A 56,071-nucleotide genomic window follows, 5' to 3' on the forward strand; every position below is an offset into this window, starting at 1 on the left:
GACGCACTACTGGCACTAATTCAACCAGAACTACGGGCATACAGCCATCGTGGGGACCAGCCGCTCAAACTCCACCACCACGCCGGTACGACCAATGGTAGATGTTCATCGCTACGTTCAGAGGCGTATCATAATCCAAGACTAGGAGACGAGAACGCACCTAGACGACACGATACCGCATGTTTGCGATAATAGCGAAACCTGTACCATGCACTAACTTAGGTGTATAGCAGGCGAGTTCAGAATCAGAGCCCACGAACTTGGGCGGGCGTTGGGGCGGAGGCTTCGTACCCACAGGCGTAGTTTCCACAGTAAGGGTAGGCAGCGTCGGTCGTTGACCACTACCGTAGCAACCTACGGCGCAGGGCACGTAACCCGCAGTCCCAAAGCCCACCCGCGTGTTCGGCCCCCACCTTCGTCCTAAAAATGGTAATGCGCACAATGGTCGAATCAACAAATGAGATTTTTTTGGTTTTTCTCTTGACTTTCACATTTATTTAATTTATCTTAGTACCAACATCAATTGAAACAAAGACGAAGAGTAGCAGAGTAATCGGTAGCGCGTGTCAGTGAGTCGCGGTCAGTGTGAAGCGACCTCGTTAACCCGGTGAAAGTAGGCTATGAGTCGTTGCTGCGACCGCAAGGAAGTGGCGACTGGGATTGCGCCCATTACAGCAATGGAGTATCACCGTGAACCGGTCACGGTCGTACTCTCCGAGGTTTATTCGGTGACGGATAAACGAATTAAGGTGGTAAAGCGCAATGGCGCCCTTAGTAAACTAACGGTTTACTAAGGGCGCTTTTTTTGTCCGGGTGGCTCGGCCAAGTCACCTACGCCCAATTGTTTCAATACGCTATTATTTTTGGAGGTCACCATTATGGAAATGAAATCACAGACAAAGCATCTCACTAAAAAGCAATATTTAACCCTCGGTTCCATGCTCTTCGCCCTCTTCTTCGGCGCCGGGAACCTGATCTTCCCCATTCACCTCGGACAAGCCGCTGGTGGTAACTGGATTCCGGCCACCTTTGGTTTTATCATCACGGCCATCCTGCTACCATTGCTGGCCATCCTAGCCATCTCCATGACCGAAAGTGACAGCATGTACCAACTGGCGCGTCCAGCCGGCAAAATTTTTGCCCTCTTCTTCCTCATCGCGACGCACGCAACGCTTGGTTTGCTGTTCGCATCCCCCCGTACTGCCGCCACTTCCTTTGAAATCGGCATCCTGCCTTTCATTCCCAAGGGGTCCGAACAAATTTCGCTACTAATTTATTCCGCCATCTTCTTTGGCCTCACGTACTTCCTATCGAAGAACCCGGACAAGATGCCGAACTACGTTGGTAAGCTGCTCAACCCACTGCTGCTGATTCTCCTGATTGCGGTGTTCATCGCAGCATTCTTAATCAAAGGTGACGGCTCCACACTGGCAGCCGCTACCCACGCCACCAAGGCTGGTAGCAACTTCACCTACGGATTCCTGCAGGGTTACAACACCATGGATGCTCTAGCCGGACTCGGTTTTGGGGTTACCATCGTGGCCGCACTCAAGCACTTCGGTATTCTCAAGGCTGGTCAGCGTTCCAGTGACGTGGCCAAAGTTGGGGCGCTTTCCATGGGGCTTGAAGCCCTCATCTACCTCGGCCTAATCATGCTGGGTGTTATTTCCCTCCAGTTCACCAAGGTTTATTCCAACGGTGGTCCTGCCTTCAGCGCCATCATGACGCACTACACTGGTATCATCGGTACGGGCATCCTGGCAGCCATGGCCATCATCGCATGTCTCACCACTTCCATCGGCCTGGTAACATCCTTCTCCCAAGACCTGGGTCGGCGTTTTCCTAAGATTGGTTTTGGTAAGTTCCTGCTCTTTACCTGCTCATGCTCATTCCTGATTGCCAACTTTGGCCTGGACACCATCATCGCCCTATCCACGCCAATCCTGATGCTACTCTACCCTCTGGCAATGGCCATGATTTTGCTCGGGATGCTCCACCCATTCATCGGCAAGCAGCGTACCGTTTACCGGACGACGGTGGGCCTAACCCTGATTCCCGCCATCCTGGATGCTATCCACGCACTGCCACCGTTCTTGGCTAACATGTCATTTTTCAAGACCATCGACGCCTTCGCCACTCGCTACATTCCGATGTTCACCATCTCAATGGACTTTGTTCCGTTCCTGGCAGCTGGCCTGATTGGTGGTATCCTCATCGCTAAACTGTCCGGCCAGTCCTTTAAGACTGACGACACGGCTGAACGTGCCATCGAGGAACGCGAGGATAGCGCAAACCCAACCAGCACCACCGCTAACAGTAGCGAAATGTCGGCAACCAACGACTAATCCGCACAACGCTACCACTAATGTCAATAACTAGCTAAATAAATAGAGGGGGCTTGGCCGCAACGTGCTTGTTGCGGCTAAGTCCCCTCTATTTGTGTCTGGTCATACTACTTGCGGGGTCCCCAGGCCATCCGCATGTAAACATCACCTGCGCGCAACTCCGACAACATCTGTGCCAACCTGCGTGCCCGCGTGGCCGGTTGCTTGGCCGCACCAATCCAGCGTAAATAATCGTTACGCTGATACCACGGCCGGGCATCGTACTGTCCGCGCAAACCAGCCGCTGCCAACGCCTGAGCGACTTCGTCCGTCATTGGCTCAGCAGCACGAGTGACGCGTTGGGGATGTGCCTTGCCCGCCTTAATGCTGGCAATCCGCGACTGCACCATCTTGGTAAGCAAAGGTGCCGGTAAGGGCTGATCCCACGGCAGATGCACCGCGCCTTTGCTATGCCGGTACTGACTAAGTTCAGACTCAAATTCCTTAATGGGAGCTGAGGTTGGGTAGAAACCGGTATAACCGTCGTGTGCATCAAAGTAGACTACCGGCTGGCCGTCAACAAAGAACGTGGGCATCCGGTAGCTAATCCTGCGCTCGGCACCAGGCATGATTGCCAACAAGAGTTGGTACAAATCATTCATGGATGATTTGGCCGCGGCGGGTTTTTGATCAATATATTCAGCAATTACGTCGATTGTTGTCATTAATTGCTCCTCCACTAGTTTGGGCAAGCTTACACTAAAGTGCTTCCTTCGTCCATTCTGAGATTATTAGCCTTCCACATCGTTATTATTTCCCGGGAAATACGTTGGTTTGTAAACATTATGGCCCCGATGTTTACGATAGTTTTACACTAGCCCGGTAGTACACACATTTTTTTAAGTGCAAAATATTATCGTTGAGTCAATTTTCGAAGAGGGTTAATCCATGACCGTAATCAAAAATATTGCCAAGGACCACGTACTCCAAATTACCGCGGTGTTGGCAGTGATTAGTCTATTCTTTGCTAGGCCACGCCTTGCAGACATTAACTTTTCCACACTATTCTCCATTCTTGCAATGATGATTATCATCCAGGTGTTTGAGTACCTCCACATCCTGGATTACTTTACGTACCGACTCACCAGCCTGGCCACATCTACCCGGCAGCTGACGTGGATGTTCGTGCTCCTGGCGGTGGTAGCCGGTATGTTCATGACCAACGATGTCACCGTCATCACGCTGATTCCTCTATACCTGCGCATCGCCAAAAAGTTCAAGCTACCAGAGATTCTGCCGGTGACCTTGATCGGCATGGCGGCTAACTTCGGGAGTGCCTTCACCCCCTTCGGTAATACGCACAACATCTTTTTGATGAACCATTACCATATTAATGTGGGTACTTTCTTTACCTGGTCAATTCCGCTATTAATCGCAAGCCTAATCTTACTGACAATTTTTATTTTCTTTATTAAAAAGGAACCATTACCATCGGTCCCCGTTCGCGATATCCGGATTCAAAAGCGGCCCACTATCATCACCTGCGTAGTAGCGTTGATTATCTTCATTGGTGTACTGGGCTTCATTCCGTCCTGGGTTGGCGCAATCGCCGCCATCGTATTGGCCTTGGCGTTTGACCCACACATCATGCTCCACGTGGACTACGCCATCGTTCTCACCTTTGCGGGGTTCTTCGTCATCGTGAGCGTACTCCGGCAAATGCCATGGGTGGTCGCGCTGGTATCTGGACTCATGGCCAGCGAGCACTCCGTCTACCTCACCAGCCTGGTTAGCAGCCAATTTATCTCCAACGTACCGTCAACGGTGCTGATTGGGAAATTCACCAATTTCCAGGAAGCCCTATTCTTGGGCTCTAACATTGGCGGTTTGGGCACCGTGGTGGGTTCGATGTGCAACTTGCTGGTGTTCAAAGAGTACACCGACTTTGGTAACCACGGCCAAGGACGCTTCTTTCTCGGCTTCTCCGCCCTTAACTTTGCTGGTTTAGCGATACTGGGCGTGATGGGTTGGATCATCTTGGACTTTGTTCTGTAATCAGTCAGTAAGCGTATCACTACGCATATCAAAAAAGTGGTTCAGCATGCGCAATGCTGAACCACTTTTTCTGTGTGGAGTAATTCCCAGGTTACTGTAATAATGACCGCACCTGTTGTTGCAAAGCCGGCACCACGTCCTGCTCGAACCACGAGTTTTTATGGAGCCAACCATAGTTGAGTGGCGATGGGTGCACCAACGGGAAATATGGCGCGTAATCCGCGTAGTGCTGCACAGTAGCCGTTAACGTGCGTTGACGCTGCGGCAAGTAATACCGTTGCGCATACGCGCCAATCAATAGGGTTAGCTGCACGTGGGGCATCAACGCAAACAACGGTTCATGCCACTTATCCGCAAATCCCTTGCGGGGCGGCAAGTCACCACTTTTGCCCTTGCCCGGGTAATAGAAGTCCAAAGGCACGACGGCAATCTTACCGGAGTGGTAAAACTCATCGTCACTAACACCCATCCACTGCCGCAAGCGGTCGCCACTGGGATCGTGCCAGTACGTCCGCGCTAACTGCGCCTGACGACTAGGGGCCTGACTAACAATCATAATCGTTGCCGCTGGCTCAACGTGGTACAGCGGTTCAATCCCCGCAGCCGTAAACTGCTCATTATCGGGGTCGGCCATGATGGCCTCAAAAATATCTTCTGCAGTCTGCATTGCAGCCTCCCAAAACCGTTATCTCAACTTACTATACCGCCGACAACCGGTTGCCGCAAATACAAACGTCCTACCCCCAACGGTGATTGATCACCATACTTTGTTCACCATCCAGGTAATAAATCCGCCCAACGGGAAGACCAGCCACCAGTACGCGGACGCAAAGCGCCAAAAATTCCACTCTTGTGGACGCCGAACGTACTCACCCTTAATGGGGTCGTACGTGTACAGTCGTTCATCAATTTGGGGCGTGGCCGTTTTTACCGGTGTGGCTAGCACCAACTCGTCCAGGCTCACGCCGAATAGATTGGCAAGCTTGACCACTGTTTCCAGATCAGGATTACCATCACCGTTTTCCCACTTCGAGACGGCCTGCCGTGAAACAAACACCTTGGCAGCCAGTTCATCTTGTGACCACCCACGCTCCGTACGTAATTGCTTTACTTGGTCCGCAAACTTCATTACCATCACACCCTTCCTTTATCTATTATCAGTATGAGCGCGCCAAGTGCGTAACACCAGCAACTTATGCGGGTAAAGTCGCTACTTTCCACCTATAGTTGCGCAACTGGGAGTGGCAATATGCATGCCGCGTGCCGACAATACGCGCGTACGACGGTTGCGTCTCATTATCCATCGTAATCGCCATTATTTCCCGGGAAATTATTCCGCGTGACGCCGCACCCGCCATAATCGTCGGAGCCCTACCTGCATGATTAGCAACGCCACAATAATCAACGCTCCACCGACTAACAGGTTGTACGTAAAGGGTTCAAAGCCAAAAGCCACGGAGAACACGCTACCGAACACCGATTCCAGCATCAGGATTAAACCTGCCGGCGTGGGGTCGGTGAACCTTTGGCCCAAAACCTGCAGGGTCTGAGCACCAAAGGAGGACGCGAGGCCCAAAATAATGACCGGCACGAGCCCCGCTTGCCAATTAACACTGGCATATGAGCCCCGTTCAAAGAGCAAAGACCAGGCGCCGCCTAGCACCCCCTGTGTTAACCCCAGCAGGAAGGCCAGAGTCCACGGGTTGGACTGGGTAGCGGACATCCCAAAGTAGACGATTTGTAGTGCATAAAAGAATGCGGACAGAATAGTCAGTAGGTCGCCCAAGTGCAGCGTCAGTCCGTGGCCCACTACGTTAGTCAAGAAGGCCATCCCCACCATACAAATTAGAATGGCTAAGTAACTCTTGGGCTCCGGCCGCTGATGGAAAAACAGCCACACCACGAACGGTACAATCACGACGTAGATAGCAGTAAGAAACGCGTTATTCGCCGGTGTGGTGTACATCAACCCGACCGTCTGAATCTGGTAACCCAGGAAATTGATGATCCCGGCAGTGAGGCCAATGCGCAAATCCAACTGCGACATGTGGTTCACCGCCCGATGAAACAGTAAATACACCAGGCCGGCGTAGATAAATCCGCGGATAGCGTTGATTAATCCGGCGTGCATCCCCGCGTTAGTGGCCTGCTTGGACCATATATATCCTGCTCCCCAGATGATGGCAGCCACAAACAGCATGATGTTCGCCCGCGACTTTGAAATTTGCATCTTAATTTACCCTCGACTCGTTAGTTTATGGCGGCAATGTGGGGCTAATCGTCAACCTCAGACATGCCGCTATCACTCCGTGATGACACACTGGTCACCTTAACCATTCACTATCTTGACATACATACCCAGGTACTGGCTACCCACGATGGGGCATATTATGGTCATCCAGTTAAACCCTAATTTGAAAAACGGGACAAATTATCAGAAAATGATTGACCAATCCCGCGTCATAGCCTATGTTGAAGTGACTTGGGTCGGATAAAATTAGCCATTGGGGGGCACACGATGAACTTTGCACCATACATTACTACTATCTTCATAGTTATCATTAGTATGCTGGGGTTTATTTCCGTCTACGCACAAATCGATGCGGGCACACGCAAGCGCGTCGTGAGTTCCCGCGCGCTAGGCCGCGCACAGTCCGTGTACCCCCTATTGATTTACATATGCCTCATGGTTATCCTGATGCGCTACCTGTACGGAACCGCCAGCAACACGATGCTATTTTGGGCGTTCGTCAACGTACAAAGCACCATCCTCATCTATTCAAACCTGCTAACATCTAACCTGGTTGGCTTTGCTATTATCCAGTTAGTGGCCGCTACTACCTACATTTCAACGGGCGCAATGACTATCACTAATTGGACGCTATTTCTGTGTGCGTGTTTCCTGATTTATGCTGAACGTTGGTACGCTAAATTATGGTCCAACCAGCGTTGGCTATACATCTTGCCCGCAATTGTTGTCGGGACCATCTTCTGGGTTGCCATGTACCTTGGCGCGCCCCGGCCTTTGCCACTCGGGCTCGCGATTGCCAACTTTATCGCATTTGTATGGGCGTACCTCGCCCTGTGGGACTTTGACCAGTACGTCCAACACGACCAGCGAATATTGGCCAAACTCACGCACGAGGTGCAATATGACGCCCTCACGCATGCTCGCAACTGGGCAACTTTCCGGAGCGACCTTAATGACACGTTCGATAACCATGACGATCACCCCCTAGCGCTGATCACCATTGATGTGGATCACTTTAAGCAGATTAACGATACGTACGGCCACCTCATGGGTAATCAGACCCTCATCGCCTTTTCCCGCCAGCTAAAGCAGCTACTTAGCAATCAAAACGACAGCTACAAGTTCTACCGCACTGGCGGCGAGGAATTCGCGATACTGTTGCCCAACACGTCCTTGGATACAGCCCGCAAAGTTGTGCATGACTGCCAGCTGGCGCTTAAAACGTTAGCCATCCCACTAACAGAGGGGCAACTACAGGTGACGGCTTCATTCGGCCTGGCAGTCGCTAACCCTAACGATAACAGTGCCACCAACTTCTTTAAACGCAGTGACCGTTATTTATATCAGTCGAAGAATAACGGGCGTGACCGTCTTACCGACGAGTCTACCGACACCGATTTAGCATGAATCAGTCCGCCTAATCACCGTTATTTATCAGCACCCCGTTGCCGCTCGCACTTGCCTCACACGCCAATCCGTGTTATATTTAGCACCAATTAATTATTTAAGGAGGCAGCGCGTATATGCGAATTGATACGTCCAAATATCCAGAAGGCAAAGAGGCGGTGGACCCCAAACGGGTTAAACGGCTCAAGATTTTAAGTAAGGTGGCAACGATTATGTGTATCTCGATGTACATATCGTACATCCCGCAGATTATCGCCAACTTTTCTGGTAGTCCCGTATCACCCATTCAACCACTGGTCGCATCCATTAACGCCTGCCTATGGGTAGCTTACGGCTGGAACAAAACCTATAAGGATTGGCCCGTAATCATCTCCAACTTGCCCGGGATTGTCTTTGGCCTCGTCACGGTCATCACCGTCTACGTACATTAGGCATACAATAGGCCCCCACGCCGCGCACACCATCGGGTGCACGCCGCGTGGGGGCCTTTACCATAGTTAACCGCGCATTTAATCGTTGGCGGTTAGCCACTGATCCAGAACATCAATAAATTCATCGTGCTGGTCGAGCAATGCGAGGTGGCGGCTGTTCGCAAACAGGTGCCACTTAGCGCCAGGAATGTGATCGTACACCGACTTGGCAATGAGCGGAGTGCACAAATCGTCGGTCCCGTTAGTCACCAGCACGGGTACGTGGATTTTGTGCAGCTCGTCCGTAACTTCAAAGTCGCTGATGGTGCCGTTCTCGGTGAACTCGTTCGGCCCCTCAGCAATGCGGCTCGCGCGTTGCCCGTTGGTGGGACGGCGTAGTGGTTCCGGAGAGTTCTCGTCGGGATCATCCCAGCAGTACCGCTCCATGTAACGGTCGTTGGCGGCCAAATACTTCGGGCCGGTGAAGTCACCGGTACGCTCGGCTTCAGCAATCGCCTCGCGGTCTTCGTAGCTCAAGTACGAAATCAGCCGGTGTTGCTCCTGCGTCCACAGCTTGATGGACGCCGGCGAGCCATCAATCATGACGCTCTTAATACCCTGGGGGTCAAAGCTGGTCAGGTAGTACATTTCGAGCATCCCGCCCCATGACTGCCCCAACATGTGCACCTCGTCTAGGTGCAGGTACTCACGCAACGCGATGAGTTCGGCCGCCCACGTTTCTTTGACGTACACCGATTCATCCTCCGGTAGCGAGGATTTACCACAGCCCACCTGGTCGTACATGATCAGCTGGCGGCCAGTCTCAGCATAGTCGTCCATTAGTTCAAAGTAATTGTGGGACGAACCCGGGCCGCCGTGAATCAGTAACAACGGTGCTTTGTCCGGGTTGGGCTCCCCCACGATGCGGTAATACGTCTGGTAACCGCGAAACGGCATGTATCCTTCTTCAATACGCATATGTAGTGCCTGTCCTTCGTCAATATTTGTCCTTAAAGGCGATTGTACTGCTAGCAAGGCATCAGCTCAACACAAAGGTGACGCTGCTGTACGCGCGGCGTATAATAACGGTTGTCATCAATTAAAAAAACACTTGCGAGGTATTTAACTATGAACACAGTTTTCACAATTCTAATCGTTACACTGGGAGTTTTGCACCTAGGTATTATGGGCCTAGAAATGTTTGCCTCCCAATCAACACAGGCTAACGCGTTTGATATGGACGCTGAATTTGTGGCCCAGTCCGGAGCCCAAACCGCCCTCAAAAACCAGGGTATCTACAACGGTATGCTGGGTGCCCTGCTGGTAGCGTCCGCATTTCTGCCTGCCGGTCAGGTCAAAGTGATGGCACAACTGGGCTTGGCACTCTTCGTGCTGATTGTGGGCATCTTTGGCGGATTGACCGCCACCAAGAAAATTTTCCTAGTCCAGGCACTACCCGCGGCCATCACCATTGCTTTGGGGTTACTGGCTTACTAAGCGGGAGGGCTATACCTCGATGCGCCGATCCTGTTTTCCATCGTATCGTGTCCACAACCATCACGGTGTGTGGCTTACAGGATTGCCTGCGTAATTAAAATGGACAGCCTCGCTGAAGCTGTCCATTTTGTGTTTCGCGTGTTACAGCACTGCCTTCACCGATGCCAAACCATCTGGTATTCCGTTTGGTGGGTATCACCTTCGACTCGGCGTTCGGCAATCACGAAGCCATTACGCTGATAAAAGCGCACTGCACCCGTGTTTTGTTCAAAGGCATCCAGCACCAATACAGTTTGCTGATGCTTCACGAAAGCCAACAGTTGGTGCCCAATCCCTTGATTTTGGTACTTGGCCGCAACAAAAAGTCCGGCAATATAGTCTTTCTGAAGACCAATGAAACCCACTATCTGACCATCAGGGTTGACGGCAACAGTAATGGTCGCATTGGGCAACGATTTGCGCACTGCAGCTGCATTTTCTTGCCAGAACGCCGCCGGCACAAAATCATGAGCCTGTAAATTACCCGCCAACCAAATTGCCATTAACTGGCTCATCTGAACATTATTGATATTGTCTAACGTTTTAATTTGCATTTTCCCTATCCATCTAAATTGAATCAACCCAACGTCGGGGCAGCCCTAAAGCCATTAGTGGCGCCATACGCGCAATGCTCCACGTGAAACATTTCCGCTCACCCACTAGCTCTGATAGTCCACATGCGCCATGCGGGGTACCTCGTCCCACGGCACCGGGTAGCCAGCGCCATGCGCACAAAAGACCGAGTCAGGTGTGTTATCGAGGTCACTAACCGGCGCATAGTCTGCAGCGGCCACCACCTCGTCCTGGTTATGGCAAGGACGGTAACCATCCACCACGCAGTCAAACTGTCCCCGCCCGTGCGTATATGCCCGCACCTGCTGGCCATAGTCCTGCATTTCCGCGACGGGTGCGTGACCACTAATGGTGACCATCCCCGCTACATCATTCGGCGAATCAAAGTCGCCGTGCATCTGCTGAATATCGTTCAACGCACGACCAACTTGATCCCCAGCAACCGTCAGTTGAAACGCATACCAGGGTTCCAGCAACTGACTTTGCCCCTGCTCCCGAGCCATCATCAACCCTTGCCGTACGGCGCGCCAAGTTGCTTCCCGAAAGTCGCCACCAACGGAGTGGACGTTGCTGGCCCGACCATTCACTAACGTAATCGTCATATCCGTGATGGGCGCACCCGTAAGTACCCCGCGGTGCTCCTTTGCCGCTAAGCTCGTCAGCACCTGATGCTGCCAGTTACTTGCCAGCACGTCAACAGAACAGTCACTGGCGAAGCGTAGGCCGCTCCCTGGCGCGGTCGGCGTGAGCATGAGGTGTACCTCCGCGTAGTGGCGCAAAGGTTCAAAGTGGCCGACGCCTTCAACCGGTGCGGTCACCGTCTCCTGATAAATGATGCCGCCCTGCACAAATGAAACGTCGAGCCCAAACCGAGCCAAAAGCAGTTGCTGCAGGACCTCCAGTTGAATTGTACCCATCACCTGGACGTGAATTTCATCCAGTGTGCACACCCACGTTACCCGTAGCAACGGGTCCTCACCCGCCAACTGCTGCATGGCCAGCAAACACTCATGGGGATCAGCACTCCCGGTCGTCACCGTATACGTCAGTACTGGTTGGAGTAACGGACTTAAGGCGTCCGGCTCGGCACCTAATCCTTGCCCCACCGCCGCGCTAGTCACACCGGTAACGGCACACACCGAACCCGCCGACACTGCCGGGACAACCGTGAACTTGGCCCCGTTGTACACGCGGAGCTGGTTGGCCTTCTCACCATCAACCACAATGTCCTTGGCGTGCAAAGCACCACCCGTGACGCGCAGCCAAGTGAGTCGCTCACCGCGTTCATCGTGACTGACTTTGAAGACACGCGCACCAAAATCATCCGGCCACGACCGAGACTTAGTCCAGGTGGTCAACCCAGTTAATAATTCATCGATGCCTGCCAGCTTGAGGGCTGCACCAAAGTAGCAGGGGAAAACCTGCCGCCGGCCAATCATTGCCGTAACGGTGTCTGGTGCGACTTTGCCCTGCTCCAGATAGTCCGCCAACACCTCGTCATCCTGTAGCGCAATCTGTTCGTAGTCCTCGTCAGTTAGTGCGTCCGTGAAATCGACACAGCCCGCGTCCAAATCATGCTGGAGTGCCTGCATAATAGCGGCACGGTCGGTCCCCGGAGCATCCATTTTGTTAACAAAGATGAACGTGGGTACCCGGTAACGTTGCAACAATCGCCAAAGCGTGCGGGTGTACCCCTGAACCCCGTCTGGTGCGGCCACAACCAACACCGCGTAGTCCAACACGCTTAAAACGCGTTCGGTCTGGGCCGCAAAGTCGACGTGTCCGGGCGTATCCAGTAAGGTCAGTGGCACGTTGTTGTACTGGAGCTGGGCTTGGTGCGTAAAGATGGTGATCCCACGCTGCTTCTCCACGGTATCCGGATCCAAAAAAGCGTCACCTTTGTCCACACGCCCTAACTCGCGCAAGGTTCCCGCCCGGTACAGCAGCGCCTCTGATAGCGTCGTTTTGCCGGCGTCCACGTGAGCAAGCACGCCCACAGTAATATCCGTCATCTTCCGCCGCCCCTATCTAATCTTCAATGTAAGTAACAAACCGACCATCCCAAACTTGGTGGTAATGTTCCACAAGTAACTTTGTGGGAATTGACTGTCCCACGGGCTCCGTCATGGACACAGTACCATGGGCCAACTCGATGTGGTATTCACGGTCAAAGGCAGCCTTGATGGTCGCATCCAGACAGTACGGAATTTCTGCCCCACATATTTCAATAGTCCGTGCGTCCACGCTAGTCAGGACGTCCGTGAGATTCGTGTGGTAGAACGAATCCGCGTGCGTTTTACGCACGTAGAAATCGCTTGGTTGCTGGCCGAGCCCCGCTACTAGCTGCCATTGGGGCAATCCGAGCGGTAAGTCTTCGTCGGTATGTTGAACAAAAATCACCGGCTTGTTCGCGCGGTGGAATGTATCCACCCGCTCACGAATGCGGGACCGCACATCATCGCCATGGTACAACGGGCTGACGCCAACCTGCATATCAATCACGATTAACGCTTTATGTACTCCTTGGTCTGCTCGTTCTGTCACCATACGTAAACCCCTCTTCTTATGATTCCCGTTGGCACACCCGCTGAATCGCAATCGCCAGCGACCGTTTAGCATCCACCAGTTGGGATGGCGTGGGCGCGGTCTCGTCGGCATACATTACCGCTGGATCCACCCACCATACCGGTCCGGGCCGCGGTGTATCGCCATCATGGCGCGGGAAGATATGCCAATGTGCATGCGCATCACCATTGCCTAACATTTCGACGTTCATCTTGTCGGCATCAAAAGCCTGCGCACAAGCCTCCGTCACCCAACTCATTTCCAGCATAAACTGCACCCTTTGCTGCTTCGGCATTAGGTACAGTTCATGCACGTGCTCTTTTGCCAGGAATATAGTATAACCCGGGAAATATTGCGAATCTCCGAGAACCACGTAACCCGTGGATAGTTCACAAACAAAGTAAGGATTGGTACCAGCCTGAATCATTTGGATTCGCTGGCAAATAACACAATCTGTTGGCATTGGCGAGCCCCCCTTGTTGATGAATAGTATACACTTGTTGGGACGGATATTTGGTAGGGATATGTATCTCTCGGTGGTGAATACGCGCTAAAGCGGGCAAGGGCTACACGCCACCGTACTCGTTCTGACTACTATCAAACCAGTTAACACTACAGCCTCCGAATGGCACCCTCTAAGCGCTAAGAGGCTGCGCAGCACAAAACACGGCCCCCGCGCTGGGACGCGGGAGCCGATGAGGGAGGGGTAACCGGCTTCTGGGCAAGCCGGTTACCAATTTATGAAGAAGAAGTTTGTGGGTAGTAACGAGGTCTGGGTTCCTCGTTGCTATGTAAATCATTATGCCCGGAGCCTGTGAAGAAAATATGCTTTGCCAGTAACCGTTCGTAGAAGTTTGTGTAACGGGAATGTGCACTACCCTTTAATAACGTTTTTTAACACCGCCACTCATCAATCGCCACGACCAGATAAATCTGGTACACTTACGGCGACGATGGAGGAATTGCCATGCATACATTCTGGGATCGTAGCGCCAACTTTGCTGTTCGCCAGTCCGCCCGTCTGGGCCACTGGCTGCCGTACCACGCGCTACAACAAACACTCATTAACATTATGCCCTTGGTCTTAGTGGGCACCTGGGTCCGCGCCCTCACACTCAGCACCTTTAGTCGCGATGGTTTCTTTGCACAAATATACAATCTACCCAACCATATCCCCTACTTCAACACGATTCATAACGGTCTGAACGTTGTTGGCACTTTCACAATCGGCATTGTCGCCCTGGCGCTGGCATACTTCATGGCCCTCAACGTTACCGCGCTGCATGGGCGCCCCCAATATGCCGCCGCAATCACCAGCACGGTCAGCTTTCTGATTCTGAACGCAACCGTTAGCAATGCTGGCGTGGTCGGCATCAACCTGCCCAACCTCGGCATCCGGGGCGTCTTTGCCAGTGTCCTACTGGGAACCGTTGTGGGGTGGTTGTTTAGCCACGATTGGCACCTGAAACGCAAAGTTGGCCCGGTACCGGTCACAGCTTTGCTTGCACTGATTACTGCCGCGAGCGCCCTGCTGCGACTCGCGCTGTACGAGCTGGCATCCAGCGGACTTACCGGTATTATCTACAGCACCACCTCGTTGATTACCGGCAGGTCTTCACACGCAATCATCCGCATTGCCGCGAACACCAGTCTCAACAACCTATTGAGTTGGTTCGGCGTCCCCGGACCAATTAATCCGCTCAATCCTGCCCTAGCCAACACGCAAAGTAGCGCCAATTTGGAGTATGCACTCGCACACGCCAGTCTGAACAACGTCCCGTATCCAGTTAGTATGGGGACCGTTTACCAACCGTTCGCCATGTTCGGTGGCGTTGGTATGACGCTGGGACTAATCATTGCTATACTCTGGGTGAGCCGGCAACGTCAACACCGCCGACTCGCCAAAGTAGCGTTGGTACCAATTATCATCAACGTCGGGACGCCAATGTTCCTCGGTTACCCCTTACTACTCAATCCCATCATGCTCATACCGTACATGGTGGCCCCAATGGCCAGCATGACACTCGCCTGGGCAGCAATTAAGACCCACATTATGCCAGCAGCGGTATATAACGTTCCCGGAACGGCTCCAGGACCGTTTCAAGCGTTTTTGGGCACCAACGGTAGCTGGGCAGCACTAGTGGTTGCGCTACTTTGCTTGGCGTTATCCGTGCTCATATACTTGCCGTTCGTGCGTATCGCTGACAGGGCGGCACAGCAGATTCAGAACGGGGGCGAATACGATGATTAAAGCAAAGTGGCGTAAAATCTTACTGGTAATTGTGGTCATCGGGGCCATTGCCGGTATCAGCTGGCCGGCCGTGCACTGGATGCACGCCAACGTCAGTGAGGCCAAGGTGGTGCATAATTCACGGATGGAGCCCATCATCCTGATTCCCGGGAGCTCGGCCACACAGAATCGCTTCAACACTCTGATTACCGAGCTCAACCAACGCACCTCTGGCCATAGTTTGCTGAAGATTACGGTCAAAACTGATGGCTCCCTCACCTACACCGGCAGCATCGCCGCCCGCGATAACGAGCCATACATCGTGGTCGCATTCCAGAACAACGCGGACGGCTACAACAACATTAAGAAACAAGCAGAATGGTTTAACATCGCCTTTAAAAAGTTGGCGTCCACCTACCACTTCAACCGTTTTCGTGGGATCGGTCACAGTAACGGCGGACTCATTTTCACCCTGTTCCTAGAAAAATACTATAGTAGCGACGACGTTAGCATGACCCGCCTGATGACGATCGGCACTCCATACAACTTGGAGGAAAGCAACGACAGTAACCGCACACAGATGTTACAGGACATGATTGATAGTCGCACAAAGCTACCATCAAGCTTGACGGTCTTCTCCCTCGCCGGCACCGAAAACCTTGATGGTGACGGTACGGTCCCAATCGCGAGTGTACTGGCCGGAAAGTATATTTTCCAAACTCAGGTGGAGCACTACACGCAGATTACCGTATCGGGCGACGACGCCAGTCACAGTGACCTGCCACAGAATCGCCAGATTATTAACTACATTAGCGAGTACATGGTCAACCAGCCTAACCAGTCAGGCACACGAATCCAGCCAGGTACCCAAAACCAGCACGGTAACGGTGTACCACCAGCAAACGAGTAAAATTTCATTTGTAGATATAGAATAACGCCACCAGTTCTCAAACCAAACTGGTGGCGTTCTTTTTATTCTCAGCCTCGTATAACTCCAACTTTGTTTTAAAGTTCCTGGAAGTGAATAGTCATCATACACGATTGCGACCCGGCTAACTCCACATGAACTATTTCCCGGGAAATAATGCTGGACACAAAAGCCGACGTCCCTGAATGGACGCCGGCTTACATACTACCTGTTTAAACAACCTTACTTATTCGCAATGTATGCCGACTTCCAGTCGTACGGCACACCAGACGGGTTGTAATTAACACCCTTGACCTTAGACTTTAACAACTGACGACTATTGGACTGGAACAGTGGAATTGTGGCTTGTTCCTTCATCAGCAACTTTTCCGCCTTAACCAGCGTCTGCCAGCGCTTGGTGGCGTTGTTGCCGTACTTGTTTTCCGCGTCGGCCAGTAGCTGGTCAAACTCAGCGTTATGCCACTGGCTGCTGTTATAGCTCGAATCACTGGACCAAATGTCGAGGAAGTTGATCGGATCCCCAAAGACGGACTGCCAAGCTGTTAGGGCCAGGTCGTAGTCTCCCGACGTCTGTAACTGTAATCGCTGGGCGTTAGGAATTGACTTGAGCGTTACCTTGACGTTAGGCAGTTGCTCAAACTGGTTTTGGAGGTACTCTGCCACGCTCTTAGTAGTTTCGGCGTCGTTCGTGAGTAACGTCAGATTTAAACTCTTTGTGTTGGTAGCCGCCAGACCCTTTGCCAACAACGCCTTGGCCTTACTTAAGTCGTAATCAACGCCACTAGCTACTTTGCTAGATTTAGCAAAATCCTGCCCGTCCGGACCGGTGGCCAAACCAATTGGCGTGAACCCGATGGCACCGCGTGACCCGTCCTGTAGCACGTGCTTCGCAATCTCCTGTCGATTGACTACTAAGGAAAATGCCCGCCGCACATCAGCGTTCTTAAACGCCGGTACCTTGTTTTCGTTGAGGTCGACGCGCGTTAGGTTGGAACTGAGGCGGTCCACCCGTTCATTGTTGTTCGCCTGAGCCACGGCGGTTTCTCCAGAGAGCACCGTCTCATCCACTTTGCCGGTATCAAATAAGTTCAGGCCGGTGTTCGCATCCTTGACCACTTGCTCCTTGATTGTGCTTAGTTTCACATGTTGCTTATCCCAGTACTGGTTGTTTTTGACCAGCTGCCATGAATCGTTGGAACCCGTCCACTTGGCCAGTTTGAACGGCCCACTGTAAACCTGCGCAGTGGAGTTGGTGCCGTACTTTTTGCCGTACTTCTCCACGGCCTGCTTGTTCTGTGGGAAGAACAACGGCCAGGCCAGCAGCTTCTTGAAGTAGGACACTGGCTTGGTGAGTTTAATAGTCAGGTGCTTACTCCCCTGCGCGGTAATCCCCAGGGCCGAAAGCGGCTTTTTACCGGTGTTAACCTCCTGCGCGTTTGCCACCTGATAAAAGTAGAATGCATCCTGCGACTTAGTTTTTGGGTCGACCACCCGTTGCCACCCGTACACAAAATCCTGCGCCGTGATGGGGTCGCCGTTACTCCACTTAGCGTTCCGCAGTGTTACTTTGTATGTTCTGCCGTCAGGACTAACCTGTACACTTTTGGCCAAAGCCAGGTTGGTTTTCTGCCCCTTATCGGAGGCACGGTACAACCCTTCCTGCGTATTGAGTAATACGTTGAAACTTAACGTATCCGTAGCCTGTGCTGGATCGTCAGTAGGCAGTTCAGTTGCCTCCGTCCACCGCAAAACCTGCTTAGGCGCTTTACTACTTGTTTGTTTGGCTCCGCACGCTCCCAGAATCAACGCAACGGCCGCTGCGGCAAAGCCTACCGCCAAAATATTCTTCCTCATTTGCAAATTCCCCCTCAAAATATACCTGCTACCCAACAGTCCGACGGTGATAAGAACCAAAAAGCGGTCGACAACCATCAAGTTGATGATTGCCGGCCGCTTCCGCGTGCTACCACTGGCACTTCGCATCCAGGTCACCCTGAACGCCTTCAAGGCTGCTAACACAGCCTGGTACTATACGGGGTACCTGCCCATTGTTGCTCCAAGACCATATTCAGCCGTCTACCCGTTCCCACTCGCACCAATTCGTGGGCTCTCTTCGTCGGGTATCTGGCTTACTCATCTCATCATCGCCGTCCTGTTTATATAACGTGATTATGGCAGGTGTTATCTTGGGTGTCAAATTTTTTCACCTTCAAGATTAGCGCGTCAAAATGTTCTGAAAAATGCTTCACGTGGAACAATGCTGACAACACGCCTCCACAATAATCGAGTATAATCAGCACTAAATACTTTCAACGGGAGTTACGTCAGATGGTCGGAATCATTGTTTTGCTTGTGGGTGTACTGATATTTACCCGCAACGCGTTACGCATGGAGAAGGTTTCACGTTGGGAAGCGGTGTTAATCCCCGCATATAGTTTAATTATGGGAATCCAGGCACTATTCAAGGCTCGTCCAGCATTGATGCTGGTAATACTGACAATTATTGTGGGCGTTGGCGCCGCCTGGTTACAGGCAGCCGGTGCGCAAATAAGGGTGACTGATAAACAGGACAAACACGGCCGCCCCATCGTGGAACTACGTCGCGGGATCACCTACCTACTGGGCTGGCTCATCATCTTTGCATTTGGTATCGGCATGGCCCTGATCACTGGGGAACACGTGAACTTACTGCACGAAATGGGTATGGAAATCACGAAAGATATTTTTAGCTTCCGGAACTTCACGACTGCCGCTAGCTGGAATATCTACCTGCAGTCAGGAATTGCCAGCCTCACTTATACTTGGTTGTTAACTCGACGTGAGCCCGTTATACGGCAAGCAATACACCGTACGGGGCAGCACAACAATTAATCTCAATCGGCACAATTAGTGTTATAATCGTAAATCGTAATGATGACGATTCAGGCACAACTTTGCCGGACGGTGTCATCAAAGGAGGTATTAGATGATGGACAGCCAAACGACAGCACTCACCCGCATCAAGGATAGCGGCCTGCGCATTACCAAGCAGCGGCGCACTTTAATTGATTACCTGTGCCAGCAAAGTAACCACTACGTCCCAGTGACCGCGGTGGACGCCCACATGCGCACGCTTTACCCGGGGATGTCGCATGACACCATTTACCGCAACCTCAAGGAATTCGCCGCGCTCGATGTTGTCGAAACTGAGGTCCAGAGTGAACGGTCCGTGGTCAAAATTCAGTGTGATTATCAGCATCCCCACCACCACCATTTCATCTGTACCAACTGTCACCGCGTCCAGGAAATACAATTATGCCCCGAGGATTTCTTTGCCCAACAACTACCGGGCGCCCGCATCACGGGCCACAACGTTGAGCTGTACGGCTTGTGCGCGGACTGTGCGCAAACACAATCACCGGCGGACAAGTAACCTCCACAACGTACATGGTTTAAGCGCACAAAAATAGACCGCACTGCTCGCACGCCAAACGCGTTACGAGTAGTGCGGTCTATTTATATACGGGCAAGTAACCGTCGCCACCTCAACCGGAATATTCAACTACCAGCTCGACTTACGCACGCCAGGGATCTGGCCCTTATGCGCGTAGTCCCGAAAGTTCAGCCGGGACATGCCAAACTTGCGCATGTACCCATGCGGCCGGCCGTCAAGTTGGTCACGGTTATGCAACCGCACCGGGCTCGAATCACGGGGTAGCTGGGACAAACCTACGTAGTCCCCCGCGGCTTTAAGTTCCTGCCGCCGTTGGGCATACTTTGCGACCAATAGCTCCTGCCGCCGGAGTTTTGCAATCTTTGATTTCTTAGCCAATTGTGCACCTTCCTATCCGAATTTCCTGGTGATCAGGCCGTTGGTTGCCGCCACGCGCCTCCGCGCAGGGTGCTTAATCACTGTTACTTCTGTTTCTTAGCATTACGCTTAACTTCATGCAAAGTCCGCAGTGCGCGCTTCCGCGTTTTGATGTTTGAACTATGCATGTTGCGCCGCGCCGTCGACAAATCAGTCTTTTCCATACTGCTGACCTCCGCGTTTAATTCGTAATCATTACTATTAACGACAAACAATATCATACAGCAACTTCCCACCGCGGTCAATATACTTAACCAGTTAACTTACTTCGCCATTACACACAAAGATACCGGCCGGGGACGCGCCTATCGTGCATCCCCCCGCCGGTATCTATCATCAATATAGTTGTAGTTACTTCAGCGTCATTTGACCATCGCGGATCTCATACATCCGGTCGGCAAAGTCGACCAGGCGGACATCGTGGGTCACGACCACTACGGCTTTGTTGTGGTCGACAGCCAGACTCTTCAGCAGCTGCCCCACGACTGCCACGCGTTCGCTATCCAAAGCAGCGGTGGGCTCGTCCGCCAAAATAATGGCTGGGTCGGGGTACAGAGCACGGGCAATAGCCACGCGCTGTTGCTGCCCACCGGACAGTTCGTCGGGATACTTGTTCACTAGGTCCTCGATTCCCAACGTGTCGAGAATCCTATCCAAATCATCTTTGCTTAAATTACCCTCGGGCTTAACCTTGTCCACTAGCTTAAACTGGTCCGCCACGGTGAGGTAGGGCAACAGGTGGTACGCCTGGAGTACAAAGCCGATGGCGTCCAGGCGCAATGCGTCGCGCTCCTTCTTCGTCCGGTCAGAGTAGGTTGTGCCATCGACCGTCACTTCCCCACTGGTCGGGGTGAGCAGGCCACCCGCAATCGTGAGGAAGGTGCTCTTGCCGGAACCCGAGGGCCCCATGACGAGGGTCATTGTCCCCGCCTCGGCTTCAAAGTTGACGTCAGTGAGCGCCTGCACTTTGGCCGTGCCCTTACCGAATACCTGGCTCACACCAGCTAACGAAATTGCTGTCATGGTTAACCTCCAATCACACTAACGGGATCCACGCTGAGCACGCTCTTAATCGGTACCAATGCGCCTAACATCGCCATGACCAACAACGCCACCGCGACGCCGGACAAAGCCGGGATGTCAAAGGCCATCGGCACCGCCGCGGGTACTACTAACGCCGTCACGGCTGCCAATAACGACCCAATAATCAGACCACTCACCACCAGGATGAACGACTGACTCAACGTCGCTCCCACGAGCACACGGCTTGGAATGCCCTGTGCACGCAGAACGGCATAGTTCGGCAACTTTTGCATGGTCAAAATATAGAGGAACACCGCAATAATCACTAACGAGATGACCATTAAGAAGCCAATCATCATTCCGAACGTTGTGTTCTGCGCTTGATAACCAGGCAACTTGGCAATGATTTGGTCAGTGGTATAGGTCTTCGTCCCGGCACGTCCGTTCTTGTAGTCGGCGTTCCGCGAAACCACCGCACTAGCTACCGGACCGTTGGCCATCCCACGTAGCGCGCGCCACGTAGATAACTGGCCGTACACGGCGGGAGCAATATTCAGCTTTGCGTCCTTCGTAAAACCAACAATGGTGTACTTGGTTTCGTCGGCATTCAACTTGACCCGGCTGCCCAACTTGTAACCGGCAAGCTTAAACGCCTCGTCCACAACCACCTCGTGGCCAGCACGGACCCGGCGGCCACTGGTTAGTTGCACGTTCTTAGCAACAAACTGGTCAGCCTTGAGGCCAATGAACACAGCGGACAACTGCTTGCGCCCTTTGGCCTTCGCAACCACGGTGGTCTCGCCAATGTAGGCCTCTTTGCTAGTGAGTTTGCCCACCTGTTGCTGGCTGAGGAACGACTGCCGCATGTCGGTATTCGCATCGGCGTTCAACACAACTTTGTCCACGTTCCACGACCTAATCGCGTCCGTGTTCTGTTGCGCTAGGCCCAAAGCCAGACTGGTTAAGATGAAGATTAGGTAGCTGATCAGGACGATCATCGCTATAATCAGCCCCGAACGTAGCTTCTCCTTCTTAATTTCCTTTAACGCTAAAAACATACGCTATCCCCCTCGCATCAACAAAAACATTACCGTTCAAACGCATAGTTGAACTCAACCGCATTGATTCTGCAAAGCCGCGTGCAGTTGCGTTAAGCGTTCGTCCGTGTGTGCCCGATCAAGAATGACATCACGTACCGTTTGGTGGCACAGAACCGCCACGGCCCATCGCCGCGATCCGTCTGCACCGACGAGAACTGGAGTCGGCTTAACACCAACCACGCCCTCGTCGTACTGGTAGTACATGGCCACGAATTCGCGAAACCCCTGTTGATCAACCGCATCAATGAAGCGTCGAATCGACTCAACGTAGTCGTCGGGCGTACCACCCCGCGCAGGTTCCGGGACGCCCTGGTGCACCGCGCCCATCACGAACGCAAAGGTATAGTTGTAGGCGTCAGTCAGGTCGGTGAAATATTTGTAGAACGCACCACGCGCAATCTCAGCCTCTTGGACAATGCGCGCAACCTGCGCCTCGGCCAGCGGATGCTCGACAAACTCGTGTAGTAGTGCGTTCCGTACACGGGTTTGTTTATCCACCGCGATGTGGTTAAACGTACTCAATACCATGCGCCACTCCTTTCGGGTGACATTGTGTCACCGAGTTAGTACACTTAGTATACCGTATGGTGACACGGTGTCAACTTTGGGTGTAAAAAAATTCCTGTAAGCCTTATTTTATCAGCCTTTTTCACTGTAAATCACCGTTGGTAGGACACCTAGACTGAATAGATTTGCCAACCACATCTAACCAGCCATCAGTTTAAAATGATGCCACGCACTCTCAACCGCACCAAACGCGTCAATTGGCAAATTATGCCCTGCGTGCTCCACCACGTCAACGCAACTACCCGCCACGTAGCGCAGCATTTTCACCTGGTCCTCGTATCCCACCACGTTATCCATATGACCTAATAGTGTATGTATTTGCACATTCCGATCGTTTAACCGATGAGGAATTTCCGCCTCATCAGGTAACGCATAACGACCAGTTTGTTGAATTTCGTCCCAAAAAGGCCGATTAAAACTACGTAATCCGGGGAAAATACTATGCTGATATTGACGCCAAGTTTCTGGATTAATTAGTACGTTTATCGAAACATAGTCAGTAAATGAAGTACTTTTCTCAACGTTCATCTCGCCAGTAATAATGTTTTTGTGGCTGGCCACACGACGTTTCCTTTCATCGGCAATTATCACAGGGCAAGTGGCAAAGACTCCTTTAACACACCTCAATTGACACGCCAGCTCATAGCAAAGATAGCCACCGTATGAGTGACCAACAAGGACAACGCTGCGTCCCCTAGAAGTACTCTTAATAAAGTCAGCCAATCGGTTCACAACATCAACGCTGCTATGAATTCCCTCAACAGACCGAGAAGATCCCATACCTGGTAGATCAATATAATACTTTTCATAACTATTAGATTTAAGAATACGCTCGTACACCGCGCTCATACTGTGACTATCTAGCGCAAGACCATGAAGGAAGTAGACCGGCTGACCTGTACCAATTCTTTGGTAAGATAATTGACTATTAGTATCAAGCATACATTCATCCCCTTAAGGACTGACTATTTCCCAAAGATCTTCAGCAACAAAAACCGAGAGATAATAATCGACCTGTCGTTGTGCCATACGCAACATCATCCCAAACTAACTACGATTGTACTAATCACGTGACAAAACGACAAACTGGACCATACTAAGGGCAACGGGTAACTAATTTGACAAGTAAGGGAAACAACATCATGAACAAACTTAACGCACAGCATTTCTACATAGCGGGGGCATTCCGCAACGTACCACTAGTCCAGCAAATTGCCGGTCAACTGAACGATGCGGGTGCCACCCAAACCTTCGACTGGACCCAGGCACAGCCAAATGCTGACCTCGCCACATTAAAGGGCATCGCCCAACTGGAACAACGCGGAATTACCAGTTGCGACTTCTTGGTGTTTGTATTCCCGGGGGGCAAAGGGGCCAACATTGAGTTCGGCATCGCCACGGCTTTGCAAAAACCAATTTTTATCTTCGATACCACTGACACAGTTAACAATATTGCGGAGACCACCACCTTTTACCAAATGGACCACGTGCAAAAATACCGCGGGACCGTTGGTGGTTTCGTCAATTTTATTGCTAATAATATGCTTTTGTAAAACGTACTGATAATCGGAACGGAGTATTTTAATCCTCCTTACGTCGCTGTAACGCCGCAATTCGCGCTAGCATGGCCTGCGCAAAACTAGTTAACGCTTCTTTATGCGGTTCTCGATTCTCTCCGCTAGAACCGGTGTATTCAGCTAACGCCCATTTTATTATGGGGTTATACATTGAATCAGTATGACCTATCGCCCAACGCCCACCGTCGGCTTTTGACAGAATAATACCGTCGCTCATATATCCAACTAACCGGCACAAATTCAATATTGTGTATACGGGATTCTCCATAATTTCGGTTGCCGCATCACTTACGTCACGCAGTGCACTATCAAAATAATCAACTGGACTAATCTCCCTAAACACACTACGGATTGGTCGTCCTGTAACCACAATTCCACTTTGCCAGATAACGGCCAAGTGAACGGCTAAGTCCGGGTCAAGCCCATGCATCGCCGCTACATAGGCTTCGGGATCATCAATATACTCCCGCTTATGCATGGGGGAATAATGCAACTCAAAGTAAAATGGATGCCGTCCCCTTTTCAATTCATTTTGTGTGAGGACATGAAATTCGAGCCCTTTTTGCGGGGCATAGGGTATTAACTTATCAAAAGTGGCACGCATTAACCGCAACTTTGTCGATTTGCTCGGCGCGCGGGAAACCACAATTACATAATCCAAATCACTAACATGCGGATTATACGAACCCAACGCGAGTGATCCGTGAATGTATACACCAACTAGGTTCCCACCAAAAACATCAGTGACCACCTGCCGTAGATTTTTAACCAGTATTTCTGTTCGAGCATCGAGATTTGGATTATTCATTTCCAGTCACCTCATTATTTGCAGTATCACCGACACCCGGTAGCTACACTCCATCAACACAGGACGCATCAATTACCATAGAACGACGGGACAGATACGTATCAAACTATGCTACGGCCATCGCCTTGAATTGTAGAATTATCTATCATGGAGAAACGACCCTAAATTCCAATTGTAGGCCTAAATGTCGGCCTACACTATTATTTTTCCACTTAATGGTTTTCGTTAATTATTTCCCGGGAAATAACCTCACTCACCATTAAGTCAACGTATCAGGTGAACTCAATATCATGATCACGGCACCATTCTTCGGCGATTTCACGATAAGCATCAGCTTGGTACTCATACCACTTATCTGTTAACCCAAAGTTATCAGCAAGCACACGAAAAGTTCGGAAGGCGCCACGACCATGGATCCCATCCCACAACTGATCACGTTGTTGTCCGTCTGCCAGACTCAGGATAAAATTTTGCATGATTTAGTAGTCGTCAATCTTGTAACTGGGCGGTAATGCGATGTATTCGCCGATTTCATTGACTTCATCGTCGTCTTCATCATCATCATCAAAATTGCCTTCAATTTCGCCTGAACTGACATTGTAAAAATACTGTACCTCATCGTCAGTAATCGAAAGAGCATCAATGACATCGCTTAGTTTAACCTGCATTACTGTTGCCTCCTTAACCATCTACAGACATTATGGACAAAAATCACAACCAAATAGTTCAATCAATACCGACAGACTGCATTAAGTCGTCCGAAAGCACGTACTCTTTGCCAATCACCGCTGCCCCGTCACTTATGGTACGGCCGCCCCGCGCTAATCATAAATGCCCGGTAAATCTGCTCCATTAATACCAGGCGCATGAGCTGGTGCGGCAACGTCAGCTTGCCAAAGCTCAAAGTATCGTTGGCCCGCTGCATCACCGCGGGACTTAACCCGAGCGAACCGCCAATGACAAAGGTGATATCGGGGTGCCCATACGTACCCAAATCTTCAATTTCTTTGGCGAAGACCTCGCTAGGGCGCTGTTTGCCCTCAATCGCGAGCGCAATCACCCAGTCGTTATCCTTAATTTTTTCCAGGATACGCGTACCCTCTGCCGCCTTCACCTGCTCCATTTCAGCCGCCGACAACGATTCGGGGGCCTTTTCGTCGCGGACCTGTAACAGGTCGACTTTGGCAAACGCCCCTAGCCGCTTCTGGTACTCGGCAATGCCCGCCGTGAAGTACTTTTCCTTAATTTTACCAACACCAATGACCTTAATATGCACGTTGTTCACCTCGTCCCGATTATACCAAAAGGGGCCACCCGCAACCGCGGAGTGACCCCAAAAATATGTTTATCGCAGTTAACGGACCAGTAGCCACCAGCCCAGCACGCCCATGACGGCGAGGGCGACAAAGTTGATGAACGTGAAGAACACCAGGAAGCGGGTTTTTGACCGCCTACTGTACAGGCCATACTGCTTAAATGCCAGCAGGTTACACAGGCTCGCCACCAGCGTGCCCAGGCCCCCGATGTTCGTGCCGTAGAACAACGCGGCCACCTGGTTACTAAACCGGGCCACAAGGACGGTAGACGGCACGTTACTAATCACCTGCGACGTCACGATGCTAGTCAGGTAAACCGAGACCGGGCTGGTTTCCAGGTGCTTCAGCGTGCTAACAACCACCGGCACCTGGCTAATGTCGCTGACAATCACGAAGAAGCCCACAAAGGTGAAGATGATGGCGTAATCCACCTGTCCCAGAATTCGGTGATCCATCATGGCTGCTAGGGCCACGACAACCAGTGCCGCCACCCACTGCGGAATAACGCCAAAAACGGCGACAAACACCAACAATGCGGCGATGCAAGTAATCGTGGTTGGCCGGGGATTAATCCGAATATCGACAATCGGGACGGTTGGCACCGGACGCTTAGGCACCAGCGAACTCAACAAGGCCAAAAAAATCACGTCCGCAATCACCAGCGGCCAGACCCACGCCCCAAACTGTCCCAAACTAATGTGGAACTTGGACATGAGAAAGATATTGTGCGGGTTCCCAAACGGTGTGAGCGCACTACCAAAGTTAGCGGCAATGGCAATCGCTGTGACCGGGATAATTTCCGGCAGGTCGTACTTACGTGCAATGCGCAGATATAGCGGAATGCAAGTTAACACCGCCATGTCATTGGTCAGAAACATGGCCCCCACAAAGGACAGGAGCACAAAAAACCAGCTCAACTGCCGCGAATTGGTCGCGTGGCTGGTGAGACGGTACGTTAAGTAGTCCAGAACGTGCAGATATTCAAATATTTGGATAATGGTCATCATACCCAGTAATGACCACAAAGTGGAAAAGTTAATGTCGGCCAAGTGCGGGCGCGCGAGGAACAGGCTCAATACGGCCAAAATCGCCGTAATCTGAAATACCCGGTCCTTGACGACGTTTTTGACAACGGTCATGTGCAGGAAAACATCCTTTCAGAGACTTACCGCTAACCATTGTGCGCTTTATTCGCCGCCACGACAACACCTACATGGGTATTTGGCGGAAATTATGACACCGTGCCGCCCGCATTTTCAGGAAGCTCATCGGGTCATTGCGGTTATACCCCATGCGTGACAATTTGCATGTGATTAGTACTCAGTAGGGGCCTAATCAGGCCACCCCCGTGCTATCCACCAATAATGCACCACGAAACACAACTTGTCCCCAGGACTTATGCACACGGTGGAAAACTTAGCACCCAAATATTGGGCGCGTTCATACCGACCCACCCCATATTTTGCGGTGGCAAAATGCAAGGGTAAATTTGATTTGGCCACTTTATCCACACAAATCAATCATTCGTCAACACCCTGAAAGCGGGGACAAATGCCGTCATATCGGGCACCAAACACCCATTCGGGGGTAATGTAAAACTTTTATCCACAGGAATTCCCGGAATGTGCAAAACCCCCAGGAACCCACTTATTAACACTATCCACAGAGTTATCCACAGAAGTGCGCTGCATTTGTCCCCAAAAACATACGTTTGCCCCCGAAAATAATACGAACTTTCGCCGTGATTTTAGCTAAAAAGTACATAAAAAGCGACCAACACGTCCTTTTCGGGCCGTAATGGTCGCATAAATAGCTTAATTTAGTTACTGGAACTGCTGGATGTGGATAACGATTCGTCAGTTTGGGTTAATTTAATTGACGCCGTCTTTTTGGTGCTGCCGTGGTAGTACGTGACCTTGACCGTATCCCCAACCTTGTGTTTGTACAAGGCTGTGTGCAGATCAGCAACGTCAGTGATCTTGGTGTCATCCAAGCCCACAATCACGTCATATTTGGCTAACCCCGCATCCTTAGCAATACTGCTGGAGGTAAAGCCGGCCACAACGACCCCGCTCTTCAACGAACTTGGTGTGTTCAACAGCTCACTTTGCTGATCCGAGCTAATATCGGAGAGGCTAACGACCGAAATACCGAGGGCTGGCCGCACAACTTTGCCGTTCTTCACCAACTGATTAATGATGGAAACTACTTCGTCACTCGGGATCGCAAAGCCCATCCCTTCAATCGTGGCGCTGTCGCTGCTACTGCTAGAGGATCCCGACAGCTTCATCGAGGTAATACCAATGACCTGCCCGTTCAAGTTAATGAGCGGCCCACCAGAGTTACCGTTGTTAATTGCCGCGTCAGTTTGAATAACGGTGGCCTCATTAGTGGTGTTACCACTTGAATCCGTTACGTCCACCGTCCGCTTCTTTGCGGACACTATCCCCTGGGTAACCGAAGTTGCGTACTGCGTCCCCAGTGGCGACCCGACGGCTAGTACCGTTTGACCAGCACTAATGCTGTTGGAGTTCCCAAAGTTAGCGACGGTTTTGACCTTGCTGCCCTTAATTTTGAGTACTGCCAAGTCGGTGACGGAATCAGTCCCCACTTTGTCGGCAGTCAGCTTAGTGCCGTCACTCAAAATGACTTCAAGTTTGTCCGAACCGGAAACCACGTGGTTGTTGGTCACGATGTACGCGTAGCCATCCTTCTTTTGGTAAATAACCCCGGAGCCTTCCGAGTACTCCGTCAGTTCGCCGCTACTACTGCTATTGGAGCTAGAGGAACTGGACTCATCACCAAAGAGGGCACCCCAGCCGTCGTCGCTGTTCGTGCTTGCGCTTGCCTTCTGCAGGTTAATAACCGAAACCACCGCGCCCTTAACTTTTTTGAACGCGGACTGACTGGCACTACTCGTCGACTTAGTCTTGGTCACCGCGGTGGTACCAGCATCGCCCGACTTACTGGTCACGCCCATATTGTCGGCGGACATTCGTGAAAAGCCGTAGTAAGCCAATCCACCACCTGCACCACCACCAATCAGCGCGGCAACAACGGCGATGGTTGCCGTCTTACCGACACCATTACCCTTAGGCTTCGTGTTTGTGTCTGTCTGTGTATCGTTATTTTGCTTATCCATATTATAGTGTGGCCAGTGCCACCCTAACCCCCTTCACACGTGTAGTCATCACTTTCTATATATTCTCATAATACCGGAAATATATGATGAAAATATGACGGTACCGGTAAATTTTGGTCACATAACGCAAAGTGACCAGATGCCCATTAGCTAGGTATCTGGCCACCAATTCAATTATACCGTAAATAACGCCTCGGGGGTTTCGCGTTCCGTGTCTAACAGGCTAAAATCGTGCCCCACGGGTAACCCCTCCGCCAATAACATGTCCGCCACGGTTTGGTGTGCCAACGGCTTGGTGTTGTTATGTGCAGAACGGTGACCCAAGTAAATACGCTTCGTTCGCGGCCCAATCACGTCCATGAGTGCTGCCGCACCATCGGCGTTGGACAGGTGCCCCTCTGAGCCCATAATGCGCTGCTTGAGGCCCCACGGGTACGGCCCGTCGCGTAACATCGTTAAGTCGTGGTTAGCCTCCATAAGGTAAGCGTCGCTGTCACGAATGGTCCCCGCTAGCCGGTCCGAAACGTAGCCCGTATCGGTCAGGATTGTGAACGCCCTATCGTCGTGGTGGAACTGATAAAACTGTGGTTCCGCCGCGTCGTGGGAGACGCCGAAACTCTCGACGTCGAGATCGCCAAGGGTCAGCGTGGTGCCCCGTTTGAAGATGGATAGTTGGTCGTAGGGTAATTTACCCACGCTTTTAGGCAAAGCCGCAAACGTACCCTCATTCGCGTATATGCGCAAGTGCGGGTAGCGCCGCGCGAGCACCCCCATCCCCTGCACGTGATCCGTATGCTCGTGCGTTATGAACAAACTATCAACGTCAGTGAGATCCCGACCGATACTGGCCAGTAGCGCCGCAATCTTTTTCCCGGAAAAGCCGGCGTCGACCAGAACCTTATGGTGGGGTGTTTCAATGTAAGTAGTGTTACCCGAACTGGAACTAGCCAGAACGCAAACACGCATGCCAAAATCAGCGTCTGATGTCGTCACCGTCATTACCTCCGTTGCACGGTCCATATAACGGACCGTCATTGTTGCCATTCTATCACTTTTTGGGTATTGGTAAACCACGGCGCACCCATGCCGACGTGTGTTTAGCTGGTAATTCCCCAAAAAGTGTTCCACGTGTAACCATTTGATGCCGTACCAGCCTAGCGGTCCTTAATCACCGCTTTGCTCATGGCGTTAACTTTGCGCACCGTCACGTTCTTGGAGTTCTTGCTCGATATGCCCACGTACCACGCGGGAATATACACGGTGGTGCCCTTGGTTGTCAGCAGCTCCGTATAACCCAGCTTGGTCCACGTAACCGTCGAATTATTCACAATTTCGTTTGATCGATAAAGCGTCAGTACGGCTTCGCGGGCACTAATTAACTTCTGCGACCGGTGCATGGTCGTGACGTTCGTGGCGTACGTTTGGGTGTAGCCGGTAACCTTATCGTCACGAACCGTAACCTCCAGCCGACCATGACCATCCACGATTACGCCATAACGCGTTTTCTGACAGAACACGTACGTCGATCGCCCGCTCATGCTCGGTTCAAATTCGTACTGATTACCGCGCCACACGTTGTTGGTGTCGGTAGCAAACTTGCGCACCTGGCTAGCAATGCCCTTACGGCTCAACGCTAATGGCGTCTTGAGCTTGGCCGTTAACTGCTCCACACCGTTCGTCGTCTTAACCGTTGTGGTCGTATTGCTGGTCCGAACTGTGTTACTGGTGCTACTTTGCAAGACCGTGTTATCGCTGTGCCCAGCTAGGTATGAGCCGCTACTCTTGGTCTTACCCAACGGCGGCAGCGAAATCTGGTCACGTTTCATCTCCGACAAGGTCTCGGTCGTCGCGCCCGTCGTACTAGCGGACATAAACACCTGGCGATTCTGCACCAGACTCCACCCAAGGAAGATATCCATGCACAGAAAGACGATCAGTAAAATCCACTCAATGCGTCGAAAGTCCATTGGTATCCCCCCTAATTGCCCGTGTTAATGAGCGTCGTAATGTCGACCCGGCCGTCAACCAAATCCGCGTAGTCAACGTAAGTCCCGTTGACGTTCACGTAGTAGGTCGGCATCAAGTTCACTACCAGGCCGCTATTGGTGTCGCGTTGCCACTTGTAGGCCACCGTCAGGTCATCAATATCGCTGGGCTGTGCGCCTAGGCTCTGCAACTTTGCCAACACCTCACTCGCCGCCGGTAGTTCAACCGCGGTTTGTGAGGTCGGTATGGCCGCCTCAAGGTTACTGCCGGAAAATTCAATGCGCTTACTACTCGTTGTGTGCACAACGCGCACGGTGCCGTTCGAGGTTTGGTTGAACACCGGCAACCCGCGGACGTACGTGCGGAACGTGACCGCGCTGTCCTGCGTGCTGTAGCTAAAGTAACGGATTCCCTGAGTGCTGGCAAAGCTGAGGCTCGACAGCGCGTTAAACGCCGAACTAAGCACGCCGCTATACGTTTGTGCCGGAGCTGACGCCGCAAAGTCCTCATACTGCATCAAGCTATCATTTTTATCCACCGCCAAGCGCTGATTACTATTGACGGTGTAGACCGTCTGGTTCCCGATTTGCTTGGTATCCACGGCGCTGGTCGACGTATTATCCGTCATCAGCAAAGAGATGTAATGCGTCGCGCTCTGCTTATCAATCAGGTAGGTTTGTGGCTGCACCGTGATGCTTTGGTCCAGTAATGCCACCTCGTGGTGATCAAAGCGTTGCTCAGTAACTTTGTACTTAGTTGTGGCTGCGCCCAGCAGGTCCGCAATTGCACCGTAATTTGGTTGCTTGATGACCAGCCGCCGGGACGTTTCGTGGTAATCGTTCACCAGGTAAGTCCGTTGGTTCTCGGTGTCAAAAACAATCCGGTCAAAGGAGTAGCTGGCATCGGCTTTGCTATTATCCCCAAAGAACAGTTTGCGCATCAAGGTCCACGATACTGTACCCTGATAGGTTAGCTGCAGTGATTGTGGCTCCGTCAACAAGCGGTCGTACTCAGCCACCGACAACTGCTTTTGCGCACCAACTTTGGCCACGCGCCACTTAGCGACCGCCTTGCGCGCCCGTGCGGCCATCCCCGTGCCCGTCGAACCGAGCTGATACTTTTGCTGCGCACCCTGCCACAACACGCCCGTGGGCAGGAAGGTGTCGCGCTTAATCTCCTGGTTGGTGGTGCGCGTGGTCTTTTCAACCGTCACGTCATTATTCTGTTGCCGGGCAAAGTTTGACGGGTTATACCAGATGAACCAGGTTAGCGCGAGGCTAATGCCGACCAACATGATTAATAACAGTCGTAGTATTAAGCTTCTAAGCTTCATCCCAATCATCCCCCTCGTCGGCTATCGCTTCGTAAGGCAAGGAAATGTAGAAGGTACTACCTTTGCCTTCCTCGGAGTCCACCCAGATACGGCCGCCCATCGCCTCAATAACTTCCTTACTGATTGCGAGTCCCAGGCCGGTCCCTCCCTGCTTACGGGAGCGGGCCTTATCGACCCGGTAGAACCGTTCAAAGACGTGGTTGATGTCCTTGGCCGGAATCCCCAGCCCCTGGTCACTCACGGACAAAATAACATGGTTGTTCGTTTCTACCAACCGGGCGGTAATGGTCCCCCCATCGGGCGAATACTTAATGGCGTTGTTCATGATGTTATCAACCACCTGCATGAACTTATCCTGGTCCACGTCAACCCACAGGCTGCGCTTCGTGATTTCGCGGTTGATGGTGTACTGCTTGTGGGGCTGCTCCTGGTCGTCCACAAAGCCGTGGCGTGATTCACCAGCGTGCTCATTGTCGGTCTGGAGCATCATGTCAAAGCGGTTCAGGATGTAGTTAAAGAACTCGTTGAGGTTGATGGTTTCCATGTCAATTTTGCTCGTACCCATATCCAGTCGCGACAGGGCCAGCAGGTCGTTAATCATCCGGATCATCCGGTCGGTTTCGTCCTGGGTCACCTTGAGGAACTTGGGCGCCAGCTCCGGATCCTGCCAAGCGCCATCATTAAGGGCCTCAATGTAGCTCCGTACTGACGTTAACGGCGTCCGCAGCTCGTGGCTAACGTTGGACACGAATTGACGGCGCTCACGGTCGTTCTTCTGCTGTTCCGTAACGTCATGCAGCACAACAACCAAACCACTAATAAAGCCAGTCTCACGCTGAATCATGGAAAAGTCGGCCCGCAGAATCATTTCTTGGTGATCCTCAGTTTCCATGGTCAGTAACAGTTCCGTCTGGCTGTCCAACAGATCCCGTAACGTGTACTCCTTGTTAATCTTCAGCATCCGCAGAATGGACATACCAATGGCATCCTCATTCTTAATGTTGAGGAAATCCAGGGCCGTTTCGTTGATGATAATCACGTTACCCCGCCGGTCCGTCGCAATCACTCCGTCGGTCATGTGAGCTAGCACGCTGTCCAGCCGCCGCCGCTCGGCTTCGCTGGCCTCCTGTGCCTCCTCCACACGTACAGAAAGGTCGTTGACGGCAATGGCGAGTTGACCCAACTCATCCTGACTATAAACCCGTACCTGGCCGGAGTAATCCCCTTGCGCCATGCGGCTAGCTTGACGCTTCATGGCATCAATGGGGCGCGTGATGGCCCGGCTAATCACGATGGCGATAAAGATACCGAGCAGCACGGCCACCATACTGGCAATGAAGAAGATGCGGGTAATCGAACTGATGTTGTCGTACACCGAATTCATGTTAGCGCGAATGTAAATGGCACCAATCACACTATTGTCATCGCCGGTGGAGTTACTACTCTTCAATGGCGTAATTTTCACGTAGTACGAAGATCCACCCGTGTTGGTGAAGCCCTCGTAGTTCTGGCCCGTGTAGAGGGTATTCTTCACCTGAGTGGAGCCATTCTTTTGCCCAATTTCGGTTTGCGAGTTGACGTTGCTGTCCCCGCGCAAAACCCCTTTGGCATCCACGACCTGAATGTCCGCAGAATTAATGATGCTCGACTCATTGAGGGCATTATGAATTTGGCGGTCAGCCTTGGTCGTGTTGCTCTCCTCCAGGGCGTTGATCACCTTATCCTCGACGTAGGTTTCAATCGTGATTTGGGACTTAAAATTATCAATGTTTTGTTGTTCTAGCTGTTTGACAAAATACGCCCCGATCACCTCGACGGTCACGACGACCACGAGGATGAACACGAGCGCAATTTTGAAGTGAATTGAATGAAAAAACCGGATCTTCTTATTCATGGTGGATGTTTACCCCTGATCAGATTCCGGACTCCGCAGATAGTAACCGACACCGCGACGGGTCATCAACCATTCGGGGTGGCTAGGCGTATCCTCAATCTTCTCACGCAGACGACGCACGGTGACGTCCACCGTCCGGACATCACCAAAGTAGTCGTAACCCCAAACCGTTTGCAGGAGGTGCTCACGGGTCATTACCTGACCCTGATGACGTGCTAGGTAGTGCAGTAGCTCAAACTCTCGGTGCGTGAGTTCGATGTTATCGCCGCGCTTGTTAACCGTGTACGCCTCCGGTTTAATGACCAGATCACCAACTTCAATATCCTTGTTGGCCTCTTCTTGTTCTGTCGGTGCCGGCGTCGAGTCCTGCCGCCGTAAGTTGGCCTTAACCCGGGCTACCAGTTCACGGTTGGAGAATGGCTTAGTGACGTAATCGTCAGCGCCCAGCTCCAGCCCCAGAACCTTATCAATTTCGCTATCCTTAGCGGTCAACATGATAATCGGCACGTCACTGTCCTTGCGAATACGCCGGGCCACTTCCAGACCGTCAATTTTCGGCAACATCAGGTCGAGGAGAATTAAGTCCGGCTGCTCATCAGCAAACTGTTGCAGGGCCGCCTCACCGTCAAACGCGGTGACGACGTCGAAGCCCTCTTTGTTCAAATTGAACTTTACGATATCTGAAATCGGTTTTTCGTCATCAACAACGAGTATTTTCTTAGCCATAATCGGCCCTCCATTTGGTGCTATTCTGTTACTATTATACCGGTAACCCCGGTGAGTCGCAAAAAGACACCCATGGGCACGGTCTACACATAATATTTCCCGGGAAATAAATTGGCGAGGAGACTTCAATATGTACATTACGGTCAATCACACCACCCTGTACTACACCCAGCACGGTAGCGGCCGGCCACTCATCCTGTTACACGGTAACGGCGCGAGCCACACCAGCTTTGCCCAATTAATACCGCAACTCGCCCAGCGGTTCACGGTCTACGCGGTGGACACACGCGATCACGGGCAAAGTAGCACCACTGATTATATTAGTTACCAGCTAATGGCCACCGACCTGGAGCAGTTCATTGAAACCCTACACCTCAATAACCCCACCGTCATTGGCGTCGGTGACGGTGGTATCAGCGCATTGTTAGTCGCCGCACACCGACCACAGCTGATTCACCGCCTCGTGCTGGCTGGTGTGCATACACAGCCACGTGACCTGCGCCTGCAGAAACGGCTCCGGTTAGCAGCTGACTATCTTAGCCGTCCCCGCAAGAAGCTCGGCCTCCAAATGTGGGGGCCCCACATTACTCGGAGAGAACTGGCTGCGGTTGAGGCCCCCACTTTGGTGCTCGCGGGTGCGCAGGACGACATCCACCTCCGCGCGGTACGCCGTCTAGCCAGCGGGATACCTGATGCCCACTTACGGTTAGTACCCCGCGCGACGCACACGTCATACATCGACGACACCGACACCTTCTACCACCTCATTCGGGCGTTCATCAATGCCTAAAAACAGAGTACATCAGCAAAAAGGGCCGCCCCGTTGCAGCACGGTTAATTCCGTGCCCGCAAAGAGGCGGCCCTAATTGATTTACTTACTTGATTTACGGCTGAACCGTTTAGTAACGTTTTGCCACAAGCCCCGAGCGCGCTTACCCATTGTACCGGTGAGTGTCGCCGCCTTGACTAGCTTATCGCTACCCAGATGGTCCCGCATGATGCGCAGGGCTGGCACGGCCTGACTCGCGACAAAGTTAAAACTCCGGCCATCATCGACGTCAATAAAGAAGCCGCGGACGTGCGTCTTCATGTATACCTGTGCCCGAACGCGCTTAACGTTCGCCCACGGAATCATAATGAAGCCACGGCCACTATCGGCACGGAACTCGAGCCCACCGTCACCCAAAATCAGAAAACCCGGCTTGGGGTCACTAGCACTCACCATGGAATTAACCTTAAAGGTCCCCTCCGCGGTATGGTTTAATATTTCCACTTCAACCATGATTATTCCTCCTCATCAACGCCGATCAATCTTGTCGTCCAATCAATTATAGCAAACACCGGTCAAAGAAAAACAGAACCGGCCAATCAGCCGATTCTGCCGTTCAGTTACTTAATGTTGAGACATTATGCGCCGAGGATACCTGCCCAGTAAGCCAGGATACCAACAACGAACAGTGCCAGGATGATAACGATTGGGCTAACTTTCTTCCGCAGCAGCCATACACATAACAGGGTGAGCAGCAAAGGCATCAGACCTGGTGTCAACTGGTCGAAGATATCACCAAGAGTGGTGGTCTTCGTTGGCGTTACGGAGTTCCCACCATTGATGGAAGAAATCACATCGCGAATCTTACCAACAGTGACGTTACCATGGTTAGCAGCGTTTACAAGTGGCGTAAAGTCAACTTGTGCATCCTTGTCAACCTTAACGTTAGAAACAACGGCTGGGAAGTTCATGGTCGTCCAACGAGGAACCAGGACACCCATGATAAACATACCCAAGACAGAAGCACCAACGGTAATCTTCTGTAGCAAACCACCAGACAAGTCGTTGGTGATCGCTTCACCTTGACGGTAGCCCATTTCCTGCGTGAACCACAGGAAGCCCATACGGATAATCTGCCATACAACGAAGAACAGAATAGGACCAAGCCAGCTACCGGACAGGGCAAATGATGCCGTGAAGGCACCCAAGATTGGACGAGCAGTAGCCCAGAACACTGGGTCACCAACACCGGCCAGAGGGCCCATCATACCAACCTTAACACCCTGGATAGTTTGGTCGGTAACGGGAGCACCGTTAGCACGACTTTCTTCCAGAGACATTTCAACACCGAGGATAGGTGCTGCCAGGTATGGGTGAGTGTTAAAGAATTCCAGATGACGCTTCAAAGCAGCGGCACGGTCTTCCTTGCTCTTGTACAGCTTCTTCAGCGCTGGTGCGAGGGCAAAGGCCCAACCAACGTTCTGCATACGTTCGTAGTTCCAGGAAGCCTGGAGGAATTGACTGTTCCAGAAGACCCAGAAACGGTCTGTTTTAGTTAACTTAATTTCATTAGCCATTATTTTTTCCTCCCTTCCTAGTAGTCATTCAGTATGTCGTCGATTGGATCGCCGCCATCGTCAGAGCTGGAACCGCCAGACGTCTTGTTGAATTCTGGGGAAACCTGCAGGAAGAGCAGGGCCAGAACAACACCGATAATACCCATACCAATCAGGGTAATTTCGGACAGGGATGCCAGGGCGAAGCCAAGGAAGAACCAAGGCCACAGAGCTGGCGTAGCCATCATGTTGATAACCATGGCGTACCCAACGGCAACGATCATACCACCACCGACCTTCAAACCGTTGGTAACGATGTCTGGCAAAGCAGCCAGCAAATCAGTCACAACGTGAGTAGGTACGGCCATGATCAGGGCTGCAGGGATAGCAATACGCAGACCCTGCAGGGACAGAGCGATAAAGTGGTATGCGTACACACCGGCAAATGAACCGCGCTTACCAGCAGCATCGGCACCATGAGCCAGGAAGGTAGCAACAGTACGTACCAAGATGGTCAGAACCAGACCGGCAACAGCCAGCGGAATGGCCAAGGCAACACCGTTGGAAACACTGGTGTTCTTAACACATACCAGGATTGCAGCGGCAACGGAAGCCAGGGCGGCATCGGGTGCAACAGCGGCACCAATGTTCATCCAGCCCAAGGCAATCAGTTGGAGAGACCCACCAAGTGCCAGACCTTCAGCTGGGTGGCCAGATGCTAGACCGATCAACGAGCAAGCCAAGATTGGCTGATGGAACTCGAATTGGTCCAAGACACCTTCCATACCAGCGAGGAATGACACAATTAGGATCCCAATAATAGAAAGAAATGACATTGTGGTCCTCCTTATATAATTGCGGACGCGAAGACGCGCCTATTAATAATTAAATCCCGCTTTCTTGATCATGTTATCAAGGTTTTCAGGACTGTCGGCAGGAACCTTACGAACATCGAACTTAACGCCCTTGTTCTTCAGTTCCTTGAATGCATCAACATCCTTCTGGTCTACAGAGAGAACCTTATTGATAACCGTCTTACCCTCAGAGTGCGCCATGGAGCCAATGTTCAGGGATGGAATGTCCACACCTGCATTAATGACCGTCAAAGCGTCCTCAGGGTTTTCAAACAGAATCAACGCCTTCGTGTTACCGAATCGAGGATCGTTATAAACGTCAATAAACTTCTTAATTGGAATGACGTTTGCCTTAACCCCAGGCGGCGCTGCCTCCGTAATCATGGTCTTACGTAACTTGTCGTTTGCGACACCATCAGAAACAACGATAATACGGTTCGGGCCAGTACTCTTGGTCCAACTCGTTGCAACTTGACCATGCAACAGACGTGAGTCAACACGTGCGAGCACAATCTTGATCTTGCCATCACCAACAACCGTACCTTCAGGCAACGCAGCTGCGTGCTTCTTAGCAGCAGGTGCGGCCTTTGGCTTTGGTTCGAGGGCTTCTGGCTTAACCTTAACACCATCGCGTCCAGCAGATACCAGATGTGCGGCCAGTTCGTGAGCGGAGTCCATCGTCAAGCGTGAACCATATGCTTCAATCAGCATAGGTAGGTTCAGACCAGTAACGATAGCCCACTTGTCCTTGTGTTCCTCGAAAATTCCGCTTGCCTGGTTGAATGGTGAGCCACCCCACAAATCAATCAGAAACAAAACGTCATCTTCGGGCTCGAACTTAGTCGTTGCATCCAGAAGATGTTGCTTCAGATCGTCAGGACTTTCGCCGTTCTTGAACGTAACGACTTCGACTTTGTCCTGTTCACCGAAGATCATTTCACCAGACTGCTTGATGCCTGCAGCGAATTCGCCGTGGCTGGCTAGAATGATTCCGACCATTGTTTCGCCTCCCAAAATATTTTTTATTTAGAAAGCCCCGATAATTTTAGGTTTGCCTAAATAATGTAGAATTGCTACCAAACTCGAAATGTAAGGGGTTTTCTTAACATGGTTAAGTATGCCTAGATGGGGACCGTTTTGCAAGCCCTTTCTTGACAAAAACAACTTACTTTTCATGAAACGCCACTGGTACCAACCAAAGACGCGAAAAAGTTTTTTCCACATTTTGTTCACTTTGTTTAATATTGCGAGTATCTGGCAACAATAGGCCCCGTATAGGGTACATTGATTTTTAGGATAGTCTAAAACTGCAATTATCAATCCAGCCATGCCCAGGATAATACTGTATTACGGTTCCAAGTATTGACAGGGTACTCAATTCCGGGTATTTTTATAGCTAACATGAATAAATACCACGACGAAATAGAGGTCGCGGGGAAGACAACAGCTGGACGAGTGGCGGACACGGTGACTCCAGTTGAAAGCAACCCCGCCGAAATGGTTACCCGTCCGTAACGGGAGCCGTTGGGCCGGTTAACGAAAGTTGCCGGACTGTCTTGCTACTGGCAAGGAGCGCTATGATTGTTGGTTTTGCTACTATATATAGTAAGATTGGCGGGCCCATTGAGTTGTTTTTTCAATTCAATGGGTCTTTTTCATACCCCTGTTTCCCCTCACTGGTATGTAGTTACGCACCGTGCGTGACGCTGTCTACCACACTTTGGTGGTAACAAGATGAAGGGAGAACACCAATGAAGAAAGTTTGGCTTGCTATTGTGAGTGTACTAATTCTGGCCGGGATGTGGTTGAACACCCCCGTCCACGACGTTAGTGCCGCTAGCGATAGTCAGTATTTTAAGATCGGTATGGAGGCCGGATACGCACCATTTAACTGGACACAAAATTCCAGTAAGAACGGCGCCGTACGTATTCAGGGTTCCAAGCTCTGGGCAAACGGTTATGACGTTCAGATGGGTAAAAAGGTTGCCCGTGCACTCGGCAAGAAACCCATTGTGGTTAAAACCAAGTGGGACGGACTGTTGCCATCGTTAACGTCGGGCAAAATTGATGCAATCATCGCGGGGATGTCTCCCACTGCGGAACGGCGGAAATCCATCGACTTTACTAACACCTATTACGCCTCGAAATTAACAATCGTCGTGCGTAAGGACTCCAAGTACGCGCACGCAACCAAGTTAACGGATTTCAAAGGCGCTAAGTTAACCGCGCAACTTTCCACCTACCACTACACGGCCATTAAACAGATTAAAGGCGTTCAGCGGCAGTCGGCCATGGACGACTTCCCAGCCATGCGTGTCGCGCTGGAATCCGGCACCATTGATGGATACGTGTCCGAAGTCCCTGAAGGCATTACAGCGGAGAACGCCAACAAGAAGCTGACATACGTCCACTTTGCTAAGAATCAGGGCTTCAAAACTGACCCCAGCGATACGGACTTAGCCATCGGGTTACGCAAAAATGACCCGTACGAAGCCAAAATTAACCGGGTTCTGGCCGGTATCTCCAGCAAGGCGCGTGACCAGATGATGACGCAGGCCGTTAAGAACCAGCCCGTCACCAAGACTAACGGCAACTGGTTTACCAATATCCTGAAGCAGTACGGGGCAATGCTCTTACGTGGTACCGGCATGACGCTGCTCATTGCCTTGGTTGGTACCCTAGTTGGCTTCATCATTGGCCTGCTGGTGGGTGTGGTACGAACAATTCCCCGCGCCAAGAAAGGTGCGCAGCGTGGTTTGCTCGCGGTAGTAAACTGGCTGCTCGCCGTCTACATTGAGGTCTTCCGTGGCACGCCAATGATTGTGCAAGCCGCTGTCCTGTATTACGGTGCCGCGCAAGCATTCGGTGTGAACATGGACCGCACCGTTGCCGCGCTGGTCATCGTGTCGATCAACACCGGGGCGTACATCTCCGAAATTATTCGTGGGGGTATCATTTCCGTGGACAACGGTCAGTTCGAGGCTGCCCACGCGCTCGGCTTTACCCACTGGCAAACGATGACCAAAGTAATCCTGCCACAGGCCATCCGTAACAGTTTGCCGGCGGTTACTAACGAGTTCATCGTGAACATCAAGGACACGTCAGTGCTGTCCATTATCAGTGTGTCCGAGTTGTTCTTCACCGCCGAGACTATTTCCGGACAAAGCTTCCAGTTCTTCCACACGTACCTGATCGTCTGTGGCATTTACCTCATCATGACGTTCACTATTTCCCGGCTGTTCCGCATTATCGAAAAACGTCTCGATGGACCCCAGGACTATAACGTCATGAACAACCAGATGCAGGTCGAAACACCTGAAATCAAAGACACGGAAGGGGATGCTGAATAATGACGGAACCAGCAATGCTCGAAGTACGTAACCTCCAAAAGCGCTTTGGGAACCACGAAGTCCTCAAGGATATCAACCTGTCTGTCACCAAGGGCGAGGTGCTATCAATTATCGGTCGTTCCGGTTCCGGTAAGTCCACCCTGCTGCGTGGACTCAACCTACTGGAGCCACCGACTAGTGGCGAAATCCTTTTTCACGGACAAAACATCCTGGCCGACAACTTTGATTTAATCCAGTACCGCACCAAGGTGGGGATGGTGTTCCAAAACTTCAACCTGTTCAACAACCTCTCCGTACTGGACAACGTGGTTGTACCCCAGGTGACCGTCCTCAAGCGTGATAAGGAGTCCGCAAAGCGCCACGGTCTCGAAATCTTGCAGCAAATGAACATGGCACCGTTTGTTAACGCCAAACCAGCCCAACTATCTGGCGGGCAAAAGCAGCGGGTGGCAATTGCTCGCTCCGTGGCCATGGACCCCGAAATGCTGCTGTTTGACGAACCTACCAGCGCGTTGGATCCCGAGATGGTCGACGATGTCCTCGCCGCCATGCGCGACTTGGCGCGCACCGGATTGACCATGATTGTCGTTACGCACGAAATGGAGTTTGCCCGCGACGTGTCGGACACCGTCATCTTCATGCACGATGGTGTGGTCGGCGAACAAGGAACTCCCGAGCAGCTATTTGGTAACCCACAGGAAGATAGTACTAAGGACTTCCTGAAACGCTACTTGAACCGCGCGTAACGCCTATTAATAATTAAATTAATGTAGACAAACACCCCGGGCAGGTCCACCCGGGGTGTTTGTCGATTATTTCCCGGGAAATAATTACCCGCATATCAACTCGGTGAGGCTAATCCTTTCCCAAAAGCCGTACTACCATCTTTTTTCACCAGTAATGGCGCACCATCTACAATCACAATCACGAAAGATTGTCAGCAGGGCCTTTTTCGCCTAATATGGTGTTAACATAGCCGTGGGAGGAACATTATGGACGTTTTTCAGGCACTGAAACTATTACAGGTGAATCACCAGCCTGCCAGTCAACGCGAACTCGTGGTCACGGACCCGACCGGCAAGCCGGACGCGACCATGTCCGCCCTGCTCGCAGACGTTTTGGGCAAATTGGCCATCTTTGGCGATTTGGATAATGCACACTCACCTGAAGAGCTCATCAACCAGCTCCACGCGGTAACGCCGCTACCCAGCGATGTGCTTGCAGAATACGATAAGATCCTCACACAGCGACTCGAACACATCAACTTTGCCACACACAAACAAATCATCGAACTGGTCTACCACCCATTCGTATAAGTAATTCGCATTCATTGGCCGTCCGCAACGCAATTTGTGGGCGGCTTTTTACTAGTTACTTTCATTTTTAGACTGCTTGCTAATCGTTGCACGACCCGGAATGAACGAATCGTGATTACATAAATCCAGTTTACTTGGTGCCTATTTGCAAAAAACACTTACACAAAAACTTTTTTTCTGTTAATATAACCAATTGTTGAAACGCACCATCACCAATTGCGTGGGTGTCGTCAAGTCCGGATTGTCCGTTTCGATAACGGTCCGGGCTCACAGGGGACGGCACCAGCAATTCATTCGGGATACTTATGCGCCCCGCGCGTCTATTGGTAATCAGTGTCGCTGTTTTTGATCAAGCGTATAGACTAGCAGCCTGGTCGTTACCGGACCGCTATTTTTTATGCGTCAGAGGAGGAGCACTACCAATGGAACAAGTATCAAGCACCCCCATCAACCTGGATAAAGCACGGGTTGATGTCCGCCACCCAATGCTGGCAATGATCAGCATGTGGGTCGGCGCATTTATCGGTATGTTCAGTGAAACATCCCTGAACATCGCCCTACCCAGCCTAATGAAGAGTTTAGGCGTCAGCACTGCTACCGTTCAGTGGCTCGTGACTGGCTACATGTTGGTTATCGGTATTGTTTTACCGTTTTCTAGTTTTCTGACCAAGTGGTTTACCACCCGTCAATTGATCATCTTTGGTCTGGCCGACTTCATTGTCGGTGCCGTAGTTGCGGCCACCGCCAGCACCTTCCCCGTACTATTAGTGGGTCGGATGATTCAGGGTATCGGCACGGGTATTATCCTGCCGCTCATGTTCACGGTGGCAATGTCCATCTTCCCGCCCCACAAACTGGGCACCGCAATGGGGACTAACGCACTGGTCATCATGTTTGCTCCGGCCATCGGACCAACCCTGACCGGGATCATTCTGGCCAAGTTATCGTGGCAGTGGATTTTCTGGATCTTTGTCCCGGTTCTCGCAGTGGGTCTGATTTTTGCCTTTACCAGCCTCAAAAACGTGGGTAACATCACCAAGCCTAAAGCCGATTTCCTGTCGATGGCAGAATCCGTCGTTGGTTTTTCCGCAATCGTCTTTGGCGTTAGCTCCGCCAGTGCACAGGGTTGGGGATCACCCATCGTGATTGTCGCCCTCCTACTCGGCCTGATTGTCCTTGGACTGTACGCATACCGTCAGCTGCACCTGGAAACACCGGTGCTGAACCTGCGCGCGTTCAAGATTCCGGCCTTCACTACTGGCGCATTGCTGGTCATGATTGACTTTGGTATCATCCTGTCCGCAATGTACTTGCTACCAATGTACATCCAGAATGGTTTGGGCCTCGTCGTTGCGCTAACCGGGATTATCATGTTACCGGGTGGTGTGATGAACGCCCTCGTTTCCGCGCTGGCTGGTCGACTCTATGACCGGTTAGGTGCAAAGGGGCCGGCGCGCATCGGTTTCATCATCGCCTTTGTCGGTGCTATGATGTTGGCTACTGCCAGCACGACGAGTTCCATCGCGTACGTAATCGCGGCCCACGTTATCATCATGATTGGCGCCCCGCTCGCGATGTCACCATCACAGACCTACGCGTTGAACTCGCTAACTGGTGCGCTGTCCGCCGATGGTAGCACCATCATGAACACCATGCAGCAGATTATCGGTGCAATTGCTACGGCCGTCGCCACCAGCCTGCTCGGTATCGGCCAAGCAGCGTACAGCGGCCACAGCTCTGCCGCTGCATTTACGAACGGTGTCCACTACGGCGCGTACTTCACGGTGGCGCTGACTGTGGCTGGCTTCATCATCGCTTTGTTCATTAAGCGGCCACAATATAGTGAAGACGTAAAGACCGAACAATAACGTTTAAGCATCAATAAAGGACGACAATATCCTCTCGCCTCAACGTCGGTAGATCAACTATCAACGGTGAGACATGGCAGGATAATGTCGTCCTTTTTCGTATTAAATTTTTTCTCGGAACGATTAGCTCCGGCATCCTTTCACCGCACGTAATGTTCCACATGAAGCAATCACCGTGGAATAAAGTCCGAATGTACCGGGAACTGCCCCTCGGCCGCGCCAATAGCTAAGCGTAACGCCGCCGCACCCACGTCACGAAAGTGGTGGTCAATCGTGGGGATGCCCAGCAATTGGCCTGACAGTTGGTTTTCTTGGCCCATGACTGTTGGTGGTGTCAGGTGACCATCACGATAATACTGTAAAACCCCAGCTGCAATATCATCCCCGTTAGCAAAGATGAAGTCCGGCGCTAAATTATTGGTGCCGTAGTATTCCGCAGCGGCGTACCCGTCATCGTAAGACATCACTCCTGTCCGAATAAGGCTGGGCTCGGGCTCAACGCCAAACACATCTTTGTACGCGGTAATCGTAGCACTACTGGTCGCACTAATATCGATATCTCGTGGTAATACTAGCCCCACCCGTCGGTAATGACGCCGTTGAACCCAACGGAACGCCGCGCGGTACGACGGGCCACGTTCCGTAAACGCCGCACTAATATCAATCTGACCGGGATCGTGGCAAACTACCACCTCACCGTATTGTTTGTATGGCACCATGTCCGCAACTGGCATGGTGTGCGACGTAAAAATGAGGCCATCAAATGCGTGCCGGCGAAGCTGATCCAAATAGCCGTGCTCCACCACGGCATCGTACTTCGACGGTAGCATCAGCACGTTGTACCCCGCTGCAAAGGCGGCTGCCATAATACCCCGCACGATGTCGGTGTAGTACGGGTGGTCAATATTGGGTACGACCACCCCAATGTTCATCGTCCGACCACGGCTCAAATCCCGTGCCACGTCATTCGGCACGTAATCGAGCTCCGCAATCACCTTCTGGATGTTCTTCCGCACCTCATCTGAAACATAGTTCTTGTGGTTCAACACCCGTGAGACGGTGGAAACCGAGTAGCCACTAATCCGAGCTACATCACGAATTGTTGTCATTACGGCCCCACCCTCCTAGATTGCTTTGCCACCGCGTTCAACCGTTTTCATAGTACAGTATAACATGCGCATCGGGGAACCAAGGCTGGGAGGCGACCCACCCTGGAGCTCCCCGCTACGCATGTTATGTGAGCGGGCGTCATTCACGACGCACATTAATTATCCGGTTGCTACCAACGTTCACTATCCTTGCCTGGGTAGGCATTAACGGTTAATCTCTTTCCAAAGGGTCTTGAGACCGGCATTACTGCCCTTCAAGGAATCTAGCTCCTCAATATGGTCACTGATTGCCACCCGTGCGTTATTCAACATGTTTTGGTACTCGTCATCCGCGTCCACTGGTAATACAATGGCCACCGCAATGTCCACGCGACTGTTATCGTCACCCCACAGCACCGGTGCAGCAAAGCTCATAATGACCGCCTCGGGATGGGCAATTGCACTTGAAGTTGCATGCAGAATCACGGCTTCATCGCCAATGATAATGGCGTCCTGCGCCCCGCTAGCAAAGAAACCACTCTTCAGTTCCTGTTCGGCAACGTCTAACTTGGTCGCCGCGCGGTTTGCAATGACCTTCAGGGCCTCTAATTCACTGTTTTCATCGAGTTCAATGTTCGCAACAACGTTCTTCTTCTTCAATAGTGTCAGCATCACAATTTCCTCCTCGTAGTTGAGCTCACCCCGCTCTGGATGCCGTCATGGCAACCCATACACATGGTGACGCTCCGTTTCATTTCAGTTATCCCTGCAGGTGTGGTGCGCAACCCCGCGGTGGTTGCAACCCCTTTCAACCTTGCAAACATAGTGTAATTTGTCGAACGCGTTTCAGGTCAAGCACTTATTGCAATTTTTTTGATTTTTATTTTATACGCGAAAATCGCGGTGGCGCATTGCCCACCATCGCCGATATTGTTATTCTTATTACTAGTTGTTATAATGATGTTATCAACTAACAAAAAGTAAGAGCACATGATTGACTGCGCTCGTGGAGGGTACGAAGATGGCAAAGCAACAGCGTCCTGGGCGCAAACACGTTTGGCTTTGGCGAATTGTAATCACATTGTTGTTAGTGGTGGGCCTAGCGCTGACGTTCAACCAGCAGATCAAGGTCTTCACGATTAACTTACTGTCGCAAAACCAATACGGTTCGGCGCAGAAGCTTTCGAGCACGGACATTCAAAGAAACAAGCGTAAGCACGCCAACTACGACTTTAAGCAGGTCAACGCGCTGGACATCAGCACGGTCACCAAAGCGGCCACGGACAAGAACCTCAATCCCATTGGCCTCCTATCCATCCCCAGCGTTAAAATCGATCTCCCCATTTTAGCGGGGCTAAGCAACGAGAATCTGGCGGTCGGTGCTGCCACCATGAAGTCCGACCAACAGATGGGCAAGGGCAACTACGCCCTGGCCGGCCACCACATGGCGAACAAATCGATACTCTTTTCACCCCTAACGAAGATTAAGTTGGGTGACAAGATTTATATTACCGATAAACAGTACGTCTACACCTACAAGGTCACGCTCAGTAAGACGGTGTACAAGACCCAGGTGCAGTATATTGACGACGTCAAGGGCAAGAAGCTCATTACCCTAGTCACTTGTGCTTCTTCACTCGCGGGTGAAGAAGACCGGCACATTGTGCAAGGCCAATTGGTCAGCAAGCAGAAGGCGACTAATGCCCGGCTGGCGGTATTTAGCAAGTAGGATAGAGCTCGTACAAGCAAACCTAAACCAAAAATCGCGCCACCCCAGAAAAATCCGGGGTGGCGCAATTTTGGTTTGGTTTAGTTCCAAGGAGTTTGACTTGTTAAGACTAGTTGCTATGTTAGGCTACCCCACGCGCACGGGTGATGCGCTACGGATAGTCCGCTCCACGATATTAGTCGTGGTAGACGCCCTCGGACCACTTCTCGTTTTCTTCGTCAAAGAAGTGTGGGTTGTCCTTCTGGTCAGGGTTAGGCGTAGCAATGCCGTCAATTTTGGCAATCAAAGCCTTGTTTTCGTCTGATGGCTTGTACTCTGCGTTCAGGTAGTAGTCAACGATGTCAAAGACAAAGTCACGACCCAAAACAATCCCACCAAAGCCCAAGACATTGGCGTTCAACTGTTCCTTTGCGTAAACGGCCTGCGTAATATCGCCAACCATCGCGGCACGGATGCCTTCGTTCTTGTCGGCGGCGGTACTGATACCGATCCCCGTACCACAAAGGACAATACCAAGATCAGCACGGCCATCGGCAACATCTTCGGCAACCCGCTTACCATAAATTGGGTAGTGAGTCCGCGTGTGGTCGTAAGTCCCTTCGTCGATTACCTGGTAGCCTTCATCCTTCAAGTGGTCGGAAATCAGCTGCTTCAGGTCCGTAACAATGTGGTCGTTCCCGAGTGCAATAACCTTGTGCTTGTTGTTCTTAGCGTCTGCAAATTCTGGTGCCGGCATATCTTTCTCTAACATTGAGTATTCCTCCTAAAATAATCTGAATTAAATCATCAGAACGATGAACTAAATCATCTTTTCTAGCATGTCCAGGCGAACCTGGTGACGTCCACCAGCGTATTCCGTATCCAGGTAACGCTGGATAATCGTGTACGCAAGCTTCTCGCCCACAATGCCGGAGCCCAACGCAATTGCTTTGGCACCATTGTGCATCGCCGTCATGTGACCAGTACGTTCTTCGTTGACGTTAGCCGTCACCATGCCCTTAACTTTGTTGCTGGCCATGGCACTACCAACCCCATATTCGTCAAACATAATGGCCTTCTTCACGCCGTTTTCCAGTACCTGCTTGGTAACAGCCAGGGAGGAGTCAACAAAGTCGGCGGCAGGTTCCTCGGTCACGTCGATTACGTGGTAGTCCCGGTCCTGCAAGTACTGCTTAACCTTCTCTTTGAGTTCAAAACCAGCTTTGTCGGATCCAATTACAACATCCATCAGACATATCTCCTTTAAAAAAATTTGTTAACAATAATACCCTACGTTTAAGCGGTCAACACTTGGGTGTGCCGACCGTAGTCAACCCGCTGACCAGCATCGATGCCGTCATCCGTAATCATGGCGGTAACGTCGTCCAAACTGTAGAAGGCGTAGAAGTCTTCCGTATCCAGCTTGGAGTGGTCCGCCAGGATGTAACGTTTGCCAGCATTGGCTAACGCCAGCCGCTGCACCTGGCCCTCATCGGCGTTAGCGTTGCTAATCACCCCGTCGCAAACCCCGTTCGCCGATACGAACGCCTTGTTGCTCCGCAGGTTCTGTAGCATCTCTACCGCCAGGTTACCAATGAACGCACCACTATGGTCACGGTAAGTTCCACCAACGAGGCATAATTCATAACGGTCGGCGTACCCCTTCCAGGTTTCAAAGACGGGGAGGCTGTTGGTTACGATCCGCACATCGCTAATAGATAGGTAATCAGCGATGAATTCGTTGGTCGTCCCTGGTCCGATGAAGACCGTATCGCCGGGCTCAATCAGGCTCGCGGCTGTGGCTGCAATTTGACGCTTCTCGTCAACGTGTAATTCACGTTTTTCCAGTCGCGTCAGCTCCTGACTTTGCTCCTGGGCTAACCGCGGGCTCTGCGCGCCACCATGTACCCTAATTACTGCGTTGTTCTCGGCCAGCTCGGCCAAGTCGCGGCGAACAGTCATAGTAGAAACATGTAATGTCTGTCCGATTTCGTTAACGGTGACGATACCCTTACGGTCAACCAAGTTGCGGATTGTCAGTAATCGTTGTCGTTTTAACACACGCGCATCACCTCCTCAGGCTAGTTCGTTTGTGTTCGTATTTGTTTATACCGATAGTACACTGATAAGTTATCACCAGTTGAAAGCCTTGTCAATGCTTTTAAAAAGCTTTTGTAACCGCTATAAAAAAAGCGCTTTACGGGGTTGACTCATGAAAACGCTTGTATATAATTAAGAGTGTAATCTGGTAAACACAAACGAACAAAAATTAACGGAGGTGATGCCGCATGCCCGATGTAGCAAACAAGACGCTCTTCGATCCCACGGCGGTATTCGTAACTGAGCAGACAACACAGGAAGGAATCTTCAAGGAAGTTTCCGACCAATTACTGGCTAAGCAGTACGTGAAGCCAGAGTTTCTGAAGAACCTGTGGGAACGCGAGCAAAACTATCCCACGGGGATCGATATGTCCGTCGTCAATCCCGACTTTCCCAACGTAGCAATCCCGCACACGGAGGGTAATTTCGTCAACGTACGGCTAGTTGTTCCTATTAAACTTACTAAGCCGGTTGACTTCGGGAATATGATCGAGCCAGCTGATAAGTTTCCCGTCTCGTTCCTGTTCATGATTTTGAACAACGACCCCGACGGCCAGGCCAACGTTTTGTCGGAGATTATGGGTTTCCTCACCTCAACACCCGCTGAGGACCTGGAGTACTTCTTCAACGAAACTAATCGGGCAGCAATCTACTCGTTCTTGAACACCTTTTTCAATCAGGAGTAACAATCACCATATAAGGTAACTAACAACCAATTAGGAGGAATTTATCATGACAGTACGTATTCTTGCAGCATGTGGCGCCGGTGTTAACTCAAGTCACCAGATTAAGGACGCTTTGGAAAGTGAAATGAAGAAGCGTGGCTACGACGTACACTGTGACGCCATTATGATTAAGGACTTGAACGAAGACATGATGGACAAGTACGACATCTACGCACAGATTGCGAAGACCGACATGTCCTTCACACCCAAGATTCCCGTTGTTGATGCCGGCGCTATCCTCTACCGGATGCCAGCAATGAGCAAGCCTGTCTTTGACAAAGTAGAAAGCATCATCAAGAGCGAGGGCCTGAACTAACGCCTGCCGCTCCCATATACAACTTTGGTAAAGGACTGCCACGTAGCCCTTTACCCCGTACTTATCTAATTTCTGGGTTCCACTTATTTAGCAGTTAAAAAACTGCGCTGTTTCTTTCTATATTATTCTGTTGGGTTTTATGGCAATATCGCAGTTGACCGCTGCGTTACATTCTCAAAGGGGTGAGATGTACCTATGCTGCAATTTATTATTCATTGGTCTAACGTGATCTTTAAACCAATCATCGACCTCGGCGCCGCACCTATGATGTTAATCATCTTGACGCTGATTGCTTGGGCCATTGGGGTTAAGTTCACGAAGGCCCTCGAAGGTGGTATTAAGTTAGCCATCGCGTTGACCGCCATCGGTGACGTTATCAACTTGCTGACTGGCGAATACAGTACCGCCTTGAAAGCATTCGTTAAGTCCACTGGGATCAACCTGAGTGTTACCGACTTGGGTTGGGCGCCTCTGGCCACTATCACTTGGGGTTCTCCATACACACTGTTCTTCCTGGCCCTATTAGTAATTGTGAACTTGATTATGTTGGCTCTGAAGCTAACCGACACGCTGGACGTTGATATCTTCGATGTTTGGCACATGTCCTTTACCGGCTTGATGGCCATCTTCTTCGGTGCTAACCTGTTGACCGCTACGTTGCTGGTTATCTTCATCGGTGTTATGAAGATCTTCAACTCTGACTTGATGAAGCCAACCTTCAACGACTTGCTGGACAACTGGGACAACCCAATGACCACGACCCACTTGAACTACATGATGAACCCTGTAATCATGGTGTTCGACAAGTTGTTCGACGTTATCTTCCCATGGCTCGACAAGTTCGACTTTGACGCTGCTAAGTTGAACGAAAAGATTGGGTTCTGGGGCAGCCGTTTCGCCATTGGTATTTACCTCGGGATCTTCGTTGGTTTGATGGCACACCAGGGTATCGGCCAAATCTTCACTCTGAGCTTTGTTGCTGGTGCCTGCCTGGAACTATTCTCCATTATCGGTTCTTGGTTCATTGCTTCCGTTGAACCACTGTCACAAGGTGTTACCGACCTGGCTAACAAGCGTCTGAACGGACGTGTGCTGAACATCGGTCTTGACTGGCCATTCATCGCCGGCCGTGCCGAAGTTTGGGCCGCTGCCAACGTTTTGGCACCAATCATGTTGCTGGAATCCCTGGTTCTGCCAGGTAACAAGATCCTGCCTTTGGGTGGTATCATCGCCATGGGTGTTACCCCAGCGCTGCTGGTTGTCACCCGTGGTCGTATCCTCCGCATGGTTATCATTGGGGCCTTGGAACTGCCTATCTTCCTCTGGGCTGGTACCCTGTCCGCGCCATTCGTTACCAAGATGGCTAAGCAGGTTGGTGCCTTCCCTAAGAACCTGGGTTCTGGTCAGCAGATTGCCGAATCCACCAAGGAAGGTCCTCTGGAACAATTCCTGGGCTACCTGCTTGGTAAAGGTCAAGGTGGCGATATGAAGATGCTCCTATTCTTCTTCCTCGCACTGGCCGCATACCTGCTACTCTTCCTGTGGTACCGTAAGCAAATGCTCAAGCGGAACCAGGAATACTCCGACCAGGGTCACCACGTTAACGACAGCGTTAAACTACGTAAGACTAACGCAGCTGAAGCCGCTAAGGGCGACGCTTAATTAACTAAGGTGGAACTACGTCGCTAACAGATCGACGTATAACCCACACCGCGTAATTCGCGGTGTGGGTTTTTATCTGCACGTCATGCCTCAATTGACCGCTCACCGTCCATTACTCACCGGCACTTTCCAGTCTTTAACCACAAATACACGTGCAATATTGACGTAATATGACTAAAATGTTGCCAATTTACACGTTTATTTTGCACATAAAACGATGATTTGCTCATGAATTCGGTTACGAAAAAAAGTAACACCCGTTTCTTTGCATTTAGGTTACAACGTTGCAAAAAAACCGTGATTTGTAACCTCTTTGCTGTTTGCGTGACACAACCAGAAGCTATACTTGCAAACAGTTGATAGACAAAGTCAAAGAAATTAGGAGTGAATAGTTATCAAAGCAGCTCATATGAAATGGATCGTTTCCGCAGCGTTTGCAATTGTTCCCGCAACATTGTTAGCACAGCAGAACAATGTGCACGCCGCAACTACCACTGACAATAACACCATCACGGTTCAGTCCGGGGACACCCTGTCCCAGCTGGCTGAAACCCACAACACAACTGTTAGCCAGCTAGTTAACGCTAACAGCATTAAGGATGCTAACTTCATCCTGACTGGTCAGAAGCTACAGTTGGCTAGTGCCGCTGCCAGCGCTGCTAGTTCAGCGGCCACCACTAACGTGACCAGCTACACCGTTCAGAGTGGCGACACACTGAGCGCAATCGCTGCGAAGTTCAACGTGACCCTGGCTAACCTGATTAGCTACAACAACATCAGCAACCCTAACTTGATCACTGTTGGCCAGCAGCTGAGCCTAGTCCCAACTGCTACGAGCGCCGCTTCTAGCGCAGCCTCAAGTGCCGCTACTAGTGCTGCCCCGTCGTCTGCCGCTAGCTCTGTAGCTAGTTCCGCAGCCCCTGCTAGCTCCGCAGCAACTACTGCCACGAGCACTGCAGCTTCCAGCGCAGCAGCAACCACGACTACGACCACCTCGACCACAACCACCAACAGTAGCTCGACTACTACGACTACTAGTGGTAGCGCCCGGACCATGAAGCTGAGTTTTTACGACCCAGCAGTCCTAGGTTCTGACCTCGGCTACGGCGGTGTCGCGGCTAACCTCTCCGTTTACCCAAAGGGGACGCAGCTGAAGATTACCCTGTCTAACGGTACTGTTTGGTACCGGACCGTTAATGATACCGGTTCGTTTGCCTACAGCAACCCTAACCAGCTGGATGTAGCTATGCCAAGTAGCCAGATTCCATCTGCCGGTATTCTGACCGCAACCGTTGAAGTTGTCGGCTAATTAACCAAATAGAATTACCCTAAAACACGGCCACGGCCGTGTTTTTTTGTGTCCAGAAGCCTACTACTGCGCGACCCACCACCGCAATCCGCACTAACCAATCCAACTTTCTGAAATTAATCTGTGATTACCACTAGACAACCATGAGCCAGTCAGGCATAATGGTCACATATCAAAAACACGTGTCTTTGTTTTATAGACAAAACGAGGATATTTGGAGGGATTGCGATGTTTCAACGTTATAAGAGTGTGCCGCTCATCATGCGGATCATCGTCGGTATCATTATTGGGGCCATTCTGGGGCTAACGGTACCATCATGGACCTTTATCAACCTATTTGGGGACCTGTTCGTGGGTGCCCTGAAGGCCATTGCCCCACTGCTGGTATTTATGTTGATTCTGTCAGCAATTTCTAAATACGAGTCCGGTGCCAAGAACCACTTTAGCTCCGTGGTGTTACTGTACGCCGGTGCAACGTTGATTGCTGCACTTGCCGCCGTGGGTGCATCATACATCTTCAAGATTCACCTCATTTTCCCCCAAGCCACCAAAATCGCCGCGAAGGCCCCGCAGGATCTGGGCAGTGTCATCAGCAACTTGCTCACTAGCGCGGTCAGCAACCCCATCGCGGCCATCGTGAATGCAAGCTACCTCACCATCTTGTTCTGGGGTCTAGTAATCGGCTTCGGACTCCGTCACGCCCACAAAGGTACCAAGCAAGTCATTGCCGACTTTGCCCAGACCATCGAGCGTGCCGCCCAATTTATCATCGAATTTGCACCGTTCGGGATTGTCGGTCTGCTGCACAACTCAATTGCTACCACGGGCCTCTCCGGTATCGCCCGTTATGGTCAGCTGGTGCTCCTGCTAGTCGGAACCATGGCGTTCACCTACCTCGTCGTGTATTCAGCCATGGTGTTCCTCATGACGCACCAGAACCCATTTCCACTCGTTTTCTGGACACTCAAGGTGTCTGGCGTGCCCGCCTTCTTTACCCGCAGTTCGGCCGTCAACATTCCCATCAACCTGCAGGCGTGTGCGGATTTGGGACTGAACGAAAAGTCGTACGCGGTTTCCATCGCCCTAGGTGGGACGGCCAATAGTGGTGGTGCAGCCATCACCGTGTCCATCATGACGCTGGCTGCGGCGAACACCCTTGGCCTCCACGTGTCGTTCCCGCTAGCGCTGCTTCTATGTATCCTCAGCGCCGTTTCGGCTACCGGGTCGTCAGGTATCGCCGGGGGATCGCTGCTCCTCATCCCGATGGCGGCCAGCCTCTTTGGTATCAGCAACGATATTGCTATGCAAGTTGTTGCCATCGGCTTCATTATCGGGGTTATCCAGGACTCCGTTGAAACCGCGGTTAACTCCGCTTCCGACCTCCTCTTCACGGCAACCGCTGAGTACCACGACCTGATGAAGGAAGGCCATCCTGTGGATATTAGCGCCGCGATCAAGCGCGCTAACCACCAGCGGGCCCAGGTAACGGACAAAGACGCACAGGCTCCCGCAGCAGCCGATTTAACGGAATAGCGGCACACTAAAACGCCCCGGACGTATTGTCCGGGGCGTTTTGATATGCCTAATTACTTTGATTTCTTAGAGTTCAGATTCTCGTTATCAAACGTGCCGTCCTGATTCCGCATTGAACTGGCGGTCCGGAAGGCCTTGTATACCCGGTGGAACCGGTTATCCATGGACAGCAGGCGTAGTAGTGCAAAGACGGTGATGCAAATGACCACACCCGTGACCATCGGTACCTGAACCTTCTTTGCCAGTGCGTTAGCTGCAATTACCACTACCGCCCAGAATAAGTACGCGTTGTGCCGTTGCTTAGCCGTTAATTGCT

The 56,071-nt window shown here is 51.5% G+C and carries 58 protein-coding genes, 1 pseudogene and 1 riboswitch (1 of these 60 cut by a window edge); of the genes and pseudogenes, 22 read left to right on the plus strand and 37 right to left on the minus strand.

Annotation, left to right across the window (positions count from 1 at the left end):
- Positions 1-884: 884 nt before the first annotated feature.
- Positions 885-2,249 (plus strand): annotated as a pseudogene (gene brnQ, locus LPA02S_RS00330) (branched-chain amino acid transport system II carrier protein); the annotation flags it as partial.
- Positions 2,250-2,452: 203 nt separating this feature from the next.
- On the opposite strand, the gene LPA02S_RS11570 reads toward brnQ, so the two are convergent.
- The gene (locus tag LPA02S_RS11570; RefSeq protein ID WP_054648543.1) at positions 2,453-3,049 is read right to left on the minus strand and encodes a YdeI/OmpD-associated family protein; all 597 of its coding nucleotides are present in this window, start codon (positions 3,047-3,049) and stop codon (positions 2,453-2,455) included.
- A gap of 223 nt (positions 3,050-3,272) precedes the next feature.
- Here LPA02S_RS11570 and LPA02S_RS00340 point away from each other — a divergent pair, with 223 nt between their 5' ends.
- Positions 3,273-4,379, plus strand: coding sequence for an SLC13 family permease (locus tag LPA02S_RS00340; protein ID WP_056956495.1), 1,107 nt, complete (start codon positions 3,273-3,275; stop codon positions 4,377-4,379).
- A gap of 91 nt (positions 4,380-4,470) precedes the next feature.
- On the opposite strand, the gene LPA02S_RS00345 is transcribed toward LPA02S_RS00340, so the two are convergent.
- The 3 genes from LPA02S_RS00345 to LPA02S_RS00355 all read right to left on the minus strand — a co-directional run bounded on the left by LPA02S_RS00345 (position 4,471) and on the right by LPA02S_RS00355 (position 6,609).
- Positions 4,471-5,046: a uracil-DNA glycosylase family protein gene (locus tag LPA02S_RS00345; RefSeq protein ID WP_054648542.1), complete on the minus strand. Its 576-nt coding sequence runs from the start codon at positions 5,044-5,046 to the stop codon at positions 4,471-4,473.
- A 90-nt stretch (positions 5,047-5,136) separates the two neighbouring features.
- Positions 5,137-5,514 carry a helix-turn-helix transcriptional regulator gene (locus LPA02S_RS00350; RefSeq protein ID WP_054648540.1) on the minus strand — a complete coding sequence of 126 codons (378 nt, stop codon included), beginning with the start codon at positions 5,512-5,514 and terminating at the stop codon, positions 5,137-5,139.
- Positions 5,515-5,709: 195 nt separating this feature from the next.
- A complete protein-coding gene (locus LPA02S_RS00355) occupies positions 5,710-6,609 on the minus strand; it encodes a DMT family transporter (RefSeq protein ID WP_082607854.1) in 900 nt (299 codons plus the stop codon).
- A gap of 288 nt (positions 6,610-6,897) precedes the next feature.
- Here LPA02S_RS00355 and LPA02S_RS00360 point away from each other — a divergent pair, with 288 nt between their 5' ends.
- Both LPA02S_RS00360 and LPA02S_RS00365 read left to right on the plus strand, forming a co-directional pair.
- Positions 6,898-8,037, plus strand: coding sequence for a GGDEF domain-containing protein (locus LPA02S_RS00360; RefSeq protein WP_054648538.1), 1,140 nt, complete (start codon positions 6,898-6,900; stop codon positions 8,035-8,037).
- A gap of 116 nt (positions 8,038-8,153) precedes the next feature.
- Positions 8,154-8,468, plus strand: a complete 315-nt coding sequence (locus tag LPA02S_RS00365) for a SemiSWEET family transporter (protein WP_054648536.1) — start codon at positions 8,154-8,156, stop codon at positions 8,466-8,468.
- A gap of 78 nt (positions 8,469-8,546) precedes the next feature.
- Here LPA02S_RS00365 and pepI read toward each other — a convergent pair whose 3' ends face one another.
- Positions 8,547-9,425, minus strand: a complete 879-nt coding sequence (gene pepI / locus LPA02S_RS00370; RefSeq protein ID WP_054648533.1) for a proline iminopeptidase — start codon at positions 9,423-9,425, stop codon at positions 8,547-8,549.
- Between the two features lie 150 nt (positions 9,426-9,575).
- Between pepI and LPA02S_RS00375 the strand changes: the two genes are divergently transcribed.
- A complete protein-coding gene (locus LPA02S_RS00375; RefSeq protein ID WP_054648531.1) occupies positions 9,576-9,944 on the plus strand; it encodes a DUF1304 domain-containing protein in 369 nt (122 codons plus the stop codon).
- Between the two features lie 155 nt (positions 9,945-10,099).
- Here the strand turns inward: LPA02S_RS00375 and LPA02S_RS00380 are convergent, their stop codons facing one another.
- The 4 genes from LPA02S_RS00380 to LPA02S_RS00395 all read right to left on the minus strand — a co-directional run bounded on the left by LPA02S_RS00380 (position 10,100) and on the right by LPA02S_RS00395 (position 13,584).
- Positions 10,100-10,537, minus strand: coding sequence for a GNAT family N-acetyltransferase (locus LPA02S_RS00380; protein WP_054648529.1), 438 nt, complete (start codon positions 10,535-10,537; stop codon positions 10,100-10,102).
- Between the two features lie 105 nt (positions 10,538-10,642).
- Positions 10,643-12,568, minus strand: a complete 1,926-nt coding sequence (locus tag LPA02S_RS00385; protein WP_056956494.1) for a GTP-binding protein — start codon at positions 12,566-12,568, stop codon at positions 10,643-10,645.
- 16 nt (positions 12,569-12,584) lie between these two features.
- A complete protein-coding gene (locus tag LPA02S_RS00390; protein ID WP_054648527.1) occupies positions 12,585-13,103 on the minus strand; it encodes an isochorismatase family protein in 519 nt (172 codons plus the stop codon).
- A gap of 16 nt (positions 13,104-13,119) precedes the next feature.
- Positions 13,120-13,584, minus strand: a complete 465-nt coding sequence (locus LPA02S_RS00395; protein WP_082405259.1) for an HIT family protein — start codon at positions 13,582-13,584, stop codon at positions 13,120-13,122.
- A gap of 504 nt (positions 13,585-14,088) precedes the next feature.
- On the opposite strand from LPA02S_RS00395, the gene LPA02S_RS00400 reads away from it, so the two are divergent.
- Positions 14,089-15,372 carry a PTS transporter subunit EIIC gene (locus LPA02S_RS00400; RefSeq protein ID WP_056956493.1) on the plus strand — a complete coding sequence of 428 codons (1,284 nt, stop codon included), beginning with the start codon at positions 14,089-14,091 and terminating at the stop codon, positions 15,370-15,372.
- Positions 15,365-16,261, plus strand: coding sequence for an alpha/beta hydrolase (locus tag LPA02S_RS00405; protein WP_054648522.1), 897 nt, complete (start codon positions 15,365-15,367; stop codon positions 16,259-16,261). Before LPA02S_RS00400 ends, LPA02S_RS00405 begins: the two co-directional genes overlap by 8 nt.
- Before the next feature lie 240 nt (positions 16,262-16,501).
- On the opposite strand, the gene LPA02S_RS00410 is transcribed toward LPA02S_RS00405, so the two are convergent.
- On the minus strand, positions 16,502-18,133 hold the full coding sequence (locus tag LPA02S_RS00410) for a peptide ABC transporter substrate-binding protein (protein WP_054648580.1): 1,632 nt from the start codon (positions 18,131-18,133) through the stop codon (positions 16,502-16,504).
- A gap of 46 nt (positions 18,134-18,179) precedes the next feature.
- Here LPA02S_RS00410 and LPA02S_RS11575 point away from each other — a divergent pair, with 46 nt between their 5' ends.
- From LPA02S_RS11575 to LPA02S_RS00420, 3 genes are all read left to right on the plus strand, one after another.
- On the plus strand, positions 18,180-18,443 hold the full coding sequence (locus tag LPA02S_RS11575; RefSeq protein ID WP_156470965.1) for a hypothetical protein: 264 nt from the start codon (positions 18,180-18,182) through the stop codon (positions 18,441-18,443).
- Positions 18,444-18,607: 164 nt separating this feature from the next.
- On the plus strand, positions 18,608-19,150 hold the full coding sequence (locus LPA02S_RS00415) for a hypothetical protein (protein WP_054648520.1): 543 nt from the start codon (positions 18,608-18,610) through the stop codon (positions 19,148-19,150).
- Positions 19,151-19,247: 97 nt separating this feature from the next.
- Positions 19,248-19,691: a Fur family transcriptional regulator gene (locus LPA02S_RS00420; protein WP_054648578.1), complete on the plus strand. Its 444-nt coding sequence runs from the start codon at positions 19,248-19,250 to the stop codon at positions 19,689-19,691.
- 129 nt (positions 19,692-19,820) lie between these two features.
- Here LPA02S_RS00420 and rpsN read toward each other — a convergent pair whose 3' ends face one another.
- From rpsN to LPA02S_RS11445, 6 genes are all read right to left on the minus strand, one after another.
- A complete protein-coding gene (gene rpsN, locus LPA02S_RS00425; RefSeq protein ID WP_054648517.1) occupies positions 19,821-20,090 on the minus strand; it encodes a 30S ribosomal protein S14 in 270 nt (89 codons plus the stop codon).
- 83 nt (positions 20,091-20,173) lie between these two features.
- Positions 20,174-20,293 carry a putative metal homeostasis protein gene (locus LPA02S_RS11720; protein WP_162203969.1) on the minus strand — a complete coding sequence of 40 codons (120 nt, stop codon included), beginning with the start codon at positions 20,291-20,293 and terminating at the stop codon, positions 20,174-20,176.
- Positions 20,294-20,480: 187 nt separating this feature from the next.
- On the minus strand, positions 20,481-21,152 hold the full coding sequence (locus LPA02S_RS00430) for an ABC transporter ATP-binding protein (RefSeq protein WP_054648515.1): 672 nt from the start codon (positions 21,150-21,152) through the stop codon (positions 20,481-20,483).
- A 2-nt stretch (positions 21,153-21,154) separates the two neighbouring features.
- On the minus strand, positions 21,155-22,210 hold the full coding sequence (locus LPA02S_RS00435) for an ABC transporter permease (RefSeq protein WP_054648513.1): 1,056 nt from the start codon (positions 22,208-22,210) through the stop codon (positions 21,155-21,157).
- Positions 22,211-22,264: 54 nt separating this feature from the next.
- Positions 22,265-22,780 (minus strand): TetR/AcrR family transcriptional regulator, encoded by a 516-nt coding sequence (locus tag LPA02S_RS00440; protein ID WP_056956492.1) that lies wholly within the window; start codon positions 22,778-22,780, stop codon positions 22,265-22,267.
- A 177-nt stretch (positions 22,781-22,957) separates the two neighbouring features.
- Positions 22,958-23,761 (minus strand): alpha/beta fold hydrolase, encoded by an 804-nt coding sequence (locus LPA02S_RS11445; RefSeq protein ID WP_082405257.1) that lies wholly within the window; start codon positions 23,759-23,761, stop codon positions 22,958-22,960.
- A gap of 200 nt (positions 23,762-23,961) precedes the next feature.
- Between LPA02S_RS11445 and LPA02S_RS00450 the strand changes: the two genes are divergently transcribed.
- Positions 23,962-24,372, plus strand: coding sequence for a nucleoside 2-deoxyribosyltransferase (locus tag LPA02S_RS00450; RefSeq protein ID WP_054648508.1), 411 nt, complete (start codon positions 23,962-23,964; stop codon positions 24,370-24,372).
- A gap of 28 nt (positions 24,373-24,400) precedes the next feature.
- Here LPA02S_RS00450 and LPA02S_RS00455 read toward each other — a convergent pair whose 3' ends face one another.
- From LPA02S_RS00455 to yycF, 11 genes are all read right to left on the minus strand, one after another.
- On the minus strand, positions 24,401-25,204 hold the full coding sequence (locus LPA02S_RS00455) for an aminoglycoside adenylyltransferase domain-containing protein (protein WP_054648506.1): 804 nt from the start codon (positions 25,202-25,204) through the stop codon (positions 24,401-24,403).
- 272 nt (positions 25,205-25,476) lie between these two features.
- Positions 25,477-25,680 (minus strand): UPF0158 family protein, encoded by a 204-nt coding sequence (locus tag LPA02S_RS11450; RefSeq protein WP_054648504.1) that lies wholly within the window; start codon positions 25,678-25,680, stop codon positions 25,477-25,479.
- Positions 25,681-25,683: 3 nt separating this feature from the next.
- Positions 25,684-25,872, minus strand: coding sequence for a hypothetical protein (locus tag LPA02S_RS00460; RefSeq protein ID WP_054648502.1), 189 nt, complete (start codon positions 25,870-25,872; stop codon positions 25,684-25,686).
- A gap of 128 nt (positions 25,873-26,000) precedes the next feature.
- Positions 26,001-26,480, minus strand: a complete 480-nt coding sequence (rlmH, locus tag LPA02S_RS00465) for a 23S rRNA (pseudouridine(1915)-N(3))-methyltransferase RlmH (RefSeq protein ID WP_056956491.1) — start codon at positions 26,478-26,480, stop codon at positions 26,001-26,003.
- A 78-nt stretch (positions 26,481-26,558) separates the two neighbouring features.
- Complete coding sequence (locus LPA02S_RS00470; RefSeq protein ID WP_056956490.1) at positions 26,559-27,659, minus strand: SLC13 family permease; 1,101 nt, start codon at positions 27,657-27,659, stop codon at positions 26,559-26,561.
- Between the two features lie 680 nt (positions 27,660-28,339).
- A complete protein-coding gene (locus LPA02S_RS00475) occupies positions 28,340-29,662 on the minus strand; it encodes a S1C family serine protease (protein WP_056956489.1) in 1,323 nt (440 codons plus the stop codon).
- Positions 29,663-29,836: 174 nt separating this feature from the next.
- The gene (locus tag LPA02S_RS00480; RefSeq protein WP_439950848.1) at positions 29,837-30,628 is read right to left on the minus strand and encodes an MBL fold metallo-hydrolase; all 792 of its coding nucleotides are present in this window, start codon (positions 30,626-30,628) and stop codon (positions 29,837-29,839) included.
- Positions 30,629-30,816: 188 nt separating this feature from the next.
- Positions 30,817-31,629 carry a two-component system regulatory protein YycI gene (locus LPA02S_RS00485; RefSeq protein ID WP_054648500.1) on the minus strand — a complete coding sequence of 271 codons (813 nt, stop codon included), beginning with the start codon at positions 31,627-31,629 and terminating at the stop codon, positions 30,817-30,819.
- Positions 31,630-31,640: 11 nt separating this feature from the next.
- Positions 31,641-32,981, minus strand: coding sequence for a two-component system activity regulator YycH (yycH, locus tag LPA02S_RS00490; RefSeq protein ID WP_054648498.1), 1,341 nt, complete (start codon positions 32,979-32,981; stop codon positions 31,641-31,643).
- Positions 32,971-34,875, minus strand: coding sequence for a cell wall metabolism sensor histidine kinase WalK (gene walK / locus LPA02S_RS00495; RefSeq protein ID WP_056956488.1), 1,905 nt, complete (start codon positions 34,873-34,875; stop codon positions 32,971-32,973). Before walK ends, yycH begins: the two co-directional genes overlap by 11 nt.
- 9 nt (positions 34,876-34,884) lie before the next feature.
- Positions 34,885-35,601, minus strand: coding sequence for a response regulator YycF (yycF, locus tag LPA02S_RS00500; protein ID WP_054648496.1), 717 nt, complete (start codon positions 35,599-35,601; stop codon positions 34,885-34,887).
- A gap of 130 nt (positions 35,602-35,731) precedes the next feature.
- Between yycF and LPA02S_RS00505 the strand changes: the two genes are divergently transcribed.
- Entirely contained in the window at positions 35,732-36,391 is a 660-nt protein-coding gene (locus tag LPA02S_RS00505; protein ID WP_056956487.1) for an alpha/beta fold hydrolase, read from the plus strand.
- 81 nt (positions 36,392-36,472) lie between these two features.
- Here the strand turns inward: LPA02S_RS00505 and LPA02S_RS00510 are convergent, their stop codons facing one another.
- The 4 genes from LPA02S_RS00510 to LPA02S_RS00525 form a co-directional block, all read right to left on the minus strand.
- Complete coding sequence (locus LPA02S_RS00510; protein WP_054648494.1) at positions 36,473-36,883, minus strand: DUF956 family protein; 411 nt, start codon at positions 36,881-36,883, stop codon at positions 36,473-36,475.
- Between the two features lie 125 nt (positions 36,884-37,008).
- Positions 37,009-37,947, minus strand: a complete 939-nt coding sequence (locus LPA02S_RS00515) for a PTS system mannose/fructose/sorbose family transporter subunit IID (RefSeq protein WP_054648492.1) — start codon at positions 37,945-37,947, stop codon at positions 37,009-37,011.
- A gap of 17 nt (positions 37,948-37,964) precedes the next feature.
- Entirely contained in the window at positions 37,965-38,762 is a 798-nt protein-coding gene (locus LPA02S_RS00520; protein WP_054648490.1) for a PTS mannose/fructose/sorbose transporter subunit IIC, read from the minus strand.
- Between the two features lie 42 nt (positions 38,763-38,804).
- Positions 38,805-39,779 (minus strand): mannose/fructose/sorbose PTS transporter subunit IIB, encoded by a 975-nt coding sequence (locus LPA02S_RS00525; protein WP_054648488.1) that lies wholly within the window; start codon positions 39,777-39,779, stop codon positions 38,805-38,807.
- Between the two features lie 416 nt (positions 39,780-40,195).
- Positions 40,196-40,366: riboswitch (Lysine riboswitch) on the plus strand.
- A 165-nt stretch (positions 40,367-40,531) separates the two neighbouring features.
- Between LPA02S_RS00525 and LPA02S_RS00530 the strand changes: the two genes are divergently transcribed.
- The 4 genes from LPA02S_RS00530 (at position 40,532) to LPA02S_RS00545 (ending at position 45,314) form a co-directional block, all read left to right on the plus strand.
- Positions 40,532-42,130: an ABC transporter permease subunit gene (locus LPA02S_RS00530; RefSeq protein WP_056956486.1), complete on the plus strand. Its 1,599-nt coding sequence runs from the start codon at positions 40,532-40,534 to the stop codon at positions 42,128-42,130.
- Positions 42,130-42,876: an amino acid ABC transporter ATP-binding protein gene (locus LPA02S_RS00535; protein WP_056956485.1), complete on the plus strand. Its 747-nt coding sequence runs from the start codon at positions 42,130-42,132 to the stop codon at positions 42,874-42,876. The genes LPA02S_RS00530 and LPA02S_RS00535 overlap by 1 nt, the downstream gene beginning before the upstream one ends.
- Positions 42,877-43,122: 246 nt before the next feature.
- Positions 43,123-43,446 carry a hypothetical protein gene (locus tag LPA02S_RS00540; protein ID WP_225350144.1) on the plus strand — a complete coding sequence of 108 codons (324 nt, stop codon included), beginning with the start codon at positions 43,123-43,125 and terminating at the stop codon, positions 43,444-43,446.
- A gap of 422 nt (positions 43,447-43,868) precedes the next feature.
- Complete coding sequence (locus LPA02S_RS00545; RefSeq protein ID WP_056956484.1) at positions 43,869-45,314, plus strand: DHA2 family efflux MFS transporter permease subunit; 1,446 nt, start codon at positions 43,869-43,871, stop codon at positions 45,312-45,314.
- Positions 45,315-45,484: 170 nt separating this feature from the next.
- Here LPA02S_RS00545 and LPA02S_RS00550 read toward each other — a convergent pair whose 3' ends face one another.
- Positions 45,485-46,423 carry a LacI family DNA-binding transcriptional regulator gene (locus LPA02S_RS00550; RefSeq protein WP_054648484.1) on the minus strand — a complete coding sequence of 313 codons (939 nt, stop codon included), beginning with the start codon at positions 46,421-46,423 and terminating at the stop codon, positions 45,485-45,487.
- A 204-nt stretch (positions 46,424-46,627) separates the two neighbouring features.
- Positions 46,628-47,074, minus strand: a complete 447-nt coding sequence (locus LPA02S_RS00555) for a PTS sugar transporter subunit IIA (protein WP_056956483.1) — start codon at positions 47,072-47,074, stop codon at positions 46,628-46,630.
- 349 nt (positions 47,075-47,423) lie between these two features.
- Between LPA02S_RS00555 and LPA02S_RS00560 the strand changes: the two genes are divergently transcribed.
- Positions 47,424-48,131 (plus strand): class A sortase, encoded by a 708-nt coding sequence (locus LPA02S_RS00560; RefSeq protein ID WP_054648478.1) that lies wholly within the window; start codon positions 47,424-47,426, stop codon positions 48,129-48,131.
- Positions 48,132-48,306: 175 nt separating this feature from the next.
- On the opposite strand, the gene lacB is transcribed toward LPA02S_RS00560, so the two are convergent.
- The 3 genes from lacB to LPA02S_RS00575 all read right to left on the minus strand — a co-directional run bounded on the left by lacB (position 48,307) and on the right by LPA02S_RS00575 (position 50,171).
- On the minus strand, positions 48,307-48,867 hold the full coding sequence (gene lacB / locus LPA02S_RS00565; RefSeq protein WP_420835964.1) for a galactose-6-phosphate isomerase subunit LacB: 561 nt from the start codon (positions 48,865-48,867) through the stop codon (positions 48,307-48,309).
- 63 nt (positions 48,868-48,930) lie between these two features.
- Positions 48,931-49,359 (minus strand): galactose-6-phosphate isomerase subunit LacA, encoded by a 429-nt coding sequence (gene lacA / locus LPA02S_RS00570; RefSeq protein WP_054648474.1) that lies wholly within the window; start codon positions 49,357-49,359, stop codon positions 48,931-48,933.
- 47 nt (positions 49,360-49,406) lie between these two features.
- Complete coding sequence (locus LPA02S_RS00575; RefSeq protein ID WP_056956482.1) at positions 49,407-50,171, minus strand: DeoR/GlpR family DNA-binding transcription regulator; 765 nt, start codon at positions 50,169-50,171, stop codon at positions 49,407-49,409.
- Positions 50,172-50,398: 227 nt separating this feature from the next.
- Between LPA02S_RS00575 and LPA02S_RS00580 the strand changes: the two genes are divergently transcribed.
- The 5 genes from LPA02S_RS00580 (at position 50,399) to sstT (ending at position 55,755) form a co-directional block, all read left to right on the plus strand.
- Entirely contained in the window at positions 50,399-50,896 is a 498-nt protein-coding gene (locus tag LPA02S_RS00580) for a PTS sugar transporter subunit IIA (protein WP_054648472.1), read from the plus strand.
- Positions 50,897-50,942: 46 nt separating this feature from the next.
- Positions 50,943-51,251 carry a PTS sugar transporter subunit IIB gene (locus tag LPA02S_RS00585; RefSeq protein ID WP_054648469.1) on the plus strand — a complete coding sequence of 103 codons (309 nt, stop codon included), beginning with the start codon at positions 50,943-50,945 and terminating at the stop codon, positions 51,249-51,251.
- A 198-nt stretch (positions 51,252-51,449) separates the two neighbouring features.
- Positions 51,450-52,913: a PTS galactitol transporter subunit IIC gene (locus LPA02S_RS00590; RefSeq protein ID WP_056956502.1), complete on the plus strand. Its 1,464-nt coding sequence runs from the start codon at positions 51,450-51,452 to the stop codon at positions 52,911-52,913.
- A gap of 610 nt (positions 52,914-53,523) precedes the next feature.
- Positions 53,524-54,222, plus strand: a complete 699-nt coding sequence (locus LPA02S_RS11905) for a LysM peptidoglycan-binding domain-containing protein (protein WP_420835963.1) — start codon at positions 53,524-53,526, stop codon at positions 54,220-54,222.
- 228 nt (positions 54,223-54,450) lie between these two features.
- Positions 54,451-55,755, plus strand: a complete 1,305-nt coding sequence (gene sstT, locus LPA02S_RS00600) for a serine/threonine transporter SstT (protein ID WP_056956481.1) — start codon at positions 54,451-54,453, stop codon at positions 55,753-55,755.
- A gap of 53 nt (positions 55,756-55,808) precedes the next feature.
- Here the strand turns inward: sstT and LPA02S_RS00605 are convergent, their stop codons facing one another.
- Positions 55,809-56,071, minus strand: partial view of a hypothetical protein gene (locus LPA02S_RS00605; protein WP_054648467.1) — the 3' portion only. Its footprint extends 10 nt past the window's final position; only the last 263 of its 273 coding nucleotides appear in the window; the start codon falls outside the window, past its right edge; it ends in the stop codon at positions 55,809-55,811.

Origin of the sequence: Lacticaseibacillus pantheris DSM 15945 = JCM 12539 = NBRC 106106 (genome assembly GCF_001591865.1) — a bacterium.
Classification (GTDB): domain Bacteria; phylum Bacillota; class Bacilli; order Lactobacillales; family Lactobacillaceae; genus Lacticaseibacillus; species Lacticaseibacillus pantheris.

Coding starts and splice junctions, on each gene's coding strand:
- LPA02S_RS11570 (WP_054648543.1), bottom strand. CDS start 3,049: ATGACAACAATCGACGTAATTGCTGAATATATTGATCAAAAACCCGCC.
- LPA02S_RS00340 (WP_056956495.1), top strand. CDS start 3,273: ATGACCGTAATCAAAAATATTGCCAAGGACCACGTACTCCAAATTACC.
- LPA02S_RS00345 (WP_054648542.1), bottom strand. CDS start 5,046: ATGCAGACTGCAGAAGATATTTTTGAGGCCATCATGGCCGACCCCGAT.
- LPA02S_RS00350 (WP_054648540.1), bottom strand. CDS start 5,514: ATGGTAATGAAGTTTGCGGACCAAGTAAAGCAATTACGTACGGAGCGT.
- LPA02S_RS00355 (WP_082607854.1), bottom strand. CDS start 6,609: ATGCAAATTTCAAAGTCGCGGGCGAACATCATGCTGTTTGTGGCTGCC.
- LPA02S_RS00360 (WP_054648538.1), top strand. CDS start 6,898: ATGAACTTTGCACCATACATTACTACTATCTTCATAGTTATCATTAGT.
- LPA02S_RS00365 (WP_054648536.1), top strand. CDS start 8,154: ATGCGAATTGATACGTCCAAATATCCAGAAGGCAAAGAGGCGGTGGAC.
- pepI (WP_054648533.1), bottom strand. CDS start 9,425: ATGCGTATTGAAGAAGGATACATGCCGTTTCGCGGTTACCAGACGTAT.
- LPA02S_RS00375 (WP_054648531.1), top strand. CDS start 9,576: ATGAACACAGTTTTCACAATTCTAATCGTTACACTGGGAGTTTTGCAC.
- LPA02S_RS00380 (WP_054648529.1), bottom strand. CDS start 10,537: ATGCAAATTAAAACGTTAGACAATATCAATAATGTTCAGATGAGCCAG.
- LPA02S_RS00385 (WP_056956494.1), bottom strand. CDS start 12,568: ATGACGGATATTACTGTGGGCGTGCTTGCTCACGTGGACGCCGGCAAA.
- LPA02S_RS00390 (WP_054648527.1), bottom strand. CDS start 13,103: ATGGTGACAGAACGAGCAGACCAAGGAGTACATAAAGCGTTAATCGTG.
- LPA02S_RS00395 (WP_082405259.1), bottom strand. CDS start 13,584: ATGCCAACAGATTGTGTTATTTGCCAGCGAATCCAAATGATTCAGGCT.
- LPA02S_RS00400 (WP_056956493.1), top strand. CDS start 14,089: ATGCATACATTCTGGGATCGTAGCGCCAACTTTGCTGTTCGCCAGTCC.
- LPA02S_RS00405 (WP_054648522.1), top strand. CDS start 15,365: ATGATTAAAGCAAAGTGGCGTAAAATCTTACTGGTAATTGTGGTCATC.
- LPA02S_RS00410 (WP_054648580.1), bottom strand. CDS start 18,133: ATGAGGAAGAATATTTTGGCGGTAGGCTTTGCCGCAGCGGCCGTTGCG.
- LPA02S_RS00415 (WP_054648520.1), top strand. CDS start 18,608: ATGGTCGGAATCATTGTTTTGCTTGTGGGTGTACTGATATTTACCCGC.
- LPA02S_RS00420 (WP_054648578.1), top strand. CDS start 19,248: ATGGACAGCCAAACGACAGCACTCACCCGCATCAAGGATAGCGGCCTG.
- LPA02S_RS11720 (WP_162203969.1), bottom strand. CDS start 20,293: ATGGAAAAGACTGATTTGTCGACGGCGCGGCGCAACATGCATAGTTCA.
- LPA02S_RS00430 (WP_054648515.1), bottom strand. CDS start 21,152: ATGACAGCAATTTCGTTAGCTGGTGTGAGCCAGGTATTCGGTAAGGGC.
- LPA02S_RS00435 (WP_054648513.1), bottom strand. CDS start 22,210: ATGTTTTTAGCGTTAAAGGAAATTAAGAAGGAGAAGCTACGTTCGGGG.
- LPA02S_RS00440 (WP_056956492.1), bottom strand. CDS start 22,780: ATGGTATTGAGTACGTTTAACCACATCGCGGTGGATAAACAAACCCGT.
- LPA02S_RS11445 (WP_082405257.1), bottom strand. CDS start 23,761: ATGCTTGATACTAATAGTCAATTATCTTACCAAAGAATTGGTACAGGT.
- LPA02S_RS00450 (WP_054648508.1), top strand. CDS start 23,962: ATGAACAAACTTAACGCACAGCATTTCTACATAGCGGGGGCATTCCGC.
- LPA02S_RS00455 (WP_054648506.1), bottom strand. CDS start 25,204: ATGAATAATCCAAATCTCGATGCTCGAACAGAAATACTGGTTAAAAAT.
- LPA02S_RS11450 (WP_054648504.1), bottom strand. CDS start 25,680: ATGCAAAATTTTATCCTGAGTCTGGCAGACGGACAACAACGTGATCAG.
- LPA02S_RS00460 (WP_054648502.1), bottom strand. CDS start 25,872: ATGCAGGTTAAACTAAGCGATGTCATTGATGCTCTTTCGATTACTGAC.
- LPA02S_RS00470 (WP_056956490.1), bottom strand. CDS start 27,659: ATGACCGTTGTCAAAAACGTCGTCAAGGACCGGGTATTTCAGATTACG.
- LPA02S_RS00475 (WP_056956489.1), bottom strand. CDS start 29,662: ATGGATAAGCAAAATAACGATACACAGACAGACACAAACACGAAGCCT.
- LPA02S_RS00480 (WP_439950848.1), bottom strand. CDS start 30,628: ATGCGTGTTTGCGTTCTGGCTAGTTCCAGTTCGGGTAACACTACTTAC.
- LPA02S_RS00485 (WP_054648500.1), bottom strand. CDS start 31,629: ATGGACTTTCGACGCATTGAGTGGATTTTACTGATCGTCTTTCTGTGC.
- yycH (WP_054648498.1), bottom strand. CDS start 32,981: ATGAAGCTTAGAAGCTTAATACTACGACTGTTATTAATCATGTTGGTC.
- walK (WP_056956488.1), bottom strand. CDS start 34,875: ATGAATAAGAAGATCCGGTTTTTTCATTCAATTCACTTCAAAATTGCG.
- yycF (WP_054648496.1), bottom strand. CDS start 35,601: ATGGCTAAGAAAATACTCGTTGTTGATGACGAAAAACCGATTTCAGAT.
- LPA02S_RS00505 (WP_056956487.1), top strand. CDS start 35,732: ATGTACATTACGGTCAATCACACCACCCTGTACTACACCCAGCACGGT.
- LPA02S_RS00510 (WP_054648494.1), bottom strand. CDS start 36,883: ATGGTTGAAGTGGAAATATTAAACCATACCGCGGAGGGGACCTTTAAG.
- LPA02S_RS00515 (WP_054648492.1), bottom strand. CDS start 37,947: ATGGCTAATGAAATTAAGTTAACTAAAACAGACCGTTTCTGGGTCTTC.
- LPA02S_RS00520 (WP_054648490.1), bottom strand. CDS start 38,762: ATGTCATTTCTTTCTATTATTGGGATCCTAATTGTGTCATTCCTCGCT.
- LPA02S_RS00525 (WP_054648488.1), bottom strand. CDS start 39,779: ATGGTCGGAATCATTCTAGCCAGCCACGGCGAATTCGCTGCAGGCATC.
- LPA02S_RS00530 (WP_056956486.1), top strand. CDS start 40,532: ATGAAGAAAGTTTGGCTTGCTATTGTGAGTGTACTAATTCTGGCCGGG.
- LPA02S_RS00535 (WP_056956485.1), top strand. CDS start 42,130: ATGACGGAACCAGCAATGCTCGAAGTACGTAACCTCCAAAAGCGCTTT.
- LPA02S_RS00540 (WP_225350144.1), top strand. CDS start 43,123: ATGGACGTTTTTCAGGCACTGAAACTATTACAGGTGAATCACCAGCCT.
- LPA02S_RS00545 (WP_056956484.1), top strand. CDS start 43,869: ATGGAACAAGTATCAAGCACCCCCATCAACCTGGATAAAGCACGGGTT.
- LPA02S_RS00550 (WP_054648484.1), bottom strand. CDS start 46,423: ATGACAACAATTCGTGATGTAGCTCGGATTAGTGGCTACTCGGTTTCC.
- LPA02S_RS00555 (WP_056956483.1), bottom strand. CDS start 47,074: ATGCTGACACTATTGAAGAAGAAGAACGTTGTTGCGAACATTGAACTC.
- LPA02S_RS00560 (WP_054648478.1), top strand. CDS start 47,424: ATGGCAAAGCAACAGCGTCCTGGGCGCAAACACGTTTGGCTTTGGCGA.
- lacB (WP_420835964.1), bottom strand. CDS start 48,867: ATGCCGGCACCAGAATTTGCAGACGCTAAGAACAACAAGCACAAGGTT.
- lacA (WP_054648474.1), bottom strand. CDS start 49,359: ATGGATGTTGTAATTGGATCCGACAAAGCTGGTTTTGAACTCAAAGAG.
- LPA02S_RS00580 (WP_054648472.1), top strand. CDS start 50,399: ATGCCCGATGTAGCAAACAAGACGCTCTTCGATCCCACGGCGGTATTC.
- LPA02S_RS00585 (WP_054648469.1), top strand. CDS start 50,943: ATGACAGTACGTATTCTTGCAGCATGTGGCGCCGGTGTTAACTCAAGT.
- sstT (WP_056956481.1), top strand. CDS start 54,451: ATGTTTCAACGTTATAAGAGTGTGCCGCTCATCATGCGGATCATCGTC.